The following is a 56,512-nucleotide window of genomic DNA, read 5'->3' as shown; positions in this document are numbered from 1 at the left end:
GCGCTGCGCGCCGTCATATGCGCCGCCGGCGCGGGCTTCAGGCCGAAGAACGTCGGGGCTCGCGCGGTGCACCTGCGCTTCACTCTGGTCCAGCGGATCTCAGCGGGTTGTCGAAACTTTATTTCGTCCCGCGTCGACCAGAGCACGCGCGGGTCGAAAGTGGCGAGAAACGCCAACATCAACGTGAGTGCACCGAATGCAAACAGTCCTGGCCCAGGGATCACCTGCGCCATGCTGACCATTTTCACGATCGTGATGACCACGCCGAGCATGAACACTTCGATCATGCCCCATGGACGGATGAGCTGCACGACGCGAAGCATTCGATTGAAATGACGTACTACCTTGCCAAGGCGCAGCGGAACCAGCACATAGAGAAGGGCGAGGAGTTCGATCAGCGGAAACAGGATCGCCGAGCAAAAGACCATCGTTGCGACGATGCGCATGTGGCCCGTCCACAACGAGCGCACCGCGCCGAATAGCGTCGCCGCCGACGTCATACCGTTGGTCTGCAGTTGTATGACCGGGAAAGCCTGCGCAATACAGAATGTGATCAAAGCTGCAACGGTGAGCGCACCAATCCGGTCGAGCGGCACGCCCGCTCCCTGCGTTCCTTCCAGGCCCGCACGGCAGCGCGAGCAGCTCGCCGTCTGCCCGCCCCGCAGCAGAGGCTTGCGAAACAGCAGATCGCACTCGTGACAGGCGATCAGTTTCTTATATTCCATACAGGGAACTGGACAACCTGAAGTTCTGGCGCGTTCGATGCACGTGAAGTCCGGCTTGTCCTTCCCGTGCGTGGGCGCATTCTGATTTCGGATAGAAAACGACTGCTCCGATACCCGCCGGTACAGTCGAGGAAGAGCGGCCTGATCGGCAGGTCGCTCTTCCCGTCTTCATCGACACGCGATCATTGCGACGACGCTGTTTGCGGCTGGCCCGGCGGCAGTTCGCCCATCGCCTGGAACAGTGCGACGGTATCGTTCATGCGCTGGCTTGCCGCGCGCACGGCGCCGATCTGTGCGTTGAGAAAGCGCTGCTCGCTGGCATACTGTGCCGTTGACGGCAGCGAACCCATGCGGCGGCGCGACGCGGTATCGTCGAATCCCGCCTGCGCTGCCTGTGCCGCTGCTTCCGTCGACGCGAGTGTCTGTGCGTCGTTATCCAGCGCGGCAAGCGAATCCGCGACATTCTGGAACGCCGACAGAACGGTGGACTTGTAGTTCAGCACCGCCGCATCGTAAGCATCGATCGACGCCTTGCGGTGCGCGAACAGCGCGCCGCCATGGAAAATCGGCTGCGACAGTCCCGCACCGATCGCCCACAGCCCGCCCGCGCCCGAGAGAAGCTCCGGCCAGCTAAAGGCGCCGCGGCCCATCGAGGCCGTCAGCGACAGGCTCGGAAAGAGCTGCGCGGTCGCAGCGCCGACATCGGCGGCGGCGGCCTTCACGGCGGCGTCGGCTGCCTGAATGTCGGGGCGCGAACGCAGCAGGTCCGACGGCACCACGACGGGCACGTGTTCGGGCAACGTCAGGCTGTCGAGATCGGGAACGGCCGGGGCGTTGTCCGGCGTGCGCCCCATCAGCACCGCGAGCGCATGGATGGCTGTGGCGCGCTGCTGGCGTAACGCAGGAAGACTCGCCGCAGCCGAAGCCGCATCCTGCGTCGACGCAAGCGCCTGCGCACGCGAGACCGAGCCGAGTGCGTAGCGGTGCTGGTCCTCGTCCGCGGCCGTCCTGGCCACGGCGACGAGCCGTTCGGTGAGCGCGATCTGGCGATCGAGTGCCGCCACGCTGATGGTCGTACCGACGATGTTTGCCGCCAGCGCGCGCCGCGCCGCCTCCAGTTGATACGCCTGCACGTCTACGCGAGCGGCGCTGGCCGCATTCGCCGAACGCGTCGCACCGAACAGGTCAAAGGTGTAGGACGCGAGAAACTGTCCGGCAAAAAAGTTATAGCGAACCTCGCTGGGGCCAATGCCGGGCACAAGCGGTGAACGCCCGCGATCGACTTGTGCTGCAGCATCGATTGAAGGCAGCGTCGATGCGCCGACCTGGGCGCGCAGCTCCTGCTGCGCGGCTGCGAGCGTCCGCTGCGCAGCCCCGAGCGTGGGGCTGTTGCGCAAGCCTTCCTCGACCAGTGCACTCAGCGCGTCCGACCGGTAAAGCTGCCACCATTGCGGAACGCCCACTGCGCCGATATCGAACTGCTGCGCCACGCCGCCCGCTGCGACGGTCTTCGCCGGCTGTGCCTCGGCACCGTAGTGCGCAGGCGAAGGCATCGCCGGGGGCGCGCCGTTCGGGCCGAACGTGCAGGCCGTCAGTGCGATGGCCACAGCCACGGCCATCACGGATGTCTTGTAGGCGAAGCTCATCATCAAACCTCCATCTGCTCGGCGACGACCGGTTGCGTTCCGCGCTCGTCGTGCCGGACCCTGAAGCACGCCGCGTACAGCGCGGGCAGGAAGAACACGGTCAGTACCGTCGCGATCGTGATACCGCCCATCAGTGCGGTCGCCATCGGACCGAAGAAGCCCGAGCGCAGCAGCGGAATCAGCGCGAGGACGGCGGCGGCGGCAGTCAGCATGATCGGCCTGAAACGCCTTATCGTTGCGCCGATAATCGCGTCGAAGCGCGGCTGCCCTGCCGCGATGTCCTGATCGATCTGGTCGACCAGAATCACGGAGTTGCGCATGATGATGCCGAACATGGCAATCACGCCCAGCAGCGCGACGAAGCCGAAGGGCTTGCCGAACAGCAGCAGCGCGGCCACGACGCCAATCAGGCCGAGCGGCGCCGTCAGCACGACGATGAAGGTCCGCGCGAAGTTCTTGAGCTGGATCATCAGCAACAGCAGCACGGCGATGATCATCAACGGCATTTCGGCATTGATCGACGTCTGGCCCTTCACGCTTTCTTCGACCGCGCCGCCCACCTGAATGCGATAGCCGACCGGCAGCTTGGCGGTTTCCGCCGCGAGCGCACGTTCGATGTCGTGGGTCACGTCGATGCCCTGCGCGTCGCCGCGCACGTCCGCCTGCACCGTGATGGTCGGCTGGCGGTCGCGTTGCCAGATGACGCCGTACTCGAGCGTATTGCGCACGTGGCCGAGCGAACCGAGCGGCACCGGGCCGTGGGGCGTCGGAATCGCGAGACTGGTCAGCTGCGCCGGATTGACACGTTCGCTCTTGGGCGCACGCAGATCGACGTTGATCAGCTTGTCGCGCTCGCGGTACTGCGTCACCGTGTAGCCCGATAGCGTCATCGCGAGGAAGTTCGACACGTCTTCCGACGTGACGCCAAGCTGGCGCGCGCGGTTCTGATCGATCTCGAACGAGATCGAGCGCTCCGCCGGCTCGTCCCAGTCGAACTGGACGTTGCGCGTGCGGGGATCGGCGCGGACCTTGTCCGACACCGTCTGCGCAATCGATCGGACGGTCGCGATATCGTCGCCGCTCACGCGGAATTTGATCGGGAAGCCGACCGGCGGACCATTCTCGAGCCGGGAGACGCGCGCTCGCACGCCGGAGAAATCCTTCTCGAGTTTGCCGTCGAGCCAACGCATCAGTTCCTCGCGGTTTTCCACGCTTTTTGCGGTAATCACGAACTGCGCGAAATTCGGCTGTTGAAGCTGCTGGTCGAGCGTCAGGTAAAAACGCGGCGCGCCGGTGCCGACGAAGTCGACGAAGTGGTCGATCCCGGCTTTGCCGTCGAGCACCTTTTCCAGGCGCTTCGCTTCACGCAGCGTCGCTTCGAACGAGGCGCCTTCCGGCAATCGCAGATCGACCAGCAGTTCCGGCCGTTCCGAGTTCGGGAAGAACTGCTGCGGCACGCGCGTGAAGGCCAGCATGGAAATCGCGAAAAGCACGACGGTGACGCCGAGCACGACCCAGCGACGCTCGACGCACCACGCAACCCATCCCGACAGGTGCCGGTAGAAGCCGGTGTTGCCGATTTCATGCGGATCATGGTGTGCACCGCCGGGTTGAGGCTTGCGTTCCGGCAGCAGGTGATAACCCAGCAACGGCACCAGCACGACGGCCGCGAACCACGAAACGATCAGCGCGATGGCCGACACTTCGAAGATCGAACGCGTGTATTCGCCCGTGCTCGATTTGGCGAGCGCAATCGGCAGGAAGCCGCATACGGTGACGAGCGTGCCTGTGAGCATCGGGAATGCAGTGCTGGTATACGCGAACGCTGCCGAGCGCGCCCGGCTCCAGCCCTGTTCCAGCTTCACCGCCATCATTTCGACGGCGATGATCGCGTCGTCGACGAGCAGGCCTAGCGCGAGCACGAGCGTACCGAGCGAGACCTTGTCCAACCCGATATTGAAGATGTGCATGCAAAGCGCCGTCACCGCCAGCACGATCGGAATCGTGATCACGACGACCATGCCGGTGCGCAAGCCGAGCGAGACGAGGCTCACGACCAGCACGATCGCCACCGCTTCGCCAACCGATTTCACGAACTCGTCCACCGAGTGCTTGACCGCGTGCGGCATGCTCGAAACCGCCGCGAGTTTCAGACCCGCCGGCAGCGTGGCCTGCAGTTCGGCGGCTTTTGCGTCGAGCGCCTTGCCGAGGTCGATCACGTCGCCGCCCTTTTGCATCGTCACGCCGATGCCGAGCACCGCCTGGCCGCCGACGCGCATCTGGGTCGCCGGCGGGTCGTCATAACCGCGTGTGACCTTCGCGATGTCGCCCAGCCGGAACGTGCGCTTGTTGATGGTGATCAGCATGTCGGAGAGCGCCTGCACATCCTTGAGCGCGCCGCTCGGCCGCACGAACACGCGGTCGTCCGCGGTCGTGATGGTGCCGACGGGCGCCACGGCATTCTGTGCGTCGATCGCCTGCGCGAGCTGTTGCGGCGTGATCGAAAGCCGCGTGAGCTGCGCATTCGATATCTCGACGAAGATGTGCTGATCGGGGTCGCCAAAATAGTCGACCTTCGCCACACCGGGTATGCGCAGCAGGACTGTGCGCAGCTTGTCAGCGTAGTCGTGCAGTTGCGCCGGCGAAAAGCCGTCGCCTTCAAGCGCATAGATGTTGGTGTAGACGTCACCGAATTCGTCGTTAAAAAACGGGCCGACGGTTCCCTTCGGCAGCGTCGCGGCAATGTCGCCGACCTTCTTGCGCACCTGATACCAGGTTTCCGGCACTTCCTTGACGGGCGCGGAGTCCTTCATGGCGAAGAAGATCATCGACTCGCCAGGCCGCGAGTAGCTCTTGATGTTGTCGATGTTCGGCGCGGCCTGTAGCTGGCGGCCGATCCGGTCCGTGATCTGTTCCTGTACCTCGCGCGCACTCGCACCGGGCCAATAGGTCTTGATCACCATCGTGCGGAAGGTGAACGGCGGGTCCTCCGACTGAGCGAGTTTCGTATAACCGATCACGCCGAAAAGCGTGACGAGCCCGATCAGAAAGATCACGAGCTGCTGATGACGCAGCGCCCAGGAGGAAAGATTGAAGCCGCCTTCGCCAGATTTGTCTGCCCCGGAAGACGGGACCGGCGCGCTCTCGCGCACGGGTTCTTGGTCACGGGAGTTCATGACGGGAAATCCTCCCGATGCAGGGGCGCCACCACCTGCACGTGCTGGCCCGTGCTAACGGCGTGCACGCCCTGCACCACGACGCGGTCGCCGTCGTGGAGGCCCGATGCGATGGAGACCGTGCGCTCGTCGTATCGCTGCACCGTCACAGGACGCAGCTCGAGTGTGTCGGTGCCGGTACGCACCACCCAGACAGCAGGGTTCTCGCCCTGATGAAAGAGCGCCGTCACCGGCACAGTGAACGGCTGTGCGCCCGACGCGTCACCGACGACATCGAACGCAACGGTGGCCGTCATGCCGAGGCGCACTGCAGGGCTGGGCGCGTTCAGGGTGAGCTTGACGCGCCAGGTGCGGCTTTGCGGATCAGCGCTAGGCGACACCTCGCGCACGCGGGCCTCGAAGGTCTTGCCGGGTAGCGCCGGCAGCGTTACGCGCGCCATGCTGCCAACTGTCAGCGAGCTCAGCGTGCGCTCGGGCGCGTCGCAGACGATGTCTACGTCGCCCGTCCAGTCGAGGTGATAGATGGATTGGGTTGCCTGAACGTTCTGGCCCGTGTCGGCGTCCTCCGAGGTAATCACGCCGTCGTGGTCCGCTGTCAGCGTCGCATAGCGCAGATTGTCCGAGGCGAGCGCCATCTGGGCGCGCGCCGAGTCGCGCTGCGCAACAGCGGATGCGTACGCGTCCTGCGTCTGTTCGAGCTGCGCCGGTGCAATCAGGTTTGCCTGCGCCTGCGCCTGATCGCGATCGAGCTGCTGCTTCGCGTAGACGAACCGGTGTTCGGCGGCATCGAGCTGCGCTCGCGCGTTGGCAAGGTTACTGCGCAGATCGGTCGGGTCGAGCAGCGCAACAACCTGTCCCGCCTTGACTGCGTCGCCGAGGCGAACGCGCCGTTCGATGATCTTGCCGCCCACCCGGAACGAAAGCGCCGTGGAGTAGCGCGCCTGCACCTGAGCCGGCAGCGACGCACTTGCCGTGCGCCCGTCAGCATGGACGGCCAGGGCGACCACGGGCTTCGGCTCTGGAGCGGCGGCTTCGCGCTGGTGGCATGCCGCGAGCATGACCGCGCAGCAAGCCGCAAGCACCATGCGTGCACACTGCGGAGATTGGACGAGGGAAGGTAAGAAGCGACGCGCAGGCGCCTGCGCGATAGGGCCGGAATGTTTCACGATGTTCACAAGACGGGTGATAACCCTGGTAAGAAAGTTTCCCGATGCCGTGCAAACCCGAGTGCCAGCAAGCACGGTTCGCTATCAGCGCGGACGCATAAAACAAGCTTCGTTGATACGTTAGTCCTACTTATCGACGTGCATGTCGGTACTTGCCATCTCGATGTGCCTCCACGCAACCAGTACGTGGGGCAGCGCCCGTTCATGCCTACCGCCCGGTGATCTGCGGGTCTGTCAGTTCCGGCCGAGGACTTGGGATCGACCGCTAACGGAATTTTTTCGCTCCGTCGGCATCGTTGGGTCCTTCGTACGTCCGGTTGTCGGCGTCGAGGGTGAGATTAGACCCAATACTGAGCATATTGTCAACTATGACATTAAAATCTAGAATACGGACATCGAATAATCACGACTACGAAGCCGACATGCCACAAGCCCCCACATCGCGCGCGAGCCGCGGACGCTCTCTCAAGGCGCCAAGTGCGTCCCGCGACGCGATCAATCGAAGCTATCCGCGCGGTGCCCGTCGCAAACGCGAGACGCGCGCGCGCCTGCTCGACGCTGCGCTGAAACTGGTGGCGGCCAAGGGTTTGAGCTCCGTCACCATTAACGAAATCACCGAGGCAGCCGACGTCGGGTTCGGCTCCTTCTATAACCACTTCGAATCCAAGGAAGGCATCTTCACGGCGCTCATCGAATGGCTGTTCGAGGAATTTGCGGATACGCTCGATCGCCTCGCCGCGGGGTTGTCCGATCCAGCGGAAGTGATCGCCGTCTCAGTCCGTCACACGCTCCTGCGGGCCTACCGCGAGCCAGTGTGGGGGCAACTTCTCATTCGCGAAGGTTTGTCGCCGCGCCTGCTCAGCAGGGGTCTCGGCCTGCGCCTGCTGCGCGATAGCGAGAAGGGCATTTCAGAAAGGCGCTTTGTGATCGCGGACCGGCTCATGTCCGTTATCACCGTGATTGGCACGGTGCTCGCGGGAATTGCCGCCGAACTGCAACTGGCCAACTCGTCGAAGCGGACCGTTCGTGCGCGAAAGGTGCTTCGCTCGAAGGAGGACAAGTTTGCCCAGCGAACCGCCGCCATTGTGTTGCAGGCGTTCGGTCTCACACGTGTAGAGGCCGAGCGGATCGCGCGACGTCCACTGCCCACCGTTCCCGATGCTCCGACCTTGCCGTGACAGTGCAACTAGCGCGGCGTTTCCGCGCCATCGCAGGTGCGGCCGCCCGGTGCGGTGCGGTGTGGGGTTGGTGGGTGGGCGGGGCGGGTGCCCGGACATCGAATCGGGCGATCGCGATGCCGGTCAGCCCTGGTAAAGCGCACTCGCGAGATAGCGGCGGCGCAGTTCCCGCAATGCCGATGCGAGGATGGCGCTGACCGGCAACGCGAGCAACACGCCGAAGAATCCGAACAGCCGCCCAAACGCCAGCAACGCAAAGATGACCGCGAGCGGATGAAGGCCGATGCGCTCGCCAACCAGTCTCGGCAACAGCACAAAGCTTTCGAGAATCTGGCCGACGCCATACACCGCGACCACCACGGCCACGCCATACCAGTCACCGAATTGCAGCAGCGCCGCCAGCAGCGCGAACGCGAGGCCGGTCGCAAAGCCGATGTAAGGGACGAATACTGCAAGCGCGCTAAACAAGCCGACGGGCACCGCCAGATCCAACCCTGCAATCGTCAGCACAGTCGGGTAGAACACGGCGAGCACTGCAATCACCAGCAATTGCCCGCGCAGATACTGCGACATCATGCGATCGATCTCTCCGACGAATTCCCGTGTCTTGCCGAGCCAGCGCCGCGGCACGAAGCTCGCCATGCGCGCGAACGCCTCGTGCCTGTCGTAGAGCAGATAGAACAGGACGAGTGGCATCAGCACCGCATTGCTCACGACATTGATCATCACGTTGCTGCTGGTGCGCAGGTACTGCCATACGGCAAGCATCGCGCCCTGCCCGTCCGCTTTGAGACGGGCCGCCAGCGCCTCGCGGATATTCGTCACATCGAGCGAATAATCCAGTCCCAGAAAAGCCAGACGCGGCTTCAGCCATCCATCGAGTTTTGCGACGATAAATGGAATTTGCCTGATGAGTTCCGGCCCTTCCTTCTGGACAACTACGCACATGAGCAGCATGACGAGTGCGACGGACAGAGCAAACAAAGACATCATCACCAGCGCCGCAAGGCCGCGCGGAATGCGATGGCGTACCAGCCACTCCACGCCCGGCTGCAAAATGTATGCGACGAGCGCACCGAGCAGAAACGGCGTGAGAACGGCACGCAGGTTCCACAGCAACACGCCGGCCGCTAACGCAACGGCGCCCCAAAACAGAGATTGACGATGGTATACAGTCATAAGCGCGCCCACTGGGCGAGTGATCGAGTGGCTTTCGTCGTTGAGCCGAAGCATCGGCGGAAGTATCCGTCTTAACCGCAGGAGCCGGCGATGCCGGGTCGCCGCGCGGCGCATCCGTCAGATCGGCGTCGCGCCGCTAGCCGCGCTGTGGGTACGCCTGTCATCACCGTGCTGGCGCGACGGGTCTTGCGGCGTCGCCGGTTTGCTGGTGCCTGTCTGCGATTGGCCGCCGGGTTGCCCGGTGACTTCGATCCACAATGGACGCGCCATCGGATCGGGCGGCGACATCATTGCCGGTGCTGGCATCGCGGGAACGACAATCGCGATGACGCGCGGCGTGGGCATCACGGTCGTGGAACAACCGCAGACCGTCGCAACAAGCGGGAACGAGCACAGCAAGGCGAAACAGAAGCGCGGTCGGCGCGTCATTCCCGCCACCGATGCAGCGAATCGTTCAGGTCTGGTTGAGCAGTCATGGGTGACATCTCCACGGTTGATTCAGCGTGCGCTGGCATTGCGGCGACTCGCCTACAGCAACTTCGCGGACGGGCCACTATGTGATAATATTATCACATTCGCGCGATCGGTCAATATTGATTCTAAAGATCGAGCCGCGCTGCATCCGCCATCGGCGGTACGCCGTGCGCGCTGCCGGTCCGACTCCCGGCCAGTTCGCAGACGCGCAGCGGGCTCAGTGCGTCAGGACGCTCGGGTGCGCGGCGAGGCGCTCGACCTCGAGTAGCGCCTGACCAAGCACATCGATAGCTCCATTCGTGGTGGAGGCCGTAGCAGCGCTGCGCAACGCGTGCTGAACGATTTCGTGAATGACGTCCGTGTTCGATGAACCGGCGTGGAACGTAAGTTGGTGTGCCATAAGTATTCCTGCGTAAAAACGAAGCCTGTTTCAGGTGGACGCAGTATAAGCAAAGCGCGCCGCCATTCGACGCGCGCAATTATGAGTTGCAAGATCTTCAATACACGGTTTGCGTGAATCGCGAATCGCTGACATACGAACAACAAGCGGAACGTATTCCGATACCCACGTAGCGTCTTGTCGACGAATGGCGATGGAAGCGCGCATGCTCGACGGCTGATCTCGTTTGTGTAACGACCAGCGGATACAGTCGAAGCGAATTGCTGCGTGTCATTCAGACAGCCCGCACCGCCCTTGCCTCCGGACACACTAAAGAAGCACACACTGCTTCAGCGCAATCGGCTACAACCTTGCAGCGACGGCAACTATCCGTTGCCCCGTAGATGCTTGTAAGCCGACCGTAAGTGACTAGACTGGCACCAACGAACTGGCAAACAGCACTCATGCCTCGCCAGACCGTTGTTCCCCAAACACCGCGTCTCCTGCATCCGACGCTCGATATGGAGTCTGATCATGCCAAAGTCGAAGACCTTCATCCCCGTCCCTGTTGTCGCGTCGATCCTGTCCTTCTCGACCGCCGCATTCGCTAGCAGCAGCGGTCCCCAAACCTATGAGCAAGCGGCTGTGCAACCGGTTCAGCGTCAAACGGTCGGCTACCATGACCACACGGGCGCCAATACACAACATGCAATGGACTTTCAGGCGGCGGTTGCCCGCGTGGAAGCCCAGCGGCAAGCGTTCAACAACTGCGGCGGGGTGACTAGTTCGTCCGCTCCCCTCCCGTCAGACAACGTAGCGTCGGGTAGCCCCGTCGACTTCAGTACCGCAACAGCGTCCTGGCGTTACAAGGCAACCTTGGCCGCGCGTTGATACGGCTCGCGGCTGCTAATCGCATCAAAATCAAACAACCAACTGTAGAGAATTGAAATGAAAAAGACCTTCCTTGTACTGTTCGCCTTCCTTACCAGCACATCCGTGCTTGCGCAAAGCAATCTGCCGCAGCAATTGCCGTCGCAGCAGCCAGCGTCCGCCGAGCAACCGTCCACGAAGCAGCTTTCACAGGGTGGGCCGCAGCTTCCGCAACCTCCACAGCTTCCGCAACTTCCGACACAAGCGTCGACGCAACTTCCGAACCAGCTCCCGACACAAGCGTCGACGCAAGTCCCGACCCAGCTTTCGAAATAACCCCGTATGGCTGCGCAACCCGCGCAGCCATACCTGGGAGACCGGCGATTGTCGCGGCTAGCCGGATTCTGTTCATCGCCGTAGGCGCATGTGATGCACGACGGCGTTTGCCGGCGATTCGTTCACGTCGTCGGCAAATCGCTGGCCGCGAGACCGTGGTTGGTTGAGCAATAGACTGCTCTCAACCCTTCCTCAGCAATTCCTCAGCAATTCGATAAGGCGCGGCATCTTCGCCGGCCGCCTGCGGGTTTCGGCGATCGCATGGACTGCGTGTCGCGTGCGGGGGCTGCCGACGCGATGAAACGGACGATGCCGGGTTGCCGGCAAATCGAACCGCAGCCCGGAGGCAGCGATGGAACGCCATGAGCGCTTCCGGAGAAACGCTATCCCCGAATCCGTAGGGGACGTCGCAGTATCCGAACACTATGTGGCGTCGTGCGCTGTCCTTCAGTGCTGGGTAACGGACATCACGCGTTGCGGGCCGCTGGCCCGACTATGAAGAAGGAGATGGGCACGCGCTTATCATGCCCTTCACGCGCTGCACGGGTGTAATTCGGCGGCCGGCGCAGGTAACGATGCCGGCCTCTTTGTATCCACGAAGCACTGATCACCGCGTGGCCGCCAGTACGCGCACCGGAATCGACTTCGCGCCCGGCACCTTGCTCTCTTTCGCGTAGTGCCATAGCGGCAGCAGCGGATTGCATTCCGGGTAATAGCCGCCGATGCATCCCTGCGGCACGTCGAACGGCACGACGGTCAGTCCGTCGACGTGCCGCTCGACGCCGTCGTCCGCGATCGTCTCGAGGCAGATGCGGTCGCCGTGCGCGAGTCCGCGCTTCTCCATGTCGACCCGATTCATCAGAATCACCATGCGCGAACCCTTGATGCCTCTGAAGCGGTCGTCGAGGCCATAGATGGTCGTGTTGAACTGGCTGTCGCTGCGCAAGGTCATCAACCGCAGCGAATCGGGCTCACGCGCGGGCATGTCCGGATCTTCGCCGATCGAAGTCGGCACCATGAATTCGGCCTTGCCGCTTTTGGTCTTCCACTTGCGCTCCCGCGCCGGCAGCGGCCGGATCACGCCGCCGGGTGTCCACATACGCGCCTCGAAATCACCGAACATCTCGGGCCATGTCTTCGACATCTCCAGACGCACGCGCGAATAGTCGTCGCGCCATGCATCCCAGTCGACACTCGAGCGCTCGCCGAGCGTCGCCTTCGCGATGCCCGCGACGATGAACGGCTCCGAGCGGATCGTCGGCGCGGCCGGTTCGGCCATGCCACGCGAGCCATGAAAGTGCGCCGTGCTGTCTTCCATCGACACCGCCTGCGCGCCGCCCGCCTGCCGGTCGATCTCGATGCGGCTCAGACACGGCAGCAGATACGAGCGCTGGCCGTGCACCAGGTGGCTGCGATTGAGCTTGGTCGCCACGTTGACGGTCAACCCGAGCGCGGCCCACGCCGGTTCGGTGCGCACCCGGTCGGGCACCGAGCGCACGAGGTTGCCGCCGAGGTTGATCATCGCGTTGACCTTGCCGTCGAGCATCGCCTCGAAGGCCTCGACGATGTTCATGCCTTTCTCGCGCGGCGGCTCGAACGAAAACTGTCTGGCCAGTTGATCGAGCGGCGCGAGCTCCGGCTTTTCGGTAATGCCGACCGTGCGCTGCCCCTGCACGTTCGAATGCCCGCGCACCGGCGACGGCCCCGCGCCCGGCTTGCCGATATTGCCGCGCAGCAGCAGCAGATTGCACAGCATGCGCACGTTCTGCACGCCCATCCGATGCTGCGTGAGACCCATGCCGTAATGGATGATCACCGCGTTCGCCTTCATGTACTCGTCGGCGGCTGCCCGGAGCGCGTCGCGCGGCAATCCGCTCACTCGCTCGATGTCGTCCCAGTTCGCGTCGCGCGCGTACTGAGCGAATTGCTCGTAGCCGTTCGTATGCTCGCGGATGAAATCGACGTCGACGACGCGCGCGTCGCCCGTGCTCACCGCGCGATCGTCCGCTTCGATGACGAGCTTGCAGATGCCGAGGATCGCGGCGGTATCGCCACCCGTCTTCACCTGGTGGTATTGCGTGCTGATCTGCGTATCCGTGGGGGTGAGCATCTCCAACGCTGACTGCGGGTTTGCGAAATGCAGCAGCCCCGGCTCGCGTAGCGGATTGAACGTGATGATCGGCACGCCGCGTTTGCGCGCGTCCTGCAACTGATGCAGCATGCGCGGGCTATTGGTGCCGACGTTCTGGCCGAAGAAGAACATCAGGTCGGTCTTCTCGAAGTCGTCGAGCGAGACCGTACCGACGCCCACGCCAATCGCTTCCTTGAGGCCGACGCTGGTGCTTTCGTGGCACATGTTCGAGCTGTCAGGCAGATTGTTGGTGCCGTACATGCGCGCGAAAAGCTGCAGCATGTACGAGGTTTCCAGCGAAGCGCGGCCCGACGTGTAGAACACCACGCTGGCCGGGTCCAGCGTGCGCAGCTCGGCGCCGATCGCATCGAATGCTTCCTGCCACGGCACCGGCACGTAGCGGTCGGTAGCCGGGTCGTAGCGCAGCGGCTCGGTCAACCGCCCCGCTTCCTCGAGATCGTGGTCGTGCCATTTGGCGAGCTCGCTGACCGTGTGGACCTCGAAGAAATCGGGCGTTACGCGTTTGGCCGTCAGATCCCACGCGGTCGCTTTCGCACCGCTTTCGCAAAACTCGAACGTATGCGGATCGGCCGGCTTCGCCCACGAGCAGCTGACACACATGAAACCGCCGGGCTTATTCTGATGCATCAGAACCTGGCTATCCTTCAGCGGTGCTTTTTCCTGCAGCAGGATTGTCGCCACCGCCTTGACCGACCCCCATCCGCCCGACGCGTAGGGATACGCGTCGTTTTTGTCTTCCTTGTTCATGAGTCCACCCGTTTGGCCATAAATGTCACGTCATGACGTATCAGCACATCGCGTTCCCGGCTGCGGCGCCGCGTCGCGGTACGATGTTTGCTGCGTCGCAGGCTGACTCGCCGTGCCGCAAGCCAACCGCCAACTTCATGACCGACACCTCCATCCCGCGCGACACGTCCGCCAGTCTGAACGCGATGCGCAGGACGCTGCGCGAAGTGTTCGGGATCAGCCGGCTGCGCCCCGGCCAACGGGACATCATCCGCAGCGTCATTGCGGGCGCGCTCTCGGCAACGCATCGAACTCGTCGTCGTCGATGAAGCGCACTACGTATCGCGGTGGGGCCACGATTTTCGGCCGGCATTCCTGCGCATCGTCCGCGCGGAACGCGCCATGCTGCTCCTCGCGCGTACCGCCGTCCGCGATCATGGGGCGTGCGTTTGCGCGCCCGAACCGGAGCCTGCCATGAAAACGCTCGAGCACAAAATCGGTTCTCCGTGGTATCAGGCCACCCGTGCGACGCTACGCCGAGCCGTCCCATCGGGGCTGTTGGCCGGCTGCGTGTCGGCGGCGACAGCCGCGGCGGCATCCACGGACGCATCGGGCAGCCCGCTCGCGCCGATCAATGCCGTCACCCACTGCCTGTGGCCGCAACGCGCGCTGCGTGAACGCGGCTTCAGCATCCGGCATACGGTGACCGGCTTCGCGATCCATCAGGCAGCCGCGATCTTCTGGGCAATGATGTTCGAGCAACTGGTTGACCGGATGGCCGGCCCCGACCCGTCACGACGGCCCGGCGCGACCGCGGTGGCCGCAGCCACGACCGTGGCGAGCGCGTATGTGGTCGACTACAAGGTGGTACCCAACAGGCTCACCCCTGGATTCGAGGCGCACCTGTCGCGCCGCTCGCTCGGGAACGTCTACGTGGCGCTCGGCGCGGGCCTGCTCGCGGCCGCGCTGCTGCGGCGGCCGGATCGATGAAATGCGCTCGCGCAAACAAGAGCCACCCGCCTTCAACCGGCATGGTCGCCGCAAGCGCATTTGAGAACGATGTCCCCTGGAATCCAAACGGAGGACAAAGGCAGTATAGGAAACGCGCCCCGCCGCGCACGATGCCTGGGCCAGGCGCAAGACGTGAGCGATCCGCGAAGCACCGGGCGCGCTCGCAAGCCTGCGAGCATCACGCCATCTGCTCCGCCGGCACCGCCACCGAACGGCCCGCGAGCCGCTCGAACTCGTCGACGTCGTGGCTGCAAAAAATCGTCAACGCGGGGCTCGCCCGCTTCGCCAGATCACGCAGGCGGCGCTGGTTGTACAGTCGCGCCGCGCGATCCTTTTCGAGCATCCACTGATAGAAGCGCAAACCGGGTGCGCAATGCGGACGCACCGGGTCGAGCTCGCCGTTGTCGAAATAGGCGTCGCCCGCGAGCAGCAACCAGCCGCCATCACCGTGTACCGCGACGCCCGCGTGACCATAGGTATGGCCTCGCAACGGCACGAGCGCGATCTCGCTCGCGAGTTCTTCGATCGGATGGACCTTGGCGAAGCCCTCCCAACGCTCGGTGTACTGCGGCGAATGCACGCGCCACATGTTCTGATACGACCACTGCTGCGGCCTGAAGCGCTGCCGGTCCAGCCACGTCTTCTGCTGCGCCGCGTATTGGCGCTCGCTCGCGAGCATGTGCACCGTCGCGTGCGGAAAGTCGTCGAGCCCGCCCGCATGGTCGAAATCGAGGTGGGTCATCACGATGTGGCGCACGTCGGCCGGGTCGAAACCGAGCCGCTCGATCTGCCTGATCGCCGTCATTTCATTTCGGAACTCAGGCTTCAGCAGCCTCAGGAAGAATTTGCCGAGGCGCGAATAGGGATCGGCGACATCGCGCAAACCGAAACCGGTATCGACGAGCACGAGCCCCGCCGGACTTTCGACGAGCAGACAATGGCAGGTCAGATGCCCGCGGCGGATCAACGAATCGGGGTGGCCGTTGAACAGCTTGCCGCACAGCGGGCAAGTCGAAATGCAGTTCAGATGGTGCACTTTCATGCCGCGCTCCCGGTCACGGTGACTGCATTCGTGCTTGTCGCTTCCGCGGCAGCCGTCGCGCGGCACGCGCCGTATGCGTCATTCAGCGAACAGATCCGGTCCGAACACCTCGTAGTGAATCTTCGACTCGTGAATGTCCATGTTTTTCAGTGCGTCGTGCTGCAGCCGCATGAAAGGAACGGGACCGCAGATGTAGTAGTCGGGCTCGGACAACAGGATCTCGTCGCGCAGCTTGCTGAGGTCGATGAAACCCGCGTTGTCGTAGTCGCGGCCCTGTACGTCGGTATCGAGCGGCGCGTCGTAGAACACGATCGCGCGGAAATTCGGCTGGGTGACGGCAGTCTGCTGCAGACGGCCGCGCATCGCATGCACCGCGCCGTTGCGCGCACCGTGAATGAACACCACGCGCCGCCGACGATCGGATAGTGCTCCGCCTTCACGAAAAGTTGAATGATCGTATAGCCGTGCGCGGCCAGAACCGGGGCCCTGGCCTTGACGATGTCCTTGGTTTTCTGCGTCAGCATTTCTTTCCTCCTGCAATAGGACGACTGGTTGCCTCGCTCGTGCGCGTAAATGGTGGGGTGGAATTGTCCGATCGCGCATACCCCTTCAAGCGTATCCAGGCGACCATGCTCCTCCAACCGATGCTCGCTGTCCACAAGCTGAAGGCCATGGACACGCCCGAGCAAACGCGCGCCGCGACACGTCCAACATCGGTCGTCCGATTGGAGACGAACGCGGGCCGGTCAGGAAACGTGCCGTGCGCGCCGACACGCGCTGGGAGCGTTTCCGTCAAGGTCCGAAAAACGTGTTGCAGAATTTGCCGGCCACGTTGCACGTCTGTTGACCCGAAGGTTGCACATTGGTGCGCTCGGCCGACGTCGCGCATCCACCCATCATGGCGACGGCAGATGTCATCACGAGCGTTCCGCGCAGCGCTGCCGCGCGCCGATTCTTCGCTGCGTGAGTCGCGTTGCGATCACCATCGCAACGCGCGGATGCGCCGCGCTTGCGTGCATCGGTAGCGCACGAGCCTTGTCCGACGTCAGGCATTTCGCCCTCCCTCGCGATAGTCACCACGTTCATCGTGCCACGCACAAAGGGATTTCCAACGAGGGTACCCGAGCGCTGGCGCGATCACCACACCGCCTTTTGCTATTTTGATCCAGATCAGAAGTTGACCGACTAACCGACGACGGCGCGAACTTCATTTGCACACGCTGTCATCACGACGTCACACCAACAGTCGAGCGTAGAAGCAATCCGGCGCGTGGGTTCGTCGAATGTGGGTTCCGCAAACTGCGGCGCGAGAGTGGACGGGGCTGTCCACAATGCGGCTGTCTCGGACAGCTCACTGCGATGTACTTTTTTTTTTGCAAATGCGAGCATGCTGAATCCGGCGTTTTCGGACATGTCATCAAGCCGGTATGACTTACTGTGAACGACGAGTAAGCTGGAGATAACAAAACGGGGAGAGAACCTGTGAAAGCCGCGCGTAATCACAACGACGTCACAAGGAAATTGACGCACATCAGCGCGATTGTCCAGCGCCTCGAACAACTCGTTCAATGCGACCGCGTCGACTGGCAGGGCACGGGAATTGCGGCGCCGGCTTACTGGCGCGCGCGCATCGAGGCCAACGCCGAACTGCCGCCGGCGCTGCAGCCGCAAGCGCGGCTCGCTACGCTCGAAGCACGGAGCCAGCGCCGCTCGAGCGCACAGGGCGGCAATTAGCGCCGCGCCCGTCGCGCATTATCATCGCGCACCGGCACGATCACACACTCACGCGACGAAGGACATGATGATGATGCGGACCTACGAATACCACGGGTTCACGATCGAGGTGACCGTCGAGGCGGATTTCACGTTGCGCCCCGCCGGGCGCGCGGCGGTACGCACCCGCTACGCGGCGGTGGTTCACATCTGTCAGGCGGGCGCTGCGGTCGCAACGTTCTCGCCGCTGCGCGTCGACATTGGAGGCAGCCGGCCGTTCGACACCGAGGCCGATGCGTTGATGGGCGGATATAGCGCGGCGCGCCGATTCGTCGACGACCTGTTCGCCCGTGCGGCGGATGCCGCGGACTCCGCGTTGAGCGCCCTCACGAGCAGCAAAGCAGTGCGCTCGCGGCAGCCGGCACCGCGTTGATCGATTGCTGGGCAGCGGGAATGGCGCATGCGGTAACCGCCGGCACCCTTTCCCTGGAGAAACGCCATGTCCAATGACGCCTCATCGCTGTCGCCGTCGATTACGTCGATGATCCGCCTCGACCATATGCACGTGCTCGCCGCTTCGCACCGATACCACGCGTCCACGCCGTGGTGGCGCAAACGTGCGATCGTCAACGGCGTGTGCGACGCGCTCGATATCCACGCGCAGCTCGAGGAGGAAATTTTCTACCCGGCGCTCGACCGCGCGCTCGGCAATGACGAGGCACTGAGAAAAAGCCGTCCCGAGCACGACGAGATGCGCGCAACGATCGCGAAGCTGCGCGGGATGGGCCCCGAAAACGCCGCCTACGACGGGCTCTTTTATCAACTGATCCGCGAAGTCGCTCATCATGTCGCCGACGAGGAAACCATCCTGCTGCCTGACGCCGAGCGCGTGCTGAAGAACGAACTGCAGTCGCTCGGCGCCGCGATGACGCGCCGCCGGATGCAGTTGCTCGGAGAGCGCCCGATGGACATTGCGGTGAATGCCGCGGGCACGTTTCCGATCGCCACGCTGCTGCTGGGATCGACTGTATTGCTCGCGTTGCGGCATTGGCTGCCGAGGTCGCGTCGCGCGACACAGACGCGGCGTCAATGGAACTAGCACGTTCTACTGACACCACGGGGCGCCGCCCGCGATCGCGCATCAACGATTCGGTCGCGATGCACCCGGCGTGCGCCCGCGCCGCTGTTTCGTCTTCGCCGGTTCACCCGGCTCGACGAGCCCGGCCGCGACGCGGCGCGCGGTTTCGGCCGCGATGTCGAGCGCGTCGTCCCATGACACGTGGCCGCACGTCCCGCGTCGCTCGAAGATCGTGTGATGCTCGCCGCCACGCTCCGTCACGACCACGACCCACTGGAAAGCGCCTTCCGAATCCCGGATGACGGTCCAGCTTACGAGGAAGTCGGCAATCTCTATCTTCTGCAGGCGCATGTCCGGCTCGCTGTCGATCCGCTTCGTCGACCGGCTCTGTCCGAATGTACGCATGGCACGAGGTCCTTCGTTTTGGCCCTTCGTTCAGGGCCTAATTCTGCTACAACGTTGCCCGGCAGATTGCCGCCGGCATCGGGCTGTTTCGGTTTGTCGTTCATCACGGCTCCTTTGATCGATTCATGTCTGGGCCGAGCAAGCGCTATACCGCATGGCCAAGCGGGAACCAGAAGCATTGGATCGCGCGCATGGGTTCGAGCCTCGTTGCTGGACCGGCAAGCTGGCCCGGCTAGAAACTCATCGCGAATCCGAACGACACCCCGTGCACGTTGCGACCGAACACATAGCGCACCATCGCGCGCGTACGGGTGACGATGACGGGATACCTGCTGCTGTCGAGTTCGAGGCCGACTCCCAGCGACGTGAGGTCGTTGAAACCCAGCACGCCTGCACTGTCGCCGAAATAGTGCGAGTAAGCGGCTTCGAGCACATAGCGGACCGGCCGGTCCAGTGCGTGCCAGCCGGTGGGCGCGCGCCAGCGCGTCCATAGGCTCACCTGCTGCGCCATGGCCGAGCCCTGAACGGCCTCCGACGAACTGCCGAAGCTGCGCAGGTAAATATCGGTTGCCCGCAGTTCGGCGTCGATTTCGTAGTTTTCGCGGTAGTGTTCGTAGTCGAGCATCAGGGAGCCGCCATAGCCGTAGGCGTTCAGCGAGCCGTTTTCGAGGAACTGCAGGTTGCTGTCGGTGACATGATTGAAGAGGGTCTGCCCCACCTTCAGGTCACTCGAGACACGCCCAATCGTGCCGTTCAAGATCGGACGGAACACCAGTTCGTCCGTGATGCGGAAATCCCACCCCAGGCCGACCGTGCCACTGAAGGTGTTCCACTTCGTCGGCACCGCACGCTGCTGGGCGCCATCCGTGGCAATGAAGATCGGATCGTAGCGGCTGTAGGCGAGCGTGCCCTCCATGTACAACGGAAACGACCTGCTGAGGGTGAAGCCGCCGCCAAATTGCGTCTGCCCGAAGCCGGGATTACCCGTCAGGCCGTTGTTGACCGACAGGTTACTGGTCGTAACGTCCGGGACTGTCGTGTAGGTCATGATCGCGAGCACAGCGTCTGCGTGCTGCTTTACATTGCCGCCAATCACGGTATTGCTCGACAATTGCCTCGGCGCGACCTGTGCGTGCGAAGGGCAGGACAACAGGTTCAAGGTTAGAGCGGCACACGCCCCAAATGCGCGAAGTGACCAACACTTCCGAAGCGCCGGCATAGTCAAACAACCTCGCCATTTGTTGACGAGATTGCAGGCTCACTTGCAGGGTCATACACGGCATATCCAACGAGCATGACGCGCTCCTGTCAGTCGGCTGATCGTGTTCGTCTTCCGCGAAGTCGCCATCCCGTTGCACAAAAGCACGCGCACGCAACTGATGCAATTCCGACGGGCATTGCGCCGCTCACAGCACCTGGAAGGTCTGCGTTAGTATGTGATAGAAATACCTGAAAGGAAGTAGTACGGCAATACGGGCGATCTTCAGTCGCTTGCGTGGCGTTCGGCGACGAACATCGCCGTCGACTCACGAAACCTCGCAGCCCCACTTTCGCAGGGAGCCTCGTTATGTCCACTCATTCGGTCCCGAACGACAAACCCGTCAAGATCCCCGGCCCGGATCATCCAATCATGATCGAGCACCACCACGCGCGCGTGATCGTCATGGCAGGCGGTCACGTGATTGCCGATACGCACGACGCATTGACGCTGCTCGAAGCCCGCTATCTGGCCGTGCTGTACATCCCGCGCAAGGACGTCGATATGACCCGGCTCGAACGCACGGCGCACGCCACTTATTGTCCGTACAAGGGCGAATGCGCATACTTCTCGATTCCTGCGGCCGGCGAGCGCGGCACCAACGCGGTGTGGACCTACGAGCACCCATACGACGCTGTCGCGCCGATCCGCGAGCACCTTGCGTTCTATCCCGACCGCGTGGATTCCATCACGCAGGAGCCGGCCGCGCACTAGGCGAACGCGCGCGTCATACCGCGTGCGGGCGCGGCGATCGCGGCGACCGGCATGGCGCGAGCGGCACGGACGGCGGCCGCGCGGCGGCCGCTGCTCGCACCACGCAAGCTATCAATCCGAGCGGGTTTCCCTCTCGCGTTCGAAGTAACAGAATCTACCGTCACGCCCGCTCCCTCACTCGGCTTTCATGCCGGCGCCACCCAAATGGGCGCACATCCGACCGCCGGTGCCGCTCATTCTCTTTGCAGTCGGTATTCAATCCGCGCTACAGAGGTGAATCAACATGGCTGAAAAAGTTACATCGACGGAATCCGCGATGACACAGGCCGCGCTCCAGGCGATGACGGCGAACTGCGCCGGCTCGTTCAGCGTTGCCGGCGCGCTGGTCGATGATAACGGGGCACGCGGTCGCGATGCTCGACACCCGGCTATCTGCTGCTGTGTCTGCCGGGCGTCGAGGGGCTGTCGAAAATTCGGCGCGCCTTTCTCGAAGTCACGCGCGGCTACGCAGCAAGCTGCTGACGACGCTGCCGCCGCTCTATAGTCAATCGATCAAGGTCAGGCCGGTGCAGGTGACGGATCAGGCCTTGATTCATTCACTGGGATGACGCCTGGCGATATTCGACTACCGACCGGCGAAACAGCAGGGTCTGCAATAGCCCGTGCCATTTTTATGCTTGCCGACTCGCGAAAAATCACGCGCGGAATCGAATCAGGTTCACAGCGCATGCGCGTCGAATGGATCACCCCAACCTTAACAAGACCTTAACACCTCAGTATTGCCAAATATTAATTTCAGGTCACGCCAATGACTTTTTTACGGTTCAAATTCGTCCCGCACTACCCAAATTTGTTGTCAAACAAAAGGACGAGACATGAAACCGATCACGAAATGGAAGCGTAAGCAAAGCGCAATGTGCGCCGCCGTCGCACTGCTCGCCGGGTTGTACTCGGCAGTCGCAACAGCCGGCGACGATCACGACCACGGCCGCGATCACGATCGCGATCGCGCGTCTGTCAAGCATGTGCTGCTGATCAGCTTCGACGGTCTGCATGAGCAGGACGTCGCGCGTTGCATCGGCGCGAATACGTGCCCTAACCTGGCGCTGCTCGCGAAGTCAGGCACCACCTATACGAACGCGCATACACCGGGACTGTCGGATTCGTTTCCGGGCCTCGCCGCGCTCGTGACCGGCGGCTCGCCGAAGTCCGCGGGGCTGTTCTACGACGTCTCCTACGACCGCACGCTCTATGCGCCGTCCGATACCCATTGCACGGGCCCGACCGGCTGGAATGTCGTCTTCGATGAAACGACCGGCATCGACGGCGAGAACGGCGGCGCGCTGATCCATCTCGACGGCGGCGGCGCGTTCAATCCGCAGGCGATTCCGCATGCGCTCGTCAATGGCGTCTGTACGCCCGTCTATCCGCACAACTATCTGAAGACCAACACGGTTTTCGAAGTGATCAAGGGCAACGTCAACGGCGCGCGCACCGCGTGGGCGGACAAGCACGCGTGGGGCTACGACTGGCTCAACGGACCGTCGGGCGCGGGCGTCGACGACCTTTCGCGCACCGAAATAAATTCGATCGATCCAGATACCAATACCTACTACCTCGACACGTACACGCACACGGAGAAGTTCGACAATTACCACGTGCAATCGCTGATCGACGAAATCGATGGCAAGGATTCGACAGGTCAAAAGAACGTCGCGGTGCCGACCGTGTTCGGCGCCAACTTCCAGACGCTGAGCGTCGCGCAGAAGGCCACGGTCGCGTCGGGCGGCGGCTATCTGGATGCGAGCTTCACGCCGGGTCCGCAAGTCGCCGGCGCGATCGCGTATATCGACGACGCGTTGGGACGCGTCGTGTCCGAACTGAAGCAACGCAATCTCTATTCGTCGACGGCGATCATCGTGACCGCGAAGCATGGCCAGTCGCCGACCGATCATTCGAAGCTCGTGAAGAACGGCGATACGCTGACCAAGTTGCTCGAAGCCAACAACTACCTGGATTCGGGCGGCAATTTTGGGCAGGCCGCTACGAAGAGCGGCAACCTCAACGACGGCACCGGACTTGTCGGCACGGGTTTCGTGCAGACCGACGACGTCGGCCTGATCTGGCTGCGCGATCAAAGCCAGGTGTCTTCGGTCGTGAAGACGCTGAAAGCCAATCTGAGCTGCAACGCACCCGGCATTTGCGCGGACGGCCCTCAGGCGTACATCCTGTCCGGCCCGCAACTGGCTAACCGGTTCGGCGACCCGTCGCGCGGACGTACGCCCGATATCATCGTTCAACCGAACCCGGGCGTCATCTACACGTCGAGCACGTCCAAGGACGAAGAGCATGGCGGCAACGCGCCTGACGACAGTCATCTCGGCCTCGTGATGTACGTGCCTCACACGCATCACGCCGGGCAGGTCAACGACGAGCCGGTGCTGACCACGCAGGTCGCGCCGACGATCTTGCGTCTGCTCGATCTGAAGCCTGAGCTGCTGCATTCGGTCGCGATTGAAGGAACGCGTGCGCTGCCGGAATTCGATGACGAAGACTAAGCATGGCCGTAGTCCACGTATTTGAGTAGTAAGCTGCGCCGCGATCGGTGTTGGAACGATCGCGGCGCAGTCGTTTTTGCGGGGTCCAGCCGCGCGGACCTCGCGTGCCGGCCCGTGCGAGAATGGGAGCCGCCTGATTCTCGCCAATCAGGCGTGCGTCGATTGCCTGACAAGGAGCCGCAATGCCATGAACGACATTGCTCTCGGATGCGTAGCGGTGTTGGGGCTGCTGTTATTCGGCCTCGGCTTGTCGGTATCGATGACGCGTTTTCGCGAACGCACCAATGCGGGCTGCGCCGACGATCCGGCCAACCTGCTGCACAAGCTGGTTCGAGCGCATGGCAATACCGCGGAATACGCGCCGTTCCTGGCGGTGCTGTTTCTTTTTCTGGGCGCGAGATCGCCGTCCGCGGTGTCCGTGTCGCTGATGGTCATCGCGACCGCGTGCCGGTGTTTGCTCGTCGTTGGACTGCTTGCATTTCCGACGATGGCGAAGCCCAATCCTTTGCGGTTGGTCGGTGCGCTTGGGACTTATGGGGCGGGGATTGGGTTGTGTCTGGCGCTAATGCGCTGAGGCAAGGTCGGGACCGACGAAAAGAAAATAAGCCCCACCGCGCGGCGGCCGTTGTCCGCGGACGTCGGCAGCACCGCGTCCGGCTGGGCTGCGACGAAGAAAGGCTATTTCGTCAGCATGACGAACCCGAAGTCGATCGCGTTCTACGGCAGCATCTTTGCGTTGATGGTGCCCGCGCATGCGCCGTTGTGGCTCGATATCGCGGTCGTGGCGCTGTCGATCGGCATTTCGTGCGCGTGGTACTGCGCGATGGCGTTGCTTGCCTCGCATCCGTCGGTTCGGCGCACGCAGGTTCGGCGCAAGGCCGGGCTGGATACGGCAGCGGGTGTGCTGTTGGTGGGGGTCGGCGGGCGGATGTTGGCGGGGCGTTGAACGACTACCGGCGCGCGAAGCGATAGCGCCTTTGCGTGATCAGGCGGACCCGGACTGCGGAGCGCCGCCGCCGCGAATCACGAGTTCCATAAAACCCGTCTGCGGATCAGGCTCCCGCGCGAACGAATAGCCCGGAACCGACACGAGCAACAACTCGACGGTCGTGCGTACCGTGCAGCCGCGCGCCACATGACCGCCGAATACCTGCCCGCGCGCATCCGCGATCGACATGTGCAGATGAGCGCCATCGGGCGAGACGGAGCCTGCGAGGGTCAATATTTCGAGGTCGCCGCGAATTTCCGTCGGCGCTTGCGCGCCAGCGAACCTCAATGCCGCAACGTGGAGGCTGCCGATGCCCTGGACGACGAAGGCCGCTTGCAGGTCGCGTTGACGAAGCGCGTCTTCGACGGCGACGCGAAGGTCGTCGCCGGGCGCGAGTCGGAGGGGATGGGCTTGCATGCCTTGGCCGGTTGAGACGTGGTGGACTCAGGGATTATGCGTGAACGAGGAAGTATCTCACAGGCGCTTGTGTATGCTGGGTTCGTGCGGACTCGACGGCGAAAATATATTCAGTTTATATGTACAGTTAAACTGTACATATGCTATGTTTTCGGCATGTCACGACAATCACCGTCTTCCCAATCTACCGATCTGGCCGCCCTTGCGGGCGAACTGCGCATTGCCGTGAGCAAACTGGTTCGCCGCGCGCGAGAACATTCGCAATCGAGCGACTTTACGTCGGCGCAGAAGTCGGTGCTGTTTCATCTGGAGCGCGGCGGCCCAGCCACAGTTTCCGCGCTAGCGCGAGCGCAGCGCGTAAAGCCCCAGTCCATGCGCATTACCGTTGCCGGTCTGGAGACGCTGGGCGTCGTCAAAGGCGAAGCGGATCCAACCGACGGACGCAAAACTCTTATCCATCTCACCCCCACGTTCAGACGAACGCTCAAGGCAAGTCGGGCGGCCAAAGAGGACTGGCTGATCGGTGCCTTGCAAGCGCAGCTATCGCCGCGAGAACAGGCCACGCTCGCCGCCGCGGTGGAACTGCTGCAGCGGCTCGCTGACTCCTGAACGTTTGCAGGTGCTTCATCCGAACCGGCATCGAAACGGGCACAGCCCGCGACCTCATCGATTTACTCGATTCAAGGAGCAACTGAAATGGATTGGCCGCATGTCGTCTCTTATTTTTTCGGCGGTGTCCTGTTCGCGAATGCCGTGCCGCATTTCGTCAGCGGTGTGATGGGCGAGCCGTTTCAGAGCCCGTTCGCGAAGCCGTCCGGAAAAGGGCTGTCGTCATCGACCGTCAATGTACTGTGGGGCTTCTTCAATATGGTCGTCGGCTATCTTCTGGTTTTTCGTGTTGGCGACTTTCGGATCGAGGCAACGGGCGATGCCGTGCCATTCGGCCTCGGTATCCTGGCGATGGGCATGCTCTGTGCGCGGCTGTTCGGTCCTTTGCATGGCGGCAACATTCCGAAACGTACTTGAGCGCCTCGTAAACGGTGGTCGGCGCATGTGTCGGACCGGCGGAGTGTCCCTCACGTCGCCTTGACATGCAAGCAATCTCTTGCCTATAGTAAACGCAACAAATTACTTGCCTGTAGCCGTTCATGGCCGAGCGCCCCGACGACACCGACGTGCTATTCAAAGCCCTCGCCGATCCGAGCCGGCGCAAGCTGCTGGATGTGCTGCACGCGCACGACGGCCAGACTCTGAACGACCTGTGCGACCACCTCGACATGACGCGGCAAGGCGTGACCCAGCATCTGGGCCTGCTGGAAGCGGCTAACCTCGTCGTTACCGTACGCAGCGGGCGTGAAAAGTTGCACTTCCTCAATCCGGTGCCGCTGCAGCAGATCTACGAGCGCTGGATTGCCAAGTTCGAAAAGCCGCGCCTGAAGGCGCTCTCGACCCTGAAACGACGCCTGGAGAAAGGCAATGACTAGATCGACGTTCGTCTATGTGACCTATATCCGCACTACGCCGGAACAGTTGTGGTCGGCGCTCACCGACGCGGAGTTCATCAACCAGTACTGGTTCGGCATGCACTGCGAAAGCGAATGGACGGCGGGCTCGTCGTGGAAACTCGTGTCGAGCGGCGGGCAGATCTTCGACGCGGGCGAGATCGTCGAGGCCGATCCGCCGCGGCGTCTGGTGATCCGCTGGCAGCACCAGATTCGTCCCGAGTTGCAGGCCGAAGGCGATTCGCGCTGCACGATGGAGCTCGAACCGAGCGGAACGGCGGTCAAGTTGACGCTCACGCATACGATCGAGCGCGATCCATCGAAATTCATCGAGGCGGTGTCGGGTGGCTGGCCGAAGATCATGTCCAACCTCAAATCGCTGCTGGAGACAGGCTCGATCGCGTTGCAGGAGGCTTATCCGGCCAATGGCGGGAGTCATGCCGGGAAGGCCTGATGCGGGGATACGCTGTAGAGCATCAGGTGTGTGGCTTCATCGTGGGGCCGAACGATGCATCTTAGGTTCGACGGCCGTCCGTCCGCGAGATCACGCTGATAGAATCTTCTGCCCGACCCTCGCCCGTCTCAGGAAATCAGCATGGAAATCCAGCCCTATCTGTTCTTCAATGGCCGTTGTGAGGAAGCCATTGAGTTCTATCGTTCGGCGCTCGGCGCGCAGGAGTTGCTGAAGCTGCGCGCGAAAGACGCGCCGCCCGATCCCGCTCGCCCGGTGGCGCCCGAACACGCCGACAAGATCCTGCACGCGACGCTCGTCATCGGTAACACGCACGTGCTGATGTCGGATGGCGATTGCCGCGGCGGCAATGCCGTGCATGCGGGCTTTAGCCTGTCGGTCACCGCCGACGACCAGGCGTCCGGCGTAAAGTACTTCAACGCGCTGGCGGACGGCGGACAGATCACGATGCCATTCCAGCAGACCTTCTGGACCAGCGGCTTCGGCACGTTGATCGACCGCTTCGGCGTGCCGTGGATGGTCAATGTGCGGCACGAGGAGCTCACGGCATAGCATTGAAGCGGGCCGGCGTTCCATCTCACACGCACTCGAGGTCCGGTCGTTCAAGCCCCGTCGGCCTCGCCGACGACGCCGAACTCCGCGGTCGTCTTCACGTAGAACAGATGCAAACCCTCCGCGCGCAGTCGATCGAACAGCCGATCGGCTTCGTCGCTCGTCACCGCCATCACGACGGACAACGGCTGATCGGCAAGCTCGAAGAAGTGCGCGGAGTGAATGCGATGATGATGGCCGATGCCTTCGCAAGCCGGGATCAAGGTCGCGCCGCGCAGGCCGAGTTCGCTCGCGAGACGCACGAGCCAGTCGGCAAGCGGCTTGCCATGATGGCTGCGCCCCTGCTGGGTGAAGAACGTGATCTGAAAGCCGTGCATGTCGGTGCCTCCCCGATGCGGATCGCGCCGTGCGCAAGGCGATCCGCACGCGAGCCGGTGGCCGCATTGCGCCGTCCCCTGCCCGCTTACTTTTGTAAGCGGAAACCTGCAGCGCCGCGTGAGGCGCCGGTTGCAACCGATTCGGGCATCCCGGCTTGCCGCAGCACGGCTCAGGACGGTCATGACACAAGTTTAGGTGTCGGGCCGCGCGAGTGCCAGGTCGAAACTGGTCACGTGCGGCGCGGCCCCGGCTCACTGACCGTACACGTCGAAATCGAAATACTTTTTCGCAATGCGGTCGTAAGTGCCATCGGCGCGGATCTCGGCAATGGCTTTGTCGATCTTTTCCTGCAGATCGGTATCTTCTTTACGCAAACCAATCGCTGTGCCGCTGCCGAGCGTTTTCGCGTCGTAAAGCGGATTGCCGGCAAATCCGAAGTCCTTGCCGCGCGCGGTGCGCAAAAAGCCGATATCGGCTTGCACCGCGTTTTGCAGTGACGCGTCGATACGGCCGGCAAGCAGATCCGAATACACCAGATCCTGATCCTGATACGGCACGATCGCGGCGCCGGCCGGCTCCCAATACGTCTTCGCGTAGGTTTCCTGAATCGAGCCCTGCTCGACGCCGATGCGCTTGCCCTTCAGCGCTTCCGGCGTCGGCTCGATCGGCGAGCCCTTCTTCGCGACCAGACGCGTCGGAATGCGGAACACCTTCGACGAGAACGCGATCTGCGCCTGACGCGCGGGCGTCATCGACATCGTCGACAGCACGCCGTCGAATTTGCGGCCTTTCAGCGCGGGAATCATGCCGTCGAACGAATTCTCGATCCACACGCATTTCGCGTTGAGCCGGCGGCAGATCTCATTGCCGAGATCGATATCGAAGCCGACGAGCTTGCCGTCGGCCGCTTTCGATTCAAACGGTGGGTAGCTCGCGTCGACTCCGAACCGCACGGTCGACCAATCCTTGGCGATTGCGCTTCCGGACGAGACGGCCAGCAGCGCAATCGTCAGGGTTGCCAGCATGGCTTTCATTGTTGCTCCTTATTGGTCATTTGAAGAATTCAAACCGGCGGCACGGCGACACATGCGGACCGCGCGAAACCCGACATTCGACCGGGATCTGGTCGCCGGCGCAAATTCATTAAAAAAATCAATTTATGCAGCGCGCGCATAGATTGGCGACTAGACTTCCAGATTCCGATCAGTCACAGGTGATTAAAAAACGGTGCGGCGCCGCTTAGAGATTCAACGTCGCGTCTTATCGCGGCACCGCAGTCTGTTTCAAAATAAATGCGCGCCGATCGGCGTCGGCTTTTCGCGCGCCATTTTATTGAACAGATCGCAATGACACTAATTCACTCGATGAGCAGCCGATAAGCGCCGCGCGGATTTACGCACACAAAACGACCACCAACGGACAACCGTGCGCCGGTTGCTTTGCCATAAGTTGTCACTTAGAATTTTCCGCAAGGCCTCCTGAGGAACCGATGACATGGCTGCGAACAACGGAAAACCGGTGTCGTCGTTCGTTCCTCGGGGAATGCCTGGCCTCTGGGTCGTCCTGTTCGTCATCTGGATGATCGCCAATGCATCGCTCGCCGTCGAACCCGCACTCGTCGGTCTCGCCATTACCTTCGTCATCGCGCGTGTCTTCGTATCGTCGAGCGAAGCATGGCAGCGCCTACGTCTAACGCCAGGCGCACCGTATCACTTCGCCGCGTATAGCGCGACCTTCGTCGTCGAGCTCGTACGCGCCAATCTGAACGTGATGGCGCTGGTGTACTCGCCGCGTATCGACATCAAGCCCGGCATCGTCAGGGTTCGCACGCGCCTCCAAACACCGCTTGGCCGTCTCGCGCTCGCCAATTCGATTGCGCTCACGCCGGGCTCGCTCGTCGTGGATATTCGGGACGACATACTATTCATTCACTTGCTCGACGTGAAGACGACCGATATCGACCAAGCGACCGAGGCACTCGTCGCACCGTTCGAAAAGCATCTGGAGAAAATCTTTGGCTGAGATCATGCTCCGGATCGCCGCCGTGCTGATCTTCTTCGCGATCCTGTTCGGCGTGATCCGTCTCGTGATCGGCAAGACCCTCGTCGACCGCATCGTCGCGATCGACATGCTGACGGTCGTCTCGCTGTCGCTGATCGCGCTGTACGCGCAAGTCTCCGGTCGTTTCGTCTATATCGACGTCGCACTTGTCTATGCACTGCTGAGCTTTCTCGCGGTGCTCGCGATTGCGCGCTTTCTCGAAAGGGGGCTGTGAGCCATGCTCGAACTGCTCCTGCTGCTGATGTGCGCGAGCATCCTCGTGAGCGGCGTACTGGCCGTCTGCCTGAAGAATCTGCTGGCCGCGATGGTGAGCTCGGGGCTCGCGAGCCTGTTCGCCGCGATAGCCTTCCTGCTGCTCGCCGCGCCCGACGTCGCGATGGCCGAAGCCGCGATCGGTTCCGGACTCGCGACCTTCATCTTTCTGTACGCGATCCGCAAAACCGGTTATCAGAAGGGCTAGCGCATGTTCGAACTGATCGGCAGCGTGTTCATCCTGGTGGGCGCCGTCTTTCTGTTCTCCGCCGGCCTCGGGCTGCTGCGCATGCCGGATGCGTATACGCGCATTCAGGCCGGCACCAAGGCGTCGACGCTCGGCAACATGCTCGTGCTGATCGGCCTCGCGTTCTATCACCCGAACTGGACCTTCCGTCTGATCCTGCTGATCTACTTCGTGCTCGTGACCAACCCGGTGTCCTCGCATGCGCTATCGCGCGCCGCCTGGCTGATCCGCACGCCGATGACCTCGTCCACGATCACCGACGCACTCGCCGACGAAGGCGGGCGCACCGCGGGGGAGGCCGAATCATGATGCGTCGCGCGTTTGCGCTGCTGACGGTGCTGCTGTTCGCGGTCGTGTTCTGGCGGCTGGTCGGCGGCTACACGGAGTTGCAGGCGCTGCGCCCGCTCGCCTGGTACTACGTCGTCAGAGGGCCGCTCGAACTCGGCGCGCCGAACATCGTGACCGGCATTCTGATCACCTTTCGCGGCTTCGACACACTCGGCGAAGTCGCGGTGCTGTTCATGGTCGCGGCGAGCGTCGGGGTGCTGCTGAAAGAGGAAAGCAACGCGCCCTCCGCCGCTGCGGCGGACGAATCCGCGCCCGCGCGCCGCCCAGCCGGCGAGATCGTACATACCGGCAAGCAGGTGCTGCTGCCGATGATCCTCACCTTCGGCGGCTACGTGATCGTCAACGGCCATCTGTCGGCGGGCGGCGGTTTCCAGGGCGGCGCGATCGTCGCGTCCGCCGTGATGCTGATGCTGCTCGCGCGGCCCCGCTCGACGCTGAACGTCGCGCTGCTGAGCGTCGTCGAGTCGCTCGCGGGCGTGATCTACGTGTGCATCGGCATTCTCGGCCTCGTGCTCGCGGGCGGTTTTCTCGACCCGCGCTTTCTGCCGCGCGGCGAGTTCGGCGCGTTTTTCAGCGCCGGCGCGATCCCGCTGATTTCCACGCTGCTCGGCGTCAAGGTCGGCGCGGAGCTAAGCGTCATCATCGACCGGTTCAGAAGCTGAACGAGAAGGAGAGCGCATGAGCACGGGCATCCCGGTTTCGAAGATCCTGCTGATCACGGGCTTCTGCCTTTCCTTGATCGGCCTGTGGGGCATGCTGACCCACCGCAACATCCTGCGCATCATCATCGGCTTCGCGGTGATCGACACGGGCCTGCACATCGTGATGGTCGCGACCGGTTACGTCACGGGCGGCACCGCGCCGATCATCGACGCGGCGCTCAGCAAATCCGCCGCCGCGCACCGCGCGATCGATCCGATTCCATCGGCACTCGTCGTCACGGCGATCGTGATCGGGCTATCGGTCACCGCCATCATGCTGTCGTTCGCGATCCGTCTTCATGCCGCCAAAAAGACGCTTTCCATCGACGCCTTCACCGAGTCGAAATGGTAGCCGCGCTGTTTCATCCGCTGCACATCTTCATTCTCGGGCTCGGCGGCGGCTTCGTCATTCCGCTGCTGTACCGGCTCGGCAAGCCATGGCTCACGCTCGGCTTTTTCATCGCGCTGTGCGGCATCGTGCTCGTCTCCGGCGTGTCGTTCTACGGCCTGCTCGACGGCGGCGACACGATCGAGGTGCTGACCGCGGGCGCGCTGCCGCCGGTGTCGATCAATCTGCGCTTCGGCCTGTGGGAAGGCTTCTTCACGTTCAGCGTCAATGTGGTCGCGCTGCTCGGCGCATTGCATCTGTGGGACCGTCTGCGCGGCAACTACGCGGCGTTGCTGCTGTACCTGATTCTGGTGATGGGCATCGACGGCATGGTGATGACCCGCGACCTGTTCAACCTGTTCGTGTTTCTCGAGATCGTGTCGATCGCGACATACGGCCTGTTCGGGCTCGAGCGCACGCCCGCCGCGCTCGCCGCCGCGTTCAAGTACATCTTTGCGACCGTGATCGCGTCGACGCTCTTTCTGCTCGGCGCGGTGCTGCTCTACTACGTGAGCGGCACGCTGAACATCGACGAACTGCTGTCGCTGCGCGACCAGCTCGGCGGCCCGATCGGCACGACCGCGATCCTGCTCGTGTTCGCGAGTCTCGTGATCGAGCTGAAGCCGTTTCCGGCCAACGGCTGGGGGCTCGACGTCTACGAGACCGCGCCGAGCGGCGTCGGCGCAATGGTATCGGTCGGCGTATCGGCGGGCGTGTTTTTCGCGCTGCTGAAATTGCTGCCGCTGTTCGACGGCCTTCTGACGCTGCTCGCCGTCTCGGGCGGCGTCACGTTCCTGTTCTCGAACCTGCTCGCGATCAAGCAGACGAAGCCGCAACGCTTGCTCGGCTATTCGTCGATCGGGCAGATGGCGCTGTTGATGCTGTCGCTCGCGTTGTTGCGCCAGATCGGCGCGGACGCATCGATCCCGCTCGTCGTCGGCGGGCTCTTCATCAACCATCTGTTCGCGAAGGCGGGGCTGTTCTGGCTGATCGGCGTGCTGCGGCGGCACGGCGACGATGCACGCGCGATCCTGTCGCGCAGCCCGTTGCTGATCGGCCTGCTCGGCCTCTTCATGGTCGCGATCGCGGGACTGCCGCCATTCCCCGGCTTCTGGGCGAAGTGGGAACTCGTGATGCGCCTCACCGCCGCCGGCAAGCCGTACTGGATCGTGTTGATCCTGACCGGCTCGCTGCTCGAAGCGGGTTATATGTTCCACTGGTTCGTGCGCGCATTGGCTCCGTCCGACGTCGAGGCCAAAGCCCGGCCGAACATCGCCGCGCTGTTGCCGCTGTTCGGCGTCGCCGTGCTGCTGATCGCGGCGGCCTATATGGCAGCCGTGTTCTCGGGCGTCGTGTCGGCGTGGATCTTCTCGCCGCTCGCGGCGGGTGCGCTGTTCTATGCGGCCGATCGTCTGCCGGGGCGCGTGAAAGGCGTGCTCGCGGTGATCGCGATTGGATTGATCGGCAGTCTGCTCTGCGAGGGCTCGCGCGGTATCGCCGGACTGTTCGCCTGGCTGCTGCTCGCGGGCAGCCTCGTGATCGCAGCGGCGAGTCTCTATCGCGACGACGTGCGCGCCGGCTTCTATCCGATGCTCGTCGTGCTGTCGCTGTCGATTCCGGCGCTGCTGCGCTCATCCACCTCGCTCGAGTTCTTCTATAGCTGGGAAATCATCACGCTGTCGTCGTGCTTCCTGATCGCGAAGTGCCGGCGCGCGGGACCGCACGTGCTGACCTTCCTGCTGTTTTCGCTGCTGGCTGCGTTCTTCCTGCTGGCGGGCTTCGCCAACGTCGCGGCGATCGACGACAGCATCGCGCTGTCGGCGCTGATCCATTCGGGACCGGAGGCGAACCGCGCGTTCGTGCTGCTCGCGGCGGGCTTCCTGATCAAGGCCGGCGCGATCGGCGTGCACGTATGGCTGCCGGGCGCCTACACCGAAGCGGAAGACGACGTGACCGCGATGCTGTCGGCGGTGGTCAGCAAGGTCGCGATGTTCGGCCTGTTGATCGGCACCTATCTGACGATACGCTCGGAGGTCGGCCTCGAACTCGCGCACGCGATGACCTGGATAGGCATGCTGACGACCCTGTTCGGCGCGCTGATGGCGTTGCGGCAGAACGACTTCAAACGGATGCTCGCGCTGTCGAGCATGAGCCAGACCGGCTATATCGTCGCCGCGATCGGCCTGATGAGCCATCTCGGCTGGGTCACCGCGCTGTATCTGGTCGCCAATCACATGTTCGTGAAGGGCATCCTGTTCCTCGCGCTCGCAGGCGTGATCTCGCGCACCGGCACGCGCAACTTCGCCGATGTGGGCGGCCTCGCGCGCGAGATGCCGCTCACGTTCGCGATGGTCGTGATCGCGCTGGTGTCGATGTCGGGCCTTCCGCCGCTGATGGGCTTCGGCGGCAAATGGCTGCTGCTGAGCGCAATGACCGACAAGGGTTGGTACGGGCTCGCCGTGTGCGGGCTGATCGCGACCTGCGCCGGCTTTCTGTACATGCTGCGCCTGCTGAACGGCGTCTTCCTCAAACCGCGCCCGCCGCAGCGGCCGCAGGTGCGCGAAGCGCCTGTGATGCTGCTGGTGCCGCAGTTGCTGTTCGTGGTCGGTATCGTGATCCTGTCGTTCTTTCCGAAGGTGTTGCTCGAACCGGTGTCGGCCGCGATCGATCCGCAGTTCGCGGCGACACTGGTGTGGGGCGGCATGTCGCTCGAAAGCATCTACGGGTTCTGGAATCCGACGCCGGTCGTGATCGTCGTGCTGATCGTCACGGCGATCGTGTTCGGGCTCGGAGTGCTGTACTACCGCAGCCGCCGCGGCAATGCGCGCAACGCCCCGGATTTTTACCACTTCTACCGGCCGATCCTGAGCCGCACGGTGCCGCCGGTCGCGCAGATGTTCTGGCGCGGCATATCGCACTTCGCGCTCGTGGCGGCGGCTCGGATACGCCGCGTCTATACCGGCAACGGGCAGACCTACGCGCTCTATGTGCTGCTGTATTTTCTCGCGATCTATTTTGCGAGCACGGGGCTGAGTCCAGCGGGGACACCGTAAGGGTGCGCCTGGTCCTGGCGCAGCGGCATGGACCGGCCCACGTGCGGGAACGATCGCCTTGGAGCACGGCGTCGGCGAACTCTACGATCATCGAACGAGATATTCTTCCGCTACCCAGCCGTCCTTGGTCAAGCGCACGCCTTCGCGCAGTTGCATGGTGCCCGCGCCTTCGATCACGCGCGCCACCATGGGAAACACTCGCTGGAACTCGGGAGTCCTGGCAAAAGGCGCCGGGTCGATCTTATAGGTGTAGAGCACCAAGGTCCTGGTCTCCCCGTCGTGACTCTGGGGCGGCTCCCAGCCCACCACCTTGTCCAGGGTCAGCGTGGCCACGCAAAAATCGGCGTCGTGCGTGACCGTCTTGCCGGGCGTCGCCACCACCACCGGCTTGTGCAGGTAGAACTGCTTGCCTTCGTCGGTCAGCACATACTCGCGTCCCGGCGCCTCGATCCTGGCCCCGTCCTCGCCAGTGCGCTCGACCGTCATGACGGTGCTCTTGACGAGGCCCAGCTTTTCCATCACCGGCAATTGCAGCGCATCGCGGGAATGCGTGACCACGATGTCCTGATCGGCCACGTGGATGGGCCAATCGTATTTCGCCACGCACAGGTGGCCGCGATCGGCCAGGTAGTGCGTGATGGTGTTGGTAAAGTTCTCCGCGGTAGGCTCGGCCTTGTTCTGGCAACCGCCCAGCAGGAACGACGCCGTCAGGGAAACCGCAATGGCAGTGCCGCGCACCGGATTCGAAAAATGCATCATCGTGGATAGTTCAGGTATTCAAAAAGATCAATTCACGCAGCTACCGCTCGTGGGCTGGGTCGCGGGAGGCTGGTAGCCGTCGCTCAAAGTATTCAGGAAGCAGATCACGTCCTGCACGTCCTGATCCGACAGTTGCGGCGCCGAATGGACAGCACGCGGCTGCGCACCGTTCAACGCCGTGGTGCCGCCCGCGTCGGTCTGGCCCTGCCCCAGCGGCAGTTCCTCGTCGATATTGCCCTGGTAGGCGGCCGGCAGATCGTTGAACATGTTCACCGTCGCGCCCGCTGCATAGGTGGGTTGCAGCGCATAGCCCGGGTTGCTGGTCAGCTTGGTCGAGTCGCCACCCGTGGACGGATACCAGTACTCGGGGTTGGTGTCGCGCGTGTTGTAGAAGCGCACCACCTGCTCCAGCGAGTGGAACACGCCGTTGTGGAAGAAGGCGCTGCGCGCGGCGACGTTGCGCAGCGTCGGCACCTTGAAGCGGCCGCAATACGGATCCGGGTTGTTCACGCCCGTAAAGGGGTCCGGGCCGGCGCCGCTGGAGGCCGAAAGCGGCGTGTGGCTGTCATAGCTGCCGTTATTGATCGGGCCGCACAGCCCCATGTCGTAGTAGCTCGCGTTCAGGTTGGCCGCGATGGGGTTCGGATTGTCCGGGATCGACGTGTCGTTGCGCGGCGCACCGATCGCCTGATAGGTGAAGTCGGTCCCCAGCGCGTTCGAGCCGTTGAAGTTGGCGCCCATGAAATGGCAGGCCACGCAGCCGGCCCCGTGATCGGTATCGTTGAACAGGTTCATCCCGCGCAATTCGGCCGGCGTCAACGTGCCGCCGATCTTGTTGTTCGCATACAGGTCGAACTTGCTGGAATACGGCGCAAAGCTCGGGTCCTCATTCTGGTAGGCCTGCAGCGCGAGTCCGATGTCCTGGAACGCCGTGTCCGTATCGCCGAACACGGCCGGGCCGTACGTCGCCGTGAACTGTGCGGCATACGAGGAGCTCTTTACCGCCTGCACCACCGCGTCCTTGGAGGCGTTGTTCATCTCGATGGGATTGAGCAGGGGCAGCGCCACCTGGTCGGCCAGCGTCTTGCCGCGGCCGTCCCACATGAATCCGCCGCCCGGCGCGTTCGCCGTGATGCCGTCGGGGTTCGAGGCGTTGTCGTCGTAGGCGGGCGTCATGGCCTTGTAGCGCAGCGAGGGAACCGCGCGCTGGCCTTCCGATACGCCATCGGAACCCAGCTGCACCGCCAGGCTGTTGGGCGGGCCGTAGGCATACGCCGGATCGTGGCAGCTCGCGCATGCCTGGTTCTTGCCGCCGGACAGGTTCTTGTCGAAGAACATTTTCTCGCCGACCTGGGCCGCAGCGCTCAGCTTGCTCGTGGGCGCCGACCCCGTGGAGCCCGAGGAGCCCGAGGAGCCCGTGCCAGCGTCCGTCGAAGCAGACTGTGACGAGCTCCCGCCCCCGCAAGCGGCCAGTGTCGACAAGATGACATACAGCGCCCCCGCATAAACCTTGCGCATCGCTACTCCCCCCGGCTTTGTTCGATAAAACAGCTGGCGGGGGAGCGGCCGAACCGCTCCCCGCGCAGGCTACTGCTTGATGAATGACACGCTTGCGCGTGCTTACCGTTTAGTGCGTTTTATTACTTCGTCGCCCACAGGTTCTTCTGGGTCGCGTCCGGACCAACTTGCGCGGGATCGCTCACGTCACCCGTCTGGAACTTCTGCGTGTAGCCGGCCGGAATCACGTAGGCGTGGTTCATCGGACGAACCGCGTCGTAGTGCGTGTCGGCGCTGCCAGCGTACTCAGGCAGGTTGGCGATGTTCTGCGCAATGTACGACTCCGTGTACTTCGAACGGTTGGCGTACGAGGTCGGAACAGCCGGGTCGGCCAGCTGGAACATGTCCTGCACCGTGCGCACGAACGAGAAGTGGCTGTACGTATCGCTGTCGGCGACGCCCTTCGGCGCGGTGCCCACGTCTTGCTGGTTGGTCATCAGGACGAAGATCGAGTTGCCATGGCCCTTGTTGCCGTTGCCGTACTTCGCCTGAACCGGAGTCCAGCTGCCGTCCGCGTTCTGCATCTGCGTAGCCTTGCCACCCACGTCCCAGCCGCAGCACGAGCTGCCGGCACCGTTGGACGCGCCATTGCCTTCGTCGAACATGACCACGATGGCAACGTTGCGCTGCTTGTTCTGCCACAGCGGCGAGGCCTTGATCTTCTGCACCACGGCGTTGGTGTAGTAGTCGGCGCGGGTCAGCAGCGCGTGAGCCGGAACGGTACCCGAGGCGGTCGCGCTGTCCTTACAGGTGCCGTCGCTGCCGGCGCCGTGCAGGTCATCACACTGGTCAGGCATGATGAAGTTCAGCGTACCGACGTCGCCCTTGGCCAGGTCGGTGCTGAACTGGTCGACGTTGTAGCCGGTCGGAACCTTGTAGAGCGTGGTGTTGGTCAGGTCGGCCGCGTTCGTGTAGTACTGGGTACCGAAGATCGTGCGGTTGTTCGCGAAGAACTCGGGCTGGTTACGCACGTTCTGATAGGCCATGCCCGGATGGTGCTTGGTCTTGTAGAGCGAACCGGGCATGGCGAACGGCGTGCCCGTCACGGTGATGCTACCGTCCGTCTGGTTGTAGGCCTGCGATACACCCGTGTCACCGAGGCTGTCGGCGCGCGGATCCTGACCCGGGTTCATGGATTCGCTGTAGGTACGCCACGTCAGGCCCGCGCTCGAAATCTGCGTGAACAGGTTCGGCGCGGTCATGATGTTGTGATTGGCGACGGAACCGGTGCCGTCCGTCGAGCACGCCTTGTTGGCGGCCGCCGTGTAATTGGACAGCAGCGATCCAACGGCCACCGTGGCGCCGCCGGCGGTGGTACCGATGATCGGGTCGTTCGGCGTCAGCGCGACGTGGGACGGCAGGGGCTGACCGTCGGAAGCCGTGCCGCCGGCGAAAGCCTTGTCCGTCGGGGCGTTGGCGCCGGCGGCGGCGCAACCCCACCAGTTGTCGTCGCCGATACCGAAGTCGTCGGCGCCGCCCAGGGCGGTGTAGTTCGGCTCGGACGGGCTGCCGGTCGCGAAGTAGGTCGAGAAGTAGTTGCCGTTGGTGATCATCGAGTTGACCGCCGGCATGTACGCCGAACCCTTGACGCGGTTCGTGCTGCTGTTCTCCAGCATGATCACGAAGACGTTGTCGTAACGCGGAATCGCCTCGACATTGAACGCAGCCTGCTGGGCTTGTGCGAAGGTGATCGCCTTACGCGTATCCGTCGGAATGGTTTCGCCAGCGGTGATGCCGGAAACGCCGGTCAGGGTGGGGTCGCCACCGGCAACGGCCAGCGCATCGGGGTACTTGTCGCCACGATCGAGCTTCGTGGTGGCGTACGTGTAGCGGTTCGTCAGTGCGTTTTCTTCGAACAGCACCGCGTACTGCTCGGCGCCGGACAGGGTGTTGGCGTCGGCCAGGACGTCGCCGGCGGGAACCGTCACGGAGGCGTTGTTGAATGCCGGGCCGGACAGACGGGTCGACAGATTAGCCTTCTCGGTCGCGTACTTGGTGCCGTTGGCTTCGACGAGGCGCTGCACTTCGCTCGACATCGGGCTGATCACGACTTTGGTGGCGCCCTGGTCGGCGATCTGGTCGGCCGAAGCGCGCAGGATCAGGTGGCTGGCGACCTTGGCGGCCGATGCCGTGTTGGTGGCCGAGGTCGTGATGTCAGCGACGAGCGGACCCGTGGCGGTCGTGGTCAACGAGAAATGGCCGTTGCTGTCGGTCTTCGCGGAGGCTTCGCCGCTGTCGAGCACACCGTTGCCATTGGCATCGACGAACACGGTGGCGCCAGAGTAGTAGCCGGCCTTCAAGGTCGGGTTGCCGCTCGAGCTGCCCGGGATGAAGGCAGTTGCGGCGACCACGCCCGAGTAAGTCGTGCCGGCGGTCGTGCCACCGTTGTTGTTGCTGGCAGAGGGGCTATCCGAATTTCCGCCGCAAGCTGCGAGCACGCAGGCAGCGGCAACGGACGTTAGACAAAGCGCTGGGCGCATTTTGTGATGCGATGACATTTGGGGACCCTTTGTTAGTTGTATCGGCAACCGCTTGTGTGGGGCAAGACTTAGTACAACGAGCGAATAATATGAAGGGTTTGTGTAACGCGTATGTCTGCTAACGGTAAGGATTGGAGTGTGAACCTGGCTTGGTTCTGATCACATCTTTTCGAACAGCCGCCATGCACGGGCAAGCAACGAAGACGAAAATAAAGCTGAGAACCAACCGTCGCAGTTGTTGCGGGTGCAGCGAAAATGCTCTCAATTCCCCGCTACGATTGAAAAACACTCGGAGTACTTCGCGTGTGCGGTGCAGCATCCGAGTGTGTTGCGGTTTGGACTTTCGAGTCCCGGGTGGTGGCGCATGCGCCGCGTCGGTGGGTCTGATGCGAGCACTGGTGGGGCGAGGCTGAAGAAGCGAGATGACGGGACCGCTATCCGGCGGTGGCTGAGTGCTTTGCCACGGCCTGCTGGAAGTCGCTGCAGGCGGCCCGCGTATGGGGAGTGCTCTCGCGATAAGAGTAACGCAATGGAATACTTCGTTTACCAACGATGACTTACGTTATCGGCGAGTACAAGTGAGCCAAATACCAGCGCGGGATAACGAGGACGCGCTTGCATGACGAATCACTCGTTCGTCGAATCGACCGGCAATTGCGAGTCGCTCTCTCGCACGGGACGCTGCACGGCGCGAACGAGCCCGCTGCCGCCGCCGCCGCAGAAGAACAGATCCGCGCCGTTCGATTCGAGTCCGGAAACGCCCGCGCCGGCCGGCATCTCGACGCGCTCGAGCACCTCGCCGCTGCGCGGATCGAGATGCCGCAGTTCGCTCTCGTCACCTTCCCACGTGCCATGCCATAGCTCGCCGTCGACCCACGTGATCCCGGTCACGAAGCGATTCGATTCAATCGTGCGCAGCACCGCGCCAGTGTCCGGATCGACCTGATAGATTTTTCGTTCGGGATACTGACCGACCCACAGCGAACCTTCGGCCCATGTCAGCCCCGACTGGCCGCCGTCGCCGGGCGCCGCGATCGTCGACAGCACGCGGCCGCTCTGCGGGTCGATCTTCTGGATGCGGCCGTGCGCGATCTGGAACAGGTGTTCGCCGTCGAAGGCCGTGCCCGCGTCGGCGGGCACCGCGATCGAGCGCAGCGTCTCGCCGCTCGCCGGATCGAACGCGTCGAGCCGTTCGCCGGTCGCGATCCACACCTGTCGGCCGTCGTAGGTGACGCCATGCACTTTGTCGACGCCCGTAAAGGGCCCATATTCACGGACGATTCTGGCGGCAGAGCGGTTCATGGTGGCCATCCTAATCATGAAGGGAACGGGGAAGGGAGTAACAAAGCCGTCGCGAATCCGGCCAGGGGCGGCGTCATCCAGCGGCGCGCGCGCCCCTCGCCCACTGGCTGCACCTTGCCGGCCGCGGCGAGCGAGTCGAGTGAGCGCTGCACGGTACGCTGACTCGCGCCGAGCACGAGGGCAAGCGCGGAACTCGACCACGCTTGGCCATCCGACAGAAACGCGAGCAGCGCCGCATGCTCGCCTTCGACCGGCGGCGCCAGCACCACGACCTCGCGCGCGTGACGCGGCGCGAGCGCGAAGCCGCGCGTCGTCGCGCCGACGCTCGCGAGCGTGCCGAGCGCCGTGCGCAGCCGGCCGATCTCGACGCGCAGCCGCGCGCGATGCGATTCGTCGGCGCGTTTGGCGCGGAACGCCCGTGCGACGAGCGCGTCGCGCGGCACGTCGTCGGGCCATGCCTCGCCGAGCATGCGGGCGAGCGCAAACAGCACCGGTCGGCTCGCGAGCGCAACCGCCGCGTTCGCATCGCGGATCGCGTAGCGGCAAGCGTCGACGATCAACGCGCCGCCAGCGCGATTCGAGGTCAACAGCTTCTCGACTTCATCGAGCAGGATCGGTTCTTCTTCGCCATGCGCGATCATGCGCGCCGCCGGTTTGCCCAGTGCCACCGACGCGCATTCGACTTCCGCGATCAACGCCGGAATGCCGGCCTCGCGTGCCGCGCGTCCGGCCCGCGCCAGCGCGGCACGGGCGGCGCTGCTGCGCAAACGCCGCAGCGCGACTCCCGCGACCACCAGTTCATGCGCGGCACGCAGTGCGGGCGGAAACGGCCGGGGATCGAGCGCGGCAAGCTTGCGCTCCGCTTCGTCGAGACGGCCGATCAGCAGCAGACGCCGCGCCGCGAGATACCGCGCATGCGCGGCATTGATGCGATCGCCGTACGCGTCGAGCGTGGCGGTCGCGGCGTCGAGTGTTTTGGCGGGCCACGCGAGATCGCGCGACGCCAGCGCGATCTCCGCTTCGGCGACCACGCATCTCGCGCGCGCCACCGCATGCTGCGCGCCGAACGCACGCGCGGCGTCGCGCACCAGCGCCTTTGCGCGCCCGAAATCGCCGAGCTGCGCCATCGCGATGCCGCGCAGCGCGAGCGCCGGCGCGTCGTCGCGCAACGCGACGTGGTCGAGCGCGCCAAGCGGATCGCCGGCCGCGAGCGCGCGCGCCGCCGCGGAAATCAGCGCGTCCACGGCGTGCGAGTCCGCGCGTAGCACGTCAATGCATCAAGTGAATCCCGCCACACTTGTCACTCCCACCCGATGGATGCCCGGCCCTAATCTAGCACGACCATCAACCGTCACCGACGCCGTCGGGCAAGGGTTCGCGCGGCGCGGCACGACTCACGGAGGTACCCACGATGACTACGCATCCGATCGGAACACGCGAACAGTGGCTCGCCGCGCGCCGCGCGCTGCTCGACGCGGAAAAAGCCCACACGCGACACGGCGACGAGCTCGCGCGACAACGCCAGGCGCTGCCGTGGGTCAGGGTCGACAAGGCCTACCGCTTCGATACCGACCAAGGCAGCGCGTCGCTCGCCGATCTGTTCAAAGGACGTTCGCAGCTGCTCGTCTACCACTTCATGTTCGGCCCCGACTACAAGGCGGGCTGCCCGTCATGCTCGTCGATCGCGGACGGCTTCGCCGGCATCGCCGTGCATCTCGCGCATCACGACGTGATGCTGACAGCGGTGTCGCGCGCGCCGCTCGACAAGCTGCAGACGTACAAGCAGCGCATGGGCTGGACGTTTCCATGGGCTTCGTCGGCAAGCGGCGATTTCAATTTCGACTTCAACGTCTCGTTCACCGAGGCACAGCAGCGCGATGGCGATATCGAGTACAACTACGCACGCAACAGTCACGCAATGGACGTGAGTCCCGCGCCCGAACCGGTCGCGCAGTTCGCGGCGACCTGCGGCACCGACGCGGCCACCTATTCGCGCGACCGGCCAGGCATGAGCGCGTTCGTGCTCGAAGACGGCGTCGTCTATCACACGTACTCGACTTACGCGCGCGGTGTCGATGCGCTGTGGGGCATGTACCAGTGGCTCGATCGCGCGCCGAAGGGGCGCAACGAGACGGGCATCTGGTGGCGCCGTCACGACGAGTACGAGCGGTCATGAGCCCGCTCGTGCGCGCTGTCTGCACGAGCGGGCAGCGCCTTGTCACACGGCGCGCGGCGCGCTCATCGCAGCGCGTGTTCGTCGGCGTCTGCGCACTGGTGTTCGGCGCGAGCGTCGCGGCGACATTGGCCCACGGCGCGTCGATGGCGGCGATGGGCGCGTTGCCGATGCCCGGCGGCTGGTCGATGTCGACGCTGTGGATGCCGACCTGCGGGCGCACGTGGGCCCGCGCCGCGGCATCGTTCATCGGCATGTGGATCGTGATGATGGCGGCGATGATGCTGCCGTCGTTGATGCCGACGCTGCTGCGCTATCGCGACGCGATCGGCTCGCGCGCAAGTGCGGAGCGACTGGCCCTGCTGACGATGCTCGTGAGTGGCGCGTATGCGGTCGTATGGACGGCGCTCGGCGTGGCCGTGTTTGCACTGGGCGCGTCGCTCGCGGCGCTCGAGTTGCGGTGGCCAGCGCTCGCGCGTTCGATGCCGCTGGCGGTCAGCGTGGTCGTATTGCTCGCGGGCGCGTTGCAGTTCAGCACATGGAAAGCCCGCCGCCTCGCCTGCAGCCGCACGACACCCAGCCTTCCCGCCGATGCGCCGAGCGCGTGGAGATACGGTCTGCGCATCGGCATCGATTGCGCCGGTTGCTGCGGGGGTCTCACGGCGATTGTGCTGGTCGTCGGCATGACGGATTTGCGCTTGATGGCCGCCGTGACGGCCGCCATTACGGCCGAGCGACTTGCGCCGGACGGCGCACTCGTCGCCCGGGCGAGCGGCGCCATAGCCGTCGCCGGCGCGGGCTTGCTGTTCATCAAGGCCCTATCAGCCGGCTGACTCATGCGCGCCAGCTGTCGCGGATCGCTTCGCAAATCGACGCTCGACGGCCTTGCTCTCTCATTATTGTTTTGGTTTCAGAAACAGTGAGTTCAGAAATTAGGTATTTACCCTACTTTCCGCTCCCCCTAGACTGTCATCACTGCTGCAAACCAATGGTTTCGCAGCCTAACAAGACAAAACCTGGAGGTAGTAAAAATGAAATCGCTCGTTCAAGCTGTCGTTATCGCCGCTACCCTCGCTGCTCCGGTTGCCGTTTTCGCTCAATCGAACCAGCCGCTGACCCGCGCGCAAGTCCGTGAAGAGCTGGCTCAGATCGAAAAAGCCGGCTACAACCCGGCACGTTCGAACCCGAACGAATATCCGTCGAACATTCAGGCTGCCGAAGCCCGCGTCGCGGCGCAAAACACCGCGGTCGGCGGCGTGACCAGCGGTTCGTCGCAGCAAGGTCACGCAGCGCAGTAAGGCGTTGCAGGTTGGCAAGTTGCTGTTGATGTAGCTGTACCTGCCGGAGCGCTCGGCTTGGCGCTCTCGCAGCTTCCCCTACTGGCCCGCCATCGCGACTGAATGCGATGGCGGGCCAGTTCCGTTTTGGGGAGCTCTGTTAGTTCTGCGTCAGACCGCGCCCGGGTTGATATACGCGGTCTTCACCGACGTATAGAACTCGCGGGCGTAGGCGCCCTGCTCGCGCGGACCGTAGCTCGACCCCTTCCGCCCGCCAAACGGCACGTGATAATCGACCCCCGCCGTCGCGGTGTTGACCATCACCATGCCGGCCTGCACATGGCGGCGGAAATGACTCGCGTACTTCAGCGATGTCGTGCAGATGCCGGCCGACAACCCGAACTCGGTGCCGTTGGCAACCGCGAGCGCTTCCTGGTAGTCCTTGACCTTGATGACCGACGCCACCGGCCCGAATACCTCTTCACGGTTGATGCGCATAGCCGGGGTCGTCTCCGTGACCAGCGCCGGCGCGAGGAAATAGCCGCGCGTCGAGCCTTCGACGCGTTCGCCGCCGAACACCGTGCCGCCCTCTTCGCGCGCGATCGCCAGATAGCGCTCGTCCTGTGCCAACTGCTTGTCGTCGACGACCGGGCCGATGTGCGTGCCGTCCGCGAGCGCATCGCCGACCTTCAGCGCGCGCATGCGCGCCTTCATGCCGTCGATGAAGCGGTCATAGATCCCCCCGGTCACGATCAGCCGGCTCGACGCCGTGCAACGCTGGCCCGTCGAGTAGAACGCGCCGTTGATGCACGCTTCGATCGCAACATTGAGATCGGCGTCGTCGAGCACGACCATCGGGTTCTTGCCGCCCATTTCCAGCTGGAATTTCTTGCCCGAATCGAAGCACTTCGCGCCGATCGCGCGGCCCGTCGAAACGGAACCGGTGAAGCTGATCGCATCGACATCCGGCGACGACACGAGCGACTCGCCAACCACCGAACCGCGCCCCATCACGAGGTTGATCACCCCCGCCGGCGCGCCCGCCTCGGCGATGATCTTGACCAGCTCCCACGTGCTGTCCGGCACCAGATCGGCCGGCTTGATCACGACCGTGTTGCCGTACGCAAGCGCCGGCGCGATCTTCCACGCCGGAATCGCAATCGGAAAATTCCACGGCGTAATCAGGCCGACCACGCCAACCGGCTCACGCGTCATTTCGACCGTCATGCCCGGCCGCACCGACGGCATCACTTCGCCGCCGACGCGCAGCGCTTCGCCCGCGAAGAACTTGAAGATCTGCCCGGCGCGGCCCACTTCGCCGATCGCCTCGGGCAGCGTCTTGCCCTCTTCACGCGCGAGCACCTTGCCGAGCTCCGCCTTGCGCGCGAGGATCGCGCTGCCCGCCTGGTCGAGCACGTCGAAGCGCTGCTGCGGCGTGGACAACGACCACTGCGCGAAGGCCTTGCGCGCGGCGCTGATCGCGCGATGCGTCTGCTCGGCGTCGGCTTGCGCGAATTCGCCGATCACGTCGTCGAGATTCGACGGATTGACGTTGCGCGACACGCTCGCGCCGTCGACCCACTGTCCGTCGATGTAGTTTGCGAACTGACTCATGTCCTGATTCTCCTTTCGAAAATTGCAGCGACAATCCGGTTATTCAGCAACGAGCAGGCCACGGGCCGCGAGATTGCGATAGAGCGCGCGCACGCCGAACGTCCACGGCTCGATTTCGGTGGACAGGCGCACCGTGTTGGTCAGCGCGCCGAGCTGCGGCGTCGAAATCGTCACGCGATCGCCGAGGTGGTGGGTGAAGCCGCCGCCGGGCGCGTCGCGGTCCTTGATCGGCGAGAACATCGTGCCGAGGAACAGCATGAAGCCGTCCGGGTACTGGTGGTGGCGGCCGCAGGTCTGCGCGACGAGGTCGGCCGGGTCGCGGCTGATCTCGCTCATGTGGCTCACGCCGTCGAGCGCGAAGTCGTCGTCGGCGCCTTCGACGCGCAGCGACACGCTCGCCGCGCGCACCGAGTCGAGCGAGAAGGTGTCGTCGAACAGCCGCACGAATGGGCCGATCGCGCACGAGCCGTTGTTGTCCTTGCACTTGCCGAGCAACAGCGCCGAGCGGCCTTCGATGTCGCGCAGGTTCACGTCGTTGCCGAGCGTCGCGCCGACGATGCCGCCGCGGCTATTCACCGCGAGCACGATCTCCGGCTCCGGGTTGTTCCACACCGACGCGGCGAGCAGACCGACGTCCACGCCGAAGCCGACTGCCGACATCGGCTGCGATTTCGAAAATACTTCGGCGTCCGGACCGATGCCGACTTCCATGTATTGCGACCACGCATCGCGACGCTCGAGCTCGGCCTTCAGCTTCATCGCCGCTTCCGATCCCGGCTTGATCTTCGACAGATCGGTGCCGATCGTCGACGCGATCGTCTCACGCACTTCCTTCGCCTTCGCCGGATCGCCGCCGGCCTGCTCCTCGATCACGCGCTCGATCAGGCTCACCGCGAACGTGACGCCGCAGGCCTTGATCGCCTGCACGTCGCACGGCGCGAGCACGCGCACGGCCGGTGCGCTCGCGCCCGGCAGATTCGCCTCGATCAGTTGCGCAACCGGCCCGAGCGGCACGCCCGGCGCGCTGCGCGCAAATTGCGCGGCATCGTCGCGCTCGAACAGGTCGGCGGTAGTCGGCACGACCGCGGTGATGTCGAACACCTCGCCGCCGCGCACGACGACCACGCACGGTCCTTCATGCTGTTCGGTCTTGCGCCACACGCGGCCGATCAGCAGTGCGTCGTTCAGATCGCCGGGAAGAAAGCTGGAGGGGAAAGTTGCGGACATGGGATGGGCTCTTTCGGATAAGTGGGAAAGCGGGCAAGGCCGGGCGTCGCGTTGCGTGCGAAGCCCGGCCTTGTCACCTGCAGGTCAATGCGAATGCCGTGGGTTGCCGCGCTCGGCAATCACCTTCAGATACAGCGTCGCCGGTTCGAGGCAGCCGCCGGTCGAAAGCTGGCCGACCGTCTTGCGATACAGCTCCTGCCACGGCGTTTGCGCGGGCGGAATCTCGAAGTGCACGGTTTCGCGACGTCGCGCGAGTTCCGCTTCGTCCACCAGCACTTTGACGCTACGCGAATTCAGATCGACGCGGATGCGGTCGTTCGTGCGCAATAGCGCAAGGCCGCCGCCCACCGCCGCTTCCGGCGACATGTTCAGAATCGACGGGCTCGCCGACGTGCCGCTCTGACGGCCGTCGCCGAGCGTCGGCAGCGACGTGATGCCCTGGCGCACGAGCGCCGCCGGCGGCGCCATGTTGACGACCTCGGCGCTGCCCGGATAGCCGACCGTACCCGTGCCGCGAATCACGAGGATGCAATGCTCGTCGATTTCAAGCGACGGGTCGTTGATGCGCGCGTGATAATCCTCGGGGCCGTCGAACACGATGGCGCGCGCTTCGAAGCTGTTTTCTGCGCCTGGCTCGCTCAGGTAGGTCTTGCGGAACGCATCGCCGACCACCGACATCTTCATGATCGCGCTGTCGAAGAAGTTGCCGGACAGCACCATGAAGCCCGCGCCGTGCTTCAGCGGATCGTCGGTCGTCTTGATGACCTCGCGATCCGGCGCGGGTGCGGCGGCCGCGATTTCGCCCATCGTGCGGCCCGACACGGTCAGGCAATCCTCGTGCACGAGGCCGCCTTTCGCGAGCTCGCGCATCACGGCCGGTACGCCGCCCGCGCGATGGAAGCTCTCGCCGAGATATTCGCCGGCGGGCATGCAGTTGACGATCAGCGGCACCTGCTCGCCGACGCGCTGCCAGTCTTCGAGACTCAGCTCGACGCCCATGTGCCGCGCAATCGCGATCAGATGCGGCGGGCAGTTGGTCGACGCGCCGAGCGCCGATGCGACGACGATCGCGTTTTCGAACGCTTCTTTCGTCATGATCTTCGACGGCCGCAGGTCCTCGCGCACGAGGTCGACGATGCGCTTGCCGGTCGCGTAGGCCATCTGGCCGCGCTCGCGGTAAGCAGCCGGAATGCTCGCGCAGCCGGGCAGCGACATGCCGAGCGCTTCGGCGAGGCTGTTCATCGACAGCGCGGTGCCCATCGTGTTGCAGTGACCGATCGACGGCGACGACGCGGTAGTCAGCTCCATGAAGCCTTCGTAGTCGATCTCGCCGGCCGCCAGCAGATTGCGTGCATGCCAGATCACGGTGCCCGACCCGACGCGCTTGCCGTCGTGCCAGCCGTCGAGCATGGGACCGCCGGACAGCACGATCGCCGGCATATCGACGGTGGCCGCCGCCATCAGGCACGCGGGCGTGGTCTTGTCGCAGCCGGTGGTCAGCACGACGCCGTCGAGCGGGAAGCCGTGCAGGATTTCGACGAGGCCCAGATACGCGAGATTGCGATCGAGCGCTGCGGTCGGCCGGCGGCTCTGCTCGGCGAGCGGATGCACCGGAAACTCCATCGGAATGCCGCCCGCGTCGCGAATACCGGCCTTCGTGCGCGCCGCGAGCTCGATGTGATGCCGGTTGCACGGCGCGAGATCGCTGCCGGTCTGCGCGATGCCGATGATCGGCCGGCCCGACTGCAGCTCTTCGCGCGTCAGACCGTAGTTCATGAAACGCTCGACGTACAGTGCCGTCATATCCGCATGCGAGGGATCGTCGAACCATTCCTGGCTGCGCAGCCGGCGCGGGGTGGATGCTGACATGATGCGTGTCTCTCTGTCTGGGTGAGGGTTTCTTATGCGTGCTCTGCGTGTTTCTGTGCCCGCGCTGTCTCGCGGCCGGGGCCGCTGCCTTCATTCGAGGCGGCCCGCGTCAGCATCGTGCGCGGCACGAGCAGGATCAGCACGCAACTGACCAGCAGACACGCACCGAGTGCGTAAGTGCCGTTGTTGATGTCGCCGGTCAAATCTTTCGCTACGGCGGTGATCATCGAACCGGTAAAGCCGGACAGATTGCCGATCGCGTTGATCATCGCGATGCCGGCCGCCGCGGCGGCGCCCGACAGCAGCTGTCCCGGGAACGTCCAGTAAATCGGCATCAGCGCAAGGATGCCGGCGGTGGCGATCGTCAGAAACGTGATCGCCCACACCACATGATGCGCCAAAGCCGCACTCATGATCAGACCGATTCCGCCGATCAGCGCGGGAATCGCCGCATGCAGGCGCCGCTCACCGGTTTTCTTTGAATGCGCCGTGCCGGCGAACCTCGCCGTGACGTTACCGGTAACATTTCTGACTGTGGATGTTACGCCCGGCTTATGGTCCGGGCAACCAAGGGATATCCCTGAGCTGTTTAATTAAGGGTAGTTCGAGGTGTTCGCGGCTTGCGAATTCAGCGTCGCCCCGCTGATGCTCGCAGCGTGCCCTCTACGCGCTATCGCGTGCAATCACCGTGAAATCGATCTTCACCGCTTTCCTGCGCTGCACCTCGCCCGCTTCGCGATCGGCGAGCGCCGCGAGCAGCGTTTCGCCAGCGCGCAGGCCGATGCCGTACGCGTCGACCGACACCGTCGTGATGCTCGGCTGACAGCACCACGACACCTCGAAGTTGCCGAACCCGGCGACCGCGATGTCGCCCGGCACCGACAGCCCGCGCCGGTGACACTCCATGATCGCGCCGAACGCCGACATGTCGCTCACGCACATCACGGCCTCGGTATCGGGCCACGTGTCGAGCAATGCGCCGATCGCCGGTGCGCCGTGGCTCATCGTGATCGGCGAATCGCCGAGCCGGATCACGCGCGGCTCGCCGAGGCCGAGCGCCTTGATTTCGGCGACGTAGCCGCGCATCCGGTCGTGCCCGCGCCGGTCGCGCTCGCTGGCACCCGCGATGAAGCCGATCCGCCGATAACCGCGCTCGTGCAGATGCCGGACCATCGCGCGCGCCGCCGCCGAGTTCGAAAAGCCGACAACCGTATCGATTGGATCGCTGGGCAAATCCCACATTTCGACGACCGGAATGCCGGCGCGCTGCAACAGCATGCGCGTCGCCTCGGTGTGCCGGCCGCCCGTCAACGCGACGCAGCGCGGCTGGTGGCGCAGCATCGAGCGCACCAGCAGTTCTTCCTGTTCCAGACGGTAGTCCGTGTCGCCGAGCAGCAGTTGCAGACCGTGCGGGCCCAGCGCGGCATTCAGTCCGCGCACGGTGTCGGAGAAGTTCGAGCTGGACAGCGACGGCACCAGCACCGCGACGAACGCCGAGCGTCCCGACGACAGCGCGCCCGCCGCCGCATCGGCGACGTAGCCGAGTTCGTCGATGACCTTCTGCACGCGTTCGCGAGTCGCCTGCGACACGTTGCGGCCGGCGAGCACGCGCGACACGGTCATCTTCGAGACGCCCGCGCGTTCGGCAACATCGGACATGCGGGGCGGGACTGGCGGCCTGGACGTCATGATAGGTATCGGGGCGAATGCGCGAAAGTCATGGAACGCACATGATAGCGGGCCGCTCCTTGCGGAGCGACCAGGCAACGTCAGGGTTGCGTTTTGCGGCCTGTCCTGTCGCTGTGTTTTTGTCGTCTAGCGCTCGAAGCCCACCGTGCAGCGCGCCTGAGCCTGCCCCGCCACCGGCGCGCGGAACGAGAACAGCCCGCCCGCCTGCGGCTGATGCTGGCGCTCGACCGCCGTCAGTCCCTTCCATGCGGTCGACACATAGACGGTTTGCAGATCGTCACCGCCGAACGCGAGCTTCGTCACGTTCGCGCACGGCAACGGCACCTGATCGACCAGCTCGCCCGCCGGCGAGTAACGCTCGATCCGCCAGCCGCCGAACAGCGCGATCCACACGAAGCCGTCGGCGTCGACGGCCATGCCGTCGGGATGGCCGTCGCCGGAGATGGCGGCGAAGATGCGCTTGCCCGACAGCGTGTCGTCCGCGGCGACGTCGAAGGCATAAACCACGCGCCGCATCGTGTCGTTGTGATACAGCGTGCGGCCGTCCGGGCTCATCGCCGGGCCGTTCGTGATCACGTAGTCGTCGTCCTGCGCGATTGCCGCGCCTTGCTCGTTCACGCGATACAGCGTGCCGCTCGGCGCCTCTTCCGCATCGTCCATCGAGCCGAACCACAGGCGTCCCCGTGCATCGACGAAACCGTCGTTGAGGCGGTTGCCCGGCAGATGCGGTTCGACCTCGGCGAGCTTGCTGAACTCACCGCTCGCCGGATCGAAGCGATGCAAGCCGGATGGCAGCCCGCATACGAACGTGCCGTCCGCGAGCGGCGCCAGAAAACCGGGCTGGTCGGGCGCCTGCCACGTCCGCTGCTCGCCGGTCGCGACGGACAGCCGATGAATCCGGCGCCCCTTGATATCGACGAAATACACCGCGTTTTCGGCGGCCTGCCATAGCGGCCCTTCGGCCAGTTCGGCGCCGACCGCCCATACGCACGCTGGGACCGGCATGCTCATTCTCCGTACCACCCTGCGTCGACGAAGTAATCGCGGCCGGAGCAGCGTGACGCGTCGTCGGAGGCGAGGAACAGCGCCATACGCGCGACGTGCTCGGGCTCGATGCGCAGTTGCAGACATTGACTCGCGACGACCTTCGCTTCGCTCTCAGCCGATTGCCACAGCTGCATCTGCCGCGGCGTCTTCACCGCCCCGGGGATGATGCAATTCACGCGGATGCCCGAGCTGCCCAGATCACGCGCGAGACCACGCGTGAGCCCTTCGATGCCGGCCTTGGCGGTCATATAGATCGCGAGGTTCGGCAGCGCGAGATGCCACGACACCGAGCCCAGATTCAGGATCACGCCGCGCCCCGCGCGACGCATACCGTTCGCGGCGGCCTGCGCGCAGAAGAACTGGTGGCGCAGATTCACCGCGATACGGTCGTCCCAGTAACTCGCGGTGAGCTCGCCGATTTCGTGCCGGTCGTCGTTGCCGGCGTTGTTGACGAGCACGTCGATCGGGCCCACCGCATCGACGATGTCGGCGAACGTGTTTTCGATCGCGTCGACATTTTTCAGGTCGCAGCGGCGGAACAGCGGCGGATGCTTCGCGTGGCGAAGCGTTTCCTGCAGCGCGAGCGAACCGTGCTCGGCGACGTCGAGGAAGAACACGCGCGCGCCTTGCTGCGCGAAGGCCTCGACGATCGCGGCGCCGATCCCGCTGCCGCCGCCGGTCACGACGATGGTTTTGTCCGACAGACTTGGATAGGTTGCGTACGACATCAGATTTTCCACTTGTTACGAGTAGGACCACACACAGGACGGCGCTCGCCGCCCTGACCCGCCGCTTAGGCCACGATCTCGACCTCGCTCAGCATGCGCCAGTTGCGTTCGAGCGTTCTCGTCGCGGAGCCCGCGACGGCGACCGTGCCGCTCAGATGAATGTCGCGGCTCGAGCTGCCGACCAGCAGATCGAAGTCACCGGGCTCGACGATACGCTCGCCGCACGCGTCGGTGAAGTTCAGCATGTCGACCGGCAGTTTCACGCGCACACGCGCCGACGCACCGGCCGCGAGCGGCACGCGCGCAAACGCCTTCAGCTCGCGGACCGGCCGCGCGACCGACGCGTGCCGGTCGTGCACGTAGATCTGCACGATCTCGGTGCCGTCGCGCGCGCCGATGTTGTCGACCGTGAAGCTCAACTCGATCGTACCGTTTTCGATCGACACTTCGCTGTGCGCGAGCGCGAGATCGCCGTAACGGAACTGCGTATAGCCGAGACCGAAACCGAACGGATAGCGGCAGCCGAAATGGTATGCAATCGGCGTTCCCGCGCTCTTCAGACGATGGTTATACACGTACGGCACGGCGCCCGCGCTCTTCGGCGCCGACAGCGGCAGACGGCCGCTGAAATTGGCGCGGCCCACCAGCAGATCGGCCAGCGCCTCGGCGCCACGCTCGCCCGGCGCGAACGCCATGATCTGCGCGGCGATGCGGTCTTCGAGGCCGCCGAGATTGTACGGACGGCCGCCCGTCATCACGACGACCGTCGGCGTGCCGCTATCGACCACTGCCTGCAGCAACGCCTGCTGCACACCCGGCAGGTCGAGGCTGTCGGTATCGGACCCTTCGCCGACCGTGCCGGACTGGAACAGGCCCGCCAGATCGCCGACGAACACCAGCGCGACGCCCGCTTGCCGGGCGGCTTCGACCGCGGACGCGATGCCGTCGGTGTCCTTGCTGATCAGCTCGTCGCAATGCGCGTCGCCGGTCAGATCGAGCGACACGTCGCCCGGGAACACCGGCGCGCCCGCGCGGCGCTCCTTGATGATGTCGCAACCCTGCGCGTGAATTACGCGCTCGTCGCCGAGCAACGCTCGCAGCGAACGCAGCGGCGTCGCGATCGAAGCAGTGGACTGCTCGCCGCTGTTGATCAGGTGCACCGGGAAGCTGTAGCCGGCGAGCAGCGCGAGCGGATCGTCGGCGGTCGGGCCGATCACCGCGATCTTTTCCGGGCCGTGCGCGTCGAGCGGCAGCACGTCGCCTTGATTGCGCAGCAGCACCGCCGATTCGAGCGCGACCTGATATGCGGTATCGCCCGCGGTCGCGCTTTTCACGTCGACGCGTTCGGGATCGACGTACGGATTCTCGAACAGGCCGAGCCGGAATTTCACGCGCAGCACGCGCGAGACGGCGGTGTCGATCGTCGCTTCGCTGATCTCGTTGCGCTCGAGCGCTTCCTTCAGATGCACCGCGCACTCGTGACCCGGCAGCTCGACGTCGAGGCCGGAGTTGAACGCGAGGGCTGCGGCCGACGCGCTGTCGCGCGCCACCGCATGATGGCTGAACAGCAGGTCGACGCCCGCGTAATCGGCGACGACGAGACCGTCGAAGCCCCATTTCTCTCGCAGCGTGTCGTGCAGCAGCGCGCGATCGCCATGACAGGGTACGCCGTCGACGTCGTGATAGGCGGGCATCACCGAGCCCGCGTTCGCAAGCTTCACGGCCATTTCGAAAGGCAGCATGAACACGTCGTTGAGCTCACGCGGACCGACATGCACCGGCGCATGATTGCGGCCGCCTTCGCTCGCCGAATGACCGACGAAATGCTTGAGCGTCGCGAGCAGATCGCGCTGTTCGCCCTGCAGGCCCTTCACGTAATGACACGCGAGCACGCCAACCAGATACGGGTCTTCGCCGAGCGTCTCCTCGGTGCGGCCCCACCGCGGGTCGCGCGACACGTCGAGCACCGGCGCGAGCCCCTGATGACAGCCGATCGAGCGTGCCTGCTCGCCGATGATCGTGCCCACTTCGCCGACCAGTTGCGGATTCCACGTCGCCGCATAGTTCAACGGCGACGGGAACAGCGTCGCGTCCTTGATCATGAGCCCGACGAGGCATTCCTCGTGTGACATCACCGGAATGCCGAGGCGCGTGTCTTCGACCATCTTGCGCTGCAGCTCGTTGAGCGCGCGTACGCCTTCTTTCGGATCGACCGTATGCGTGCCGAGCGGACGCGTGATCTGGCCGAGGCCATGCTGCAGGATCTCGTCGACCGTGATCTGGTTGGCGCTCTGCGCGAAATCGATGCTACGCGCCTTGTGATTGCCATCGGCCGACAGCTTCAGCCACGCGGCGTGAAGCTGCGCAATCTTTTCGTCGAGTGTCATGCGCGCGAGCAGATCGGCCACGCGCTCTTCCACGGCTGCCGCTGGATTGCGGTAGAGCGGGACCTCACTTTGGCGAAGCAACATCGAAAACTCCTTTTTTTTATCCTGGTGTACGAAGCGCATGAAGCGCCGACAAATCCGTTGTTTCTGACAAGCGTGCGGCATGGCGTTGCTTCAGCCCGGATGCCATCCCTTCTATTTCAGATGCCTTTCCAGACTTCGCAGTCCTGCTAATCGATCGAACGCAGCCGCGACTCGAATTCGCCGTGTTTGATCGGCTACGGGTCGTTCGTTGCGTCTAGCGACCCGATGCAATGGGACCGCGCCTGCTCGCGTCGTGCAAGCAGCGCGATCGCAAGCGGATCAGTGCAGACGCGGCAGCGCGAAATCCTTGTCGTCGAACACGTGGCACGCGTGCGGTGCGAACGCCAGTTCGACGCGTTCGTCGTGCGTCACGCCACCGTCGCCGGGCAGCTTGGCGATCATCGTGTTGCCGTCGCGCACGCCACCGTCCACATGCACGTAGCTGTGCTCGCCCATCCGTTCGACCAGGCGCACGGCGCAGCGGATTGTCTGCACGCCGGCCTGCGCCGACGGCAGGGCAAGATGCTCCGGCCGGACGCCGAGCGTGACCTGCGAACCGACGCGCTGCCTGCGGCCGTCGACCTCGGCGCGCACGCGCTCTCCCGTGGTCAGCTCGACCTGAATGCCCTTGTCGTCGACCGCGAGCACCGTGGCCGGCATGAAGTTCATCTTCGGCGAACCGATGAAGCCAGCGACGAAGCGGCTCTTCGGCCGGTGGTACAGATCGAGCGGCGCGCCGATCTGCGCGATGCTGCCGTGCTTTTCCATGTCCGCGCCGGCGTGCAGCAGCACGATCTTGTCGGCGAGCGCCATCGCTTCGATCTGGTCGTGCGTGACGTACACCGCGCTCGCGCGGTTGAACTCGCGATGCAAACGGGCGATTTCGGTGCGCGTCTGCACGCGCAGCGCGGCGTCGAGATTCGACAGCGGCTCGTCGAACAGGAACACGCCCGGCTCGCGCACGATGGCGCGCCCGATCGCCACGCGCTGGCGCTGGCCGCCGGACAGCGCAGCGGGGCGGCGTTCGAGGTAGCTGTCGAGTTGCAGTGCGGCAGCGGCGCTGCGCACCTTCTTGTCGATGGTGGCTTTATCGACCTTCGCCTGACGCAGGCCGAATGCCATGTTCTCGTACACGCTCATATGCGGATAGAGCGCGTAGTTCTGGAACACCATC

Annotated in this window: 52 protein-coding genes and 3 pseudogenes (2 of these 55 cut by a window edge); 28 read left to right on the top strand and 27 right to left on the bottom strand. The window is 64.0% G+C overall.

The annotated features are described in order from the left end of the window. The 4 genes from HDG32_RS15280 to HDG32_RS15265 all read right to left on the bottom strand — a co-directional run. On the bottom strand, positions 1 to 725 hold the 5' portion of the coding sequence (locus HDG32_RS15280) for a paraquat-inducible protein A (RefSeq protein WP_184068376.1). 616 nt of this gene lie to the left of the window's left edge; 725 of the gene's 1,341 nt are visible here — the first part of the coding sequence; it begins with the start codon at positions 723 to 725; the stop codon falls past the left edge of the window. A 182-nt stretch (positions 726 to 907) separates the two neighbouring features. Next, on the bottom strand, positions 908 to 2,371 hold the full coding sequence (locus tag HDG32_RS15275; RefSeq protein WP_184068547.1) for an efflux transporter outer membrane subunit: 1,464 nt from the start codon (positions 2,369 to 2,371) through the stop codon (positions 908 to 910). Between the two features lie 2 nt (positions 2,372 to 2,373). Continuing rightward, positions 2,374 to 5,547 carry an efflux RND transporter permease subunit gene (locus HDG32_RS15270; RefSeq protein ID WP_184068373.1) on the bottom strand — a complete coding sequence of 1,058 codons (3,174 nt, stop codon included), beginning with the start codon at positions 5,545 to 5,547 and terminating at the stop codon, positions 2,374 to 2,376. Beyond that, positions 5,544 to 6,632: an efflux RND transporter periplasmic adaptor subunit gene (locus tag HDG32_RS15265; protein WP_184068544.1), complete on the bottom strand. Its 1,089-nt coding sequence runs from the start codon at positions 6,630 to 6,632 to the stop codon at positions 5,544 to 5,546. Before HDG32_RS15265 ends, HDG32_RS15270 begins: the two co-directional genes overlap by 4 nt. Positions 6,633 to 7,135: 503 nt before the next feature. Between HDG32_RS15265 and HDG32_RS15260 the strand changes: the two genes are divergently transcribed. Next, complete coding sequence (locus HDG32_RS15260) at positions 7,136 to 7,891, top strand: TetR/AcrR family transcriptional regulator (protein ID WP_184068370.1); 756 nt, start codon at positions 7,136 to 7,138, stop codon at positions 7,889 to 7,891. Between the two features lie 123 nt (positions 7,892 to 8,014). Here the strand turns inward: HDG32_RS15260 and HDG32_RS15255 are convergent, their stop codons facing one another. Then, the gene (locus tag HDG32_RS15255) at positions 8,015 to 9,070 is read right to left on the bottom strand and encodes an AI-2E family transporter (RefSeq protein WP_184068541.1); all 1,056 of its coding nucleotides are present in this window, start codon (positions 9,068 to 9,070) and stop codon (positions 8,015 to 8,017) included. Between the two features lie 241 nt (positions 9,071 to 9,311). On the opposite strand from HDG32_RS15255, the gene HDG32_RS15250 reads away from it, so the two are divergent. The 3 genes from HDG32_RS15250 (at position 9,312) to HDG32_RS15240 (ending at position 11,129) form a co-directional block, all read left to right on the top strand. Continuing rightward, a complete protein-coding gene (locus HDG32_RS15250; RefSeq protein WP_184068368.1) occupies positions 9,312 to 9,812 on the top strand; it encodes a hypothetical protein in 501 nt (166 codons plus the stop codon). Positions 9,813 to 10,457: 645 nt separating this feature from the next. Further along, positions 10,458 to 10,814 (top strand): hypothetical protein, encoded by a 357-nt coding sequence (locus HDG32_RS15245; protein WP_184068365.1) that lies wholly within the window; start codon positions 10,458 to 10,460, stop codon positions 10,812 to 10,814. A 57-nt stretch (positions 10,815 to 10,871) separates the two neighbouring features. Beyond that, complete coding sequence (locus HDG32_RS15240; RefSeq protein ID WP_184068360.1) at positions 10,872 to 11,129, top strand: hypothetical protein; 258 nt, start codon at positions 10,872 to 10,874, stop codon at positions 11,127 to 11,129. Between the two features lie 607 nt (positions 11,130 to 11,736). Here HDG32_RS15240 and HDG32_RS15235 read toward each other — a convergent pair. Further along, positions 11,737 to 14,028: an FdhF/YdeP family oxidoreductase gene (locus HDG32_RS15235; protein WP_184068357.1), complete on the bottom strand. Its 2,292-nt coding sequence runs from the start codon at positions 14,026 to 14,028 to the stop codon at positions 11,737 to 11,739. Positions 14,029 to 14,060: 32 nt separating this feature from the next. Here HDG32_RS15235 and HDG32_RS36400 point away from each other — a divergent pair, with 32 nt between their 5' ends. Further along, positions 14,061 to 14,336, top strand: coding sequence for a hypothetical protein (locus HDG32_RS36400; RefSeq protein ID WP_260336479.1), 276 nt, complete (start codon positions 14,061 to 14,063; stop codon positions 14,334 to 14,336). A gap of 145 nt (positions 14,337 to 14,481) precedes the next feature. Further along, a complete protein-coding gene (locus HDG32_RS15225; protein ID WP_184068538.1) occupies positions 14,482 to 14,997 on the top strand; it encodes a hypothetical protein in 516 nt (171 codons plus the stop codon). Positions 14,998 to 15,196: 199 nt separating this feature from the next. On the opposite strand, the gene HDG32_RS15220 is transcribed toward HDG32_RS15225, so the two are convergent. Next, positions 15,197 to 16,060, bottom strand: coding sequence for an MBL fold metallo-hydrolase (locus tag HDG32_RS15220; RefSeq protein ID WP_184023474.1), 864 nt, complete (start codon positions 16,058 to 16,060; stop codon positions 15,197 to 15,199). Between the two features lie 78 nt (positions 16,061 to 16,138). After that, positions 16,139 to 16,489 (bottom strand): annotated as a pseudogene (locus HDG32_RS15215) (nitric oxide dioxygenase); the annotation flags it as partial. 1,053 nt (positions 16,490 to 17,542) lie between these two features. Here HDG32_RS15215 and HDG32_RS15210 point away from each other — a divergent pair. The 3 genes from HDG32_RS15210 to HDG32_RS15200 all read left to right on the top strand — a co-directional run bounded on the left by HDG32_RS15210 (position 17,543) and on the right by HDG32_RS15200 (position 18,872). Continuing rightward, positions 17,543 to 17,794, top strand: coding sequence for a hypothetical protein (locus HDG32_RS15210; protein ID WP_184068354.1), 252 nt, complete (start codon positions 17,543 to 17,545; stop codon positions 17,792 to 17,794). A 70-nt stretch (positions 17,795 to 17,864) separates the two neighbouring features. After that, a complete protein-coding gene (locus HDG32_RS15205; protein WP_260336477.1) occupies positions 17,865 to 18,206 on the top strand; it encodes a hypothetical protein in 342 nt (113 codons plus the stop codon). A gap of 66 nt (positions 18,207 to 18,272) precedes the next feature. Then, positions 18,273 to 18,872 carry a hemerythrin domain-containing protein gene (locus tag HDG32_RS15200; protein WP_184068351.1) on the top strand — a complete coding sequence of 200 codons (600 nt, stop codon included), beginning with the start codon at positions 18,273 to 18,275 and terminating at the stop codon, positions 18,870 to 18,872. A gap of 42 nt (positions 18,873 to 18,914) precedes the next feature. On the opposite strand, the gene HDG32_RS15195 is transcribed toward HDG32_RS15200, so the two are convergent. Next, entirely contained in the window at positions 18,915 to 19,256 is a 342-nt protein-coding gene (locus HDG32_RS15195; RefSeq protein WP_260330345.1) for a hypothetical protein, read from the bottom strand. A gap of 232 nt (positions 19,257 to 19,488) precedes the next feature. Next, a complete protein-coding gene (locus tag HDG32_RS15190) occupies positions 19,489 to 20,475 on the bottom strand; it encodes a hypothetical protein (RefSeq protein ID WP_184068348.1) in 987 nt (328 codons plus the stop codon). Between the two features lie 348 nt (positions 20,476 to 20,823). On the opposite strand from HDG32_RS15190, the gene HDG32_RS15185 reads away from it, so the two are divergent. The 4 genes and pseudogenes from HDG32_RS15185 to HDG32_RS15170 form a co-directional block, all read left to right on the top strand. After that, positions 20,824 to 21,228, top strand: a complete 405-nt coding sequence (locus tag HDG32_RS15185; RefSeq protein WP_184068345.1) for a DUF427 domain-containing protein — start codon at positions 20,824 to 20,826, stop codon at positions 21,226 to 21,228. 875 nt (positions 21,229 to 22,103) lie between these two features. Continuing rightward, positions 22,104 to 23,786 carry an alkaline phosphatase family protein gene (locus HDG32_RS15180; RefSeq protein ID WP_184068343.1) on the top strand — a complete coding sequence of 561 codons (1,683 nt, stop codon included), beginning with the start codon at positions 22,104 to 22,106 and terminating at the stop codon, positions 23,784 to 23,786. 187 nt (positions 23,787 to 23,973) lie between these two features. Then, entirely contained in the window at positions 23,974 to 24,360 is a 387-nt protein-coding gene (locus HDG32_RS15175) for an MAPEG family protein (protein WP_184068340.1), read from the top strand. A gap of 24 nt (positions 24,361 to 24,384) precedes the next feature. Next, a pseudogene (locus HDG32_RS15170) lies at positions 24,385 to 24,732 on the top strand (LysE family translocator); the annotation flags it as partial. A gap of 39 nt (positions 24,733 to 24,771) precedes the next feature. On the opposite strand, the gene HDG32_RS15165 reads toward HDG32_RS15170, so the two are convergent. Then, positions 24,772 to 25,191 (bottom strand): PPC domain-containing DNA-binding protein, encoded by a 420-nt coding sequence (locus tag HDG32_RS15165; RefSeq protein ID WP_184023491.1) that lies wholly within the window; start codon positions 25,189 to 25,191, stop codon positions 24,772 to 24,774. Between the two features lie 156 nt (positions 25,192 to 25,347). Here HDG32_RS15165 and HDG32_RS15160 point away from each other — a divergent pair, with 156 nt between their 5' ends. The 5 genes from HDG32_RS15160 to HDG32_RS15140 all read left to right on the top strand — a co-directional run bounded on the left by HDG32_RS15160 (position 25,348) and on the right by HDG32_RS15140 (position 27,717). After that, on the top strand, positions 25,348 to 25,800 hold the full coding sequence (locus HDG32_RS15160; RefSeq protein WP_184068532.1) for a MarR family winged helix-turn-helix transcriptional regulator: 453 nt from the start codon (positions 25,348 to 25,350) through the stop codon (positions 25,798 to 25,800). A gap of 87 nt (positions 25,801 to 25,887) precedes the next feature. After that, positions 25,888 to 26,217 carry a hypothetical protein gene (locus HDG32_RS15155; RefSeq protein WP_184059163.1) on the top strand — a complete coding sequence of 110 codons (330 nt, stop codon included), beginning with the start codon at positions 25,888 to 25,890 and terminating at the stop codon, positions 26,215 to 26,217. A 122-nt stretch (positions 26,218 to 26,339) separates the two neighbouring features. Then, the gene (locus HDG32_RS15150) at positions 26,340 to 26,675 is read left to right on the top strand and encodes a helix-turn-helix transcriptional regulator (protein WP_018422741.1); all 336 of its coding nucleotides are present in this window, start codon (positions 26,340 to 26,342) and stop codon (positions 26,673 to 26,675) included. Then, on the top strand, positions 26,668 to 27,147 hold the full coding sequence (locus HDG32_RS15145; RefSeq protein ID WP_184068336.1) for an SRPBCC family protein: 480 nt from the start codon (positions 26,668 to 26,670) through the stop codon (positions 27,145 to 27,147). The genes HDG32_RS15150 and HDG32_RS15145 overlap by 8 nt, the downstream gene beginning before the upstream one ends. 141 nt (positions 27,148 to 27,288) lie before the next feature. Further along, positions 27,289 to 27,717, top strand: a complete 429-nt coding sequence (locus tag HDG32_RS15140; protein ID WP_184068334.1) for a VOC family protein — start codon at positions 27,289 to 27,291, stop codon at positions 27,715 to 27,717. Between the two features lie 50 nt (positions 27,718 to 27,767). Here HDG32_RS15140 and HDG32_RS15135 read toward each other — a convergent pair whose 3' ends face one another. Together HDG32_RS15135 and HDG32_RS15130 are read right to left on the bottom strand one after the other, a co-directional pair. Further along, complete coding sequence (locus tag HDG32_RS15135) at positions 27,768 to 28,094, bottom strand: DUF190 domain-containing protein (protein WP_184023499.1); 327 nt, start codon at positions 28,092 to 28,094, stop codon at positions 27,768 to 27,770. A gap of 252 nt (positions 28,095 to 28,346) precedes the next feature. Continuing rightward, positions 28,347 to 29,129, bottom strand: coding sequence for an ABC transporter substrate-binding protein (locus HDG32_RS15130; protein WP_184023501.1), 783 nt, complete (start codon positions 29,127 to 29,129; stop codon positions 28,347 to 28,349). Positions 29,130 to 29,589: 460 nt separating this feature from the next. On the opposite strand from HDG32_RS15130, the gene HDG32_RS15125 reads away from it, so the two are divergent. The 7 genes from HDG32_RS15125 to HDG32_RS15095 are packed head-to-tail and all read left to right on the top strand — an operon-like array spanning position 29,590 to position 35,145. Next, positions 29,590 to 30,117 carry a Na+/H+ antiporter subunit E gene (locus HDG32_RS15125; protein WP_184068331.1) on the top strand — a complete coding sequence of 176 codons (528 nt, stop codon included), beginning with the start codon at positions 29,590 to 29,592 and terminating at the stop codon, positions 30,115 to 30,117. Continuing rightward, the gene (locus HDG32_RS15120; protein ID WP_018422733.1) at positions 30,110 to 30,370 is read left to right on the top strand and encodes a monovalent cation/H+ antiporter complex subunit F; all 261 of its coding nucleotides are present in this window, start codon (positions 30,110 to 30,112) and stop codon (positions 30,368 to 30,370) included. The genes HDG32_RS15125 and HDG32_RS15120 overlap by 8 nt, the downstream gene beginning before the upstream one ends. A gap of 3 nt (positions 30,371 to 30,373) precedes the next feature. Continuing rightward, positions 30,374 to 30,616 (top strand): hydrogenase subunit MbhD domain-containing protein, encoded by a 243-nt coding sequence (locus HDG32_RS15115; protein ID WP_018422732.1) that lies wholly within the window; start codon positions 30,374 to 30,376, stop codon positions 30,614 to 30,616. 3 nt (positions 30,617 to 30,619) lie between these two features. Further along, on the top strand, positions 30,620 to 30,964 hold the full coding sequence (gene mnhG, locus HDG32_RS15110) for a monovalent cation/H(+) antiporter subunit G (RefSeq protein ID WP_090810583.1): 345 nt from the start codon (positions 30,620 to 30,622) through the stop codon (positions 30,962 to 30,964). Beyond that, positions 30,961 to 31,665 (top strand): Na(+)/H(+) antiporter subunit B, encoded by a 705-nt coding sequence (locus HDG32_RS15105; protein ID WP_184068328.1) that lies wholly within the window; start codon positions 30,961 to 30,963, stop codon positions 31,663 to 31,665. The genes mnhG and HDG32_RS15105 overlap by 4 nt, the downstream gene beginning before the upstream one ends. Positions 31,666 to 31,681: 16 nt before the next feature. Continuing rightward, positions 31,682 to 32,056 carry a sodium:proton antiporter gene (locus tag HDG32_RS15100; RefSeq protein ID WP_184023510.1) on the top strand — a complete coding sequence of 125 codons (375 nt, stop codon included), beginning with the start codon at positions 31,682 to 31,684 and terminating at the stop codon, positions 32,054 to 32,056. Beyond that, a complete protein-coding gene (locus HDG32_RS15095; protein WP_184068325.1) occupies positions 32,050 to 35,145 on the top strand; it encodes a complex I subunit 5 family protein in 3,096 nt (1,031 codons plus the stop codon). The genes HDG32_RS15100 and HDG32_RS15095 overlap by 7 nt, the downstream gene beginning before the upstream one ends. A gap of 87 nt (positions 35,146 to 35,232) precedes the next feature. Here the strand turns inward: HDG32_RS15095 and HDG32_RS15090 are convergent, their stop codons facing one another. The 5 genes from HDG32_RS15090 to HDG32_RS15070 all read right to left on the bottom strand — a co-directional run bounded on the left by HDG32_RS15090 (position 35,233) and on the right by HDG32_RS15070 (position 42,487). Beyond that, on the bottom strand, positions 35,233 to 35,904 hold the full coding sequence (locus HDG32_RS15090) for a hypothetical protein (RefSeq protein ID WP_184068322.1): 672 nt from the start codon (positions 35,902 to 35,904) through the stop codon (positions 35,233 to 35,235). Positions 35,905 to 35,931: 27 nt separating this feature from the next. Beyond that, positions 35,932 to 37,422, bottom strand: coding sequence for a cytochrome-c peroxidase (locus HDG32_RS15085; protein WP_184068319.1), 1,491 nt, complete (start codon positions 37,420 to 37,422; stop codon positions 35,932 to 35,934). Between the two features lie 122 nt (positions 37,423 to 37,544). Next, positions 37,545 to 39,941, bottom strand: a complete 2,397-nt coding sequence (locus tag HDG32_RS15080) for an alkaline phosphatase family protein (RefSeq protein ID WP_260336475.1) — start codon at positions 39,939 to 39,941, stop codon at positions 37,545 to 37,547. Positions 39,942 to 40,568: 627 nt separating this feature from the next. Next, positions 40,569 to 41,243 carry a PQQ-binding-like beta-propeller repeat protein gene (locus HDG32_RS15075; protein WP_184068313.1) on the bottom strand — a complete coding sequence of 225 codons (675 nt, stop codon included), beginning with the start codon at positions 41,241 to 41,243 and terminating at the stop codon, positions 40,569 to 40,571. 14 nt (positions 41,244 to 41,257) lie between these two features. After that, positions 41,258 to 42,487, bottom strand: a complete 1,230-nt coding sequence (locus HDG32_RS15070; protein ID WP_184068310.1) for a helix-turn-helix domain-containing protein — start codon at positions 42,485 to 42,487, stop codon at positions 41,258 to 41,260. Positions 42,488 to 42,654: 167 nt separating this feature from the next. Between HDG32_RS15070 and HDG32_RS15065 the strand changes: the two genes are divergently transcribed. The 3 genes from HDG32_RS15065 (at position 42,655) to HDG32_RS15055 (ending at position 44,714) form a co-directional block, all read left to right on the top strand. Further along, positions 42,655 to 43,419, top strand: a complete 765-nt coding sequence (locus tag HDG32_RS15065; protein ID WP_184068307.1) for a DUF899 domain-containing protein — start codon at positions 42,655 to 42,657, stop codon at positions 43,417 to 43,419. Further along, complete coding sequence (locus tag HDG32_RS15060) at positions 43,416 to 44,249, top strand: DUF2182 domain-containing protein (protein ID WP_184068305.1); 834 nt, start codon at positions 43,416 to 43,418, stop codon at positions 44,247 to 44,249. The genes HDG32_RS15065 and HDG32_RS15060 overlap by 4 nt, the downstream gene beginning before the upstream one ends. A 198-nt stretch (positions 44,250 to 44,447) precedes the next feature. Then, positions 44,448 to 44,714 carry a DUF4148 domain-containing protein gene (locus tag HDG32_RS15055; RefSeq protein WP_184068302.1) on the top strand — a complete coding sequence of 89 codons (267 nt, stop codon included), beginning with the start codon at positions 44,448 to 44,450 and terminating at the stop codon, positions 44,712 to 44,714. A gap of 150 nt (positions 44,715 to 44,864) precedes the next feature. Here HDG32_RS15055 and HDG32_RS15050 read toward each other — a convergent pair whose 3' ends face one another. From HDG32_RS15050 to HDG32_RS15010, 9 genes and pseudogenes are all read right to left on the bottom strand, one after another. Further along, a complete protein-coding gene (locus HDG32_RS15050) occupies positions 44,865 to 46,307 on the bottom strand; it encodes an aldehyde dehydrogenase family protein (protein WP_184068299.1) in 1,443 nt (480 codons plus the stop codon). Between the two features lie 39 nt (positions 46,308 to 46,346). After that, positions 46,347 to 47,534 carry a fumarylacetoacetate hydrolase family protein gene (locus HDG32_RS15045; protein ID WP_184068296.1) on the bottom strand — a complete coding sequence of 396 codons (1,188 nt, stop codon included), beginning with the start codon at positions 47,532 to 47,534 and terminating at the stop codon, positions 46,347 to 46,349. A gap of 84 nt (positions 47,535 to 47,618) precedes the next feature. After that, entirely contained in the window at positions 47,619 to 49,403 is a 1,785-nt protein-coding gene (locus HDG32_RS15040; RefSeq protein ID WP_184023534.1) for an IlvD/Edd family dehydratase, read from the bottom strand. Positions 49,404 to 49,435: 32 nt separating this feature from the next. Further along, positions 49,436 to 49,900: pseudogene (locus tag HDG32_RS15035) on the bottom strand (MFS transporter); the annotation flags it as partial. Between the two features lie 166 nt (positions 49,901 to 50,066). Continuing rightward, complete coding sequence (locus HDG32_RS15030) at positions 50,067 to 51,062, bottom strand: LacI family DNA-binding transcriptional regulator (RefSeq protein ID WP_184045189.1); 996 nt, start codon at positions 51,060 to 51,062, stop codon at positions 50,067 to 50,069. Positions 51,063 to 51,218: 156 nt separating this feature from the next. Then, positions 51,219 to 52,103 (bottom strand): SMP-30/gluconolactonase/LRE family protein, encoded by an 885-nt coding sequence (locus HDG32_RS15025; protein ID WP_184068293.1) that lies wholly within the window; start codon positions 52,101 to 52,103, stop codon positions 51,219 to 51,221. Then, positions 52,100 to 52,867 (bottom strand): SDR family NAD(P)-dependent oxidoreductase, encoded by a 768-nt coding sequence (locus HDG32_RS15020; protein WP_184068291.1) that lies wholly within the window; start codon positions 52,865 to 52,867, stop codon positions 52,100 to 52,102. Before HDG32_RS15020 ends, HDG32_RS15025 begins: the two co-directional genes overlap by 4 nt. Positions 52,868 to 52,932: 65 nt before the next feature. Further along, positions 52,933 to 55,338 carry a glycoside hydrolase family 3 N-terminal domain-containing protein gene (locus tag HDG32_RS15015; protein WP_184068288.1) on the bottom strand — a complete coding sequence of 802 codons (2,406 nt, stop codon included), beginning with the start codon at positions 55,336 to 55,338 and terminating at the stop codon, positions 52,933 to 52,935. Between the two features lie 279 nt (positions 55,339 to 55,617). Beyond that, positions 55,618 to 56,512, bottom strand: the 3' portion of a protein-coding gene (locus tag HDG32_RS15010) for an ABC transporter ATP-binding protein (protein ID WP_184068285.1). It continues 236 nt past the right edge of the window; 895 of the gene's 1,131 nt are visible here — the last part of the coding sequence; its start codon lies beyond the right edge, outside the window; it ends in the stop codon at positions 55,618 to 55,620.

It is taken from the genome of Paraburkholderia sp. CI2 (assembly GCF_014201055.1).
GTDB classification, from domain to species: domain Bacteria; phylum Pseudomonadota; class Gammaproteobacteria; order Burkholderiales; family Burkholderiaceae; genus Paraburkholderia; species Paraburkholderia tuberum.
This window is presented reverse-complemented; position numbering and strand designations above follow the sequence as displayed.

Coding starts and splice junctions, on each gene's coding strand:
- HDG32_RS15275 (WP_184068547.1), bottom strand. CDS start 2,371: ATGAGCTTCGCCTACAAGACATCCGTGATGGCCGTGGCTGTGGCCATC.
- HDG32_RS15270 (WP_184068373.1), bottom strand. CDS start 5,547: ATGAACTCCCGTGACCAAGAACCCGTGCGCGAGAGCGCGCCGGTCCCG.
- HDG32_RS15265 (WP_184068544.1), bottom strand. CDS start 6,632: ATGGTGCTTGCGGCTTGCTGCGCGGTCATGCTCGCGGCATGCCACCAG.
- HDG32_RS15260 (WP_184068370.1), top strand. CDS start 7,136: ATGCCACAAGCCCCCACATCGCGCGCGAGCCGCGGACGCTCTCTCAAG.
- HDG32_RS15255 (WP_184068541.1), bottom strand. CDS start 9,070: ATGACTGTATACCATCGTCAATCTCTGTTTTGGGGCGCCGTTGCGTTA.
- HDG32_RS15245 (WP_184068365.1), top strand. CDS start 10,458: ATGCCAAAGTCGAAGACCTTCATCCCCGTCCCTGTTGTCGCGTCGATC.
- HDG32_RS15240 (WP_184068360.1), top strand. CDS start 10,872: ATGAAAAAGACCTTCCTTGTACTGTTCGCCTTCCTTACCAGCACATCC.
- HDG32_RS15235 (WP_184068357.1), bottom strand. CDS start 14,028: ATGAACAAGGAAGACAAAAACGACGCGTATCCCTACGCGTCGGGCGGA.
- HDG32_RS36400 (WP_260336479.1), top strand. CDS start 14,061: ATGACGTATCAGCACATCGCGTTCCCGGCTGCGGCGCCGCGTCGCGGT.
- HDG32_RS15225 (WP_184068538.1), top strand. CDS start 14,482: ATGAAAACGCTCGAGCACAAAATCGGTTCTCCGTGGTATCAGGCCACC.
- HDG32_RS15220 (WP_184023474.1), bottom strand. CDS start 16,060: ATGAAAGTGCACCATCTGAACTGCATTTCGACTTGCCCGCTGTGCGGC.
- HDG32_RS15205 (WP_260336477.1), top strand. CDS start 17,865: ATGATGCGGACCTACGAATACCACGGGTTCACGATCGAGGTGACCGTC.
- HDG32_RS15200 (WP_184068351.1), top strand. CDS start 18,273: ATGTCCAATGACGCCTCATCGCTGTCGCCGTCGATTACGTCGATGATC.
- HDG32_RS15195 (WP_260330345.1), bottom strand. CDS start 19,256: ATGCGTACATTCGGACAGAGCCGGTCGACGAAGCGGATCGACAGCGAG.
- HDG32_RS15190 (WP_184068348.1), bottom strand. CDS start 20,475: ATGCCGGCGCTTCGGAAGTGTTGGTCACTTCGCGCATTTGGGGCGTGT.
- HDG32_RS15185 (WP_184068345.1), top strand. CDS start 20,824: ATGTCCACTCATTCGGTCCCGAACGACAAACCCGTCAAGATCCCCGGC.
- HDG32_RS15180 (WP_184068343.1), top strand. CDS start 22,104: ATGAAACCGATCACGAAATGGAAGCGTAAGCAAAGCGCAATGTGCGCC.
- HDG32_RS15175 (WP_184068340.1), top strand. CDS start 23,974: ATGAACGACATTGCTCTCGGATGCGTAGCGGTGTTGGGGCTGCTGTTA.
- HDG32_RS15165 (WP_184023491.1), bottom strand. CDS start 25,191: ATGCAAGCCCATCCCCTCCGACTCGCGCCCGGCGACGACCTTCGCGTC.
- HDG32_RS15160 (WP_184068532.1), top strand. CDS start 25,348: ATGTCACGACAATCACCGTCTTCCCAATCTACCGATCTGGCCGCCCTT.
- HDG32_RS15155 (WP_184059163.1), top strand. CDS start 25,888: ATGGATTGGCCGCATGTCGTCTCTTATTTTTTCGGCGGTGTCCTGTTC.
- HDG32_RS15150 (WP_018422741.1), top strand. CDS start 26,340: ATGGCCGAGCGCCCCGACGACACCGACGTGCTATTCAAAGCCCTCGCC.
- HDG32_RS15145 (WP_184068336.1), top strand. CDS start 26,668: ATGACTAGATCGACGTTCGTCTATGTGACCTATATCCGCACTACGCCG.
- HDG32_RS15140 (WP_184068334.1), top strand. CDS start 27,289: ATGGAAATCCAGCCCTATCTGTTCTTCAATGGCCGTTGTGAGGAAGCC.
- HDG32_RS15135 (WP_184023499.1), bottom strand. CDS start 28,094: ATGCACGGCTTTCAGATCACGTTCTTCACCCAGCAGGGGCGCAGCCAT.
- HDG32_RS15130 (WP_184023501.1), bottom strand. CDS start 29,129: ATGAAAGCCATGCTGGCAACCCTGACGATTGCGCTGCTGGCCGTCTCG.
- HDG32_RS15125 (WP_184068331.1), top strand. CDS start 29,590: ATGGCTGCGAACAACGGAAAACCGGTGTCGTCGTTCGTTCCTCGGGGA.
- HDG32_RS15115 (WP_018422732.1), top strand. CDS start 30,374: ATGCTCGAACTGCTCCTGCTGCTGATGTGCGCGAGCATCCTCGTGAGC.
- mnhG (WP_090810583.1), top strand. CDS start 30,620: ATGTTCGAACTGATCGGCAGCGTGTTCATCCTGGTGGGCGCCGTCTTT.
- HDG32_RS15105 (WP_184068328.1), top strand. CDS start 30,961: ATGATGCGTCGCGCGTTTGCGCTGCTGACGGTGCTGCTGTTCGCGGTC.
- HDG32_RS15100 (WP_184023510.1), top strand. CDS start 31,682: ATGAGCACGGGCATCCCGGTTTCGAAGATCCTGCTGATCACGGGCTTC.
- HDG32_RS15095 (WP_184068325.1), top strand. CDS start 32,050: ATGGTAGCCGCGCTGTTTCATCCGCTGCACATCTTCATTCTCGGGCTC.
- HDG32_RS15090 (WP_184068322.1), bottom strand. CDS start 35,904: ATGATGCATTTTTCGAATCCGGTGCGCGGCACTGCCATTGCGGTTTCC.
- HDG32_RS15085 (WP_184068319.1), bottom strand. CDS start 37,422: ATGCGCAAGGTTTATGCGGGGGCGCTGTATGTCATCTTGTCGACACTG.
- HDG32_RS15080 (WP_260336475.1), bottom strand. CDS start 39,941: ATGCGCCCAGCGCTTTGTCTAACGTCCGTTGCCGCTGCCTGCGTGCTC.
- HDG32_RS15075 (WP_184068313.1), bottom strand. CDS start 41,243: ATGAACCGCTCTGCCGCCAGAATCGTCCGTGAATATGGGCCCTTTACG.
- HDG32_RS15065 (WP_184068307.1), top strand. CDS start 42,655: ATGACTACGCATCCGATCGGAACACGCGAACAGTGGCTCGCCGCGCGC.
- HDG32_RS15060 (WP_184068305.1), top strand. CDS start 43,416: ATGAGCCCGCTCGTGCGCGCTGTCTGCACGAGCGGGCAGCGCCTTGTC.
- HDG32_RS15055 (WP_184068302.1), top strand. CDS start 44,448: ATGAAATCGCTCGTTCAAGCTGTCGTTATCGCCGCTACCCTCGCTGCT.
- HDG32_RS15050 (WP_184068299.1), bottom strand. CDS start 46,307: ATGAGTCAGTTCGCAAACTACATCGACGGACAGTGGGTCGACGGCGCG.
- HDG32_RS15045 (WP_184068296.1), bottom strand. CDS start 47,534: ATGTCCGCAACTTTCCCCTCCAGCTTTCTTCCCGGCGATCTGAACGAC.
- HDG32_RS15040 (WP_184023534.1), bottom strand. CDS start 49,403: ATGTCAGCATCCACCCCGCGCCGGCTGCGCAGCCAGGAATGGTTCGAC.
- HDG32_RS15030 (WP_184045189.1), bottom strand. CDS start 51,062: ATGTCCGATGTTGCCGAACGCGCGGGCGTCTCGAAGATGACCGTGTCG.
- HDG32_RS15025 (WP_184068293.1), bottom strand. CDS start 52,103: ATGAGCATGCCGGTCCCAGCGTGCGTATGGGCGGTCGGCGCCGAACTG.
- HDG32_RS15020 (WP_184068291.1), bottom strand. CDS start 52,867: ATGTCGTACGCAACCTATCCAAGTCTGTCGGACAAAACCATCGTCGTG.
- HDG32_RS15015 (WP_184068288.1), bottom strand. CDS start 55,338: ATGTTGCTTCGCCAAAGTGAGGTCCCGCTCTACCGCAATCCAGCGGCA.